This window comes from Glutamicibacter sp. BSL13 (assembly GCF_052928425.1).
This window is the reverse complement of the sequence record NZ_JAVGCZ010000005.1, coordinates 1-57,671: the sequence shown is the minus strand read 5'-3', so window position 1 is coordinate 57,671 and position 57,671 is coordinate 1. Positions and strand designations below refer to the sequence as shown.

The window sequence follows — 57,671 nt, the reverse complement described above, 5'->3', positions numbered from 1 at the left end:
TCTACACCAAGGGTGACCGCGTGCTGTTCGAAGGGCGCGTCATGCAGGCCAAGTGGTGGAATTCAACCCAATCGCCGCAGGCCGCGCTGGAAGGCGCCGCGGAATCGCCATGGGACGTGCTGGACAACGCGACGGTGCAGAAACTCATTCAGGAGCAAGGCACCAAGGAACAGGAGCCCAAGAAGCAGGAAAAGGGTCAGGAATCCGCGACGCCGTCGGTCAGCGCTTCTGCCTCGAAGTAGGGCAGCTTACCGGCGGCTGTGTTCCGCCTCCAGCGCTTGGCGCTTAGTACCCAAGATGGGCGAGCGCCTCGTCCATGGTGGTGACGTACTTGCCAATCGGCGAATCGCGTAAATCGGAGAGCATAAATCCCGAGAGCACCTGATCCACATGGTTTTGCCCCAGCAACGCCACACGGCTCGTGGGACGGGATTTGGCCACTTCGGTGGAAACATCGGGACACACGTCGGACAGTCCACCGATCACCGCGATCACCTTGATCTCATCGGCCGTGTGCAGCTTGCGGAGCTCTGCGGAGATTTCCGCCAGCATGGGAACCGTGAGGACCGAGCCCTCCTTGAAGGTCAGGACGTGATATCCCCGTTCCTCCCAGTTTAAATCCCAGTGTTCATGGCTGGATTCAGGTAGGACTGCAGTCTCAGTGATCATCGTTCCCCCGACATTCTGATCAGTAATCCCTGCGGTCACCTCGATGCGAGTGGGGTGAGCGGAGGGCAACAAAAGCTGTTCTCAACGCGAGTCTACCTAAAGATAACGCAAATGCTAGCTTGCGAAGCTAGGGATTTAGGATTAAATCGAAGGGTACGGTCCCGGACGGCCAAACAGGAATCCCTGAAGGCAGTGGGCTCCTAGGGTGCGCAGCACGGCGGCTTCGGCCTCGGTTTCCACGCCCTCCACGATGCACTCCAAGCCACACGCCACCGCCAGGTCCAACACGGCCTGCATGACGGCCCGCTGCTTGGGGTCGCTGTCCACTCCGATGGTGATGGAACGGTCGACTTTCACACCGGCCACCGGCAATTTGCTGAGATAACCGAAGGACGAATAGCCCGCACCGAAGTCATCAATGAAGACCCGAACCCCCAATTCTCGAAGGGCCCGCAGTGAATACAGCTCCGGGCGATCCCCGGAGATGTAGCGTTCCTCGGTCACCTCGATGACCAGGCACTCGGGCGGGATTTCGTGTTCACGCAACTTCTGGGTGACCTTGTCCGAGAAGGCAAGATCCGTCAGCTCCGAGGGGGTCACGTTGACTTGGACGCGGAAGTCCTCGGAGACCCGCTGTCCTCGCCGCCACTGTCCCAGGTCGGCCAGTGCACAATCCAGCAGCCGGGTGGTGAGCTGGCTGAGCAAGCCTGATTCGGCCGCCAGCGGCAGGAAGTCCGCCGGGGAGAGCTCGCCCAATTCGGGGTGTTCCCACCGGGCCAGGGCTTCGACCCCGACTTCGGCGCCGTCCTCCACCGAGATCACCGTTTGGTAGGCCGGGTGGATTTGCCCGCTGGCCAGGGCCGTGCGCAGCTCCGTGCTCAGCAAGGCCTTGCGGTGCCGTTCGTAGAGCATGAAGTCCTCGAACTGCTGGACCTTTTCCTTCGGATCCCGTTTGGCGACGTACATGGCGGTGTCAGCGCACTCCAGCCATTGTTCCGCGGTGAGTGATTCGTGGCCCACGCAGAACCCGATGCTGCCGCCCGGAGTGATGTTTGCCGGGCCGACTTCCACCGGTTCACGCAGTACCTGAAGCAGGCGCTGACCCATCGTCTTGGCTGCCGAGGCATCCACGCGAGCCAGGATGGCGAATTCATCTCCACCCAGCCGGGTCGCCAAATCTCCTGGACGCACGCTCTGACGCAGCCGGGTTGCCACTTCCTGCAGCACCCGGTCTCCGGCGTTGTGTCCGTGGATGTCGTTGATGGGCTTGAAGTCATCCAGGTCAATCAGGAACAACGTGCTGACCGGTTCGGCGCGATGTGCCGCATCCAGCTGTGAGGCGAGTTCGCGCATCAGGGCGGCCCGGTTGGCCAGGGACGTGAGCGGATCGGTGTAGGCCAGCACCTCCATTTTGTCCCTCGCGGACTCCAGCAGGTGGGTCCGCTGGCGCACCCGCTGCTCCAGCTCCTCATAGGTGCCTGAGAGGCGATTGGCCATGGCCTTGATCCCCACCATGATCGCGTCGATGTCATCACGCTGTTGGCTGGGCCGCAGGGAGACAGCGAAGTCTCCACCGGCAATTTTCAGGATCGAGTCAACGATGTCCTGGATCCGCGGATCCATTTCGGCGTGCGTCACGAACCGTCCTTTCCTGCCTGCTGCGCCTGGTGGCGTTTGTGCTGCGCTGCCTTCGGCTCCCCGGCCTGCTCCAGCAGCTGCGCCCACCAGGAGAAAAGGGGAACCAAATGCTCAGGTGCACCACTATAACGGGAGGTGAAATCCTCCAGAATGGCCATGGCGCGGGCAGGGTCGCCCTGGACCGCGGCGGCGCGAGAACGTGTCAGACACAGGCCGGCGTGGTCCAGGTCGCCGGCCTCGATGAGTCCAAAGGCCAGCTCGGCCCGCTGCAGGCAATCCTGGACTTGTTCGTTTAGGATCCCGGCCTGAAGTCGTAGTTCGGCGGTGGCCCGGTTGAAGCGCGCCCAGAGGACCATGTCCTGGGCCGGGACCAATAGTTCCGCGGCGCGCTGGTGGTAGTGCACTCCCAAATCCGGTTCGCAGACCATGAAGGCCAGGTTGCCCAGCGTCCAATACGCCTTGCCCTGCTCCTGTCCGTCGGCAACAAGATGCAGCGAGCCTGCCAGGTGCTGGTGCAGTTGCCATGCTTCATCTGGGTGCCCGGCTTCTACCAGTGCGGCCAACAGCACCTGGTAGAGCTGGACCCGTACCGGAGACTGATCGTCCAGTTCACGCACCAGGCATTGGGCCTGGCGGGCAAGGGACAGTGCGTTGGCGTCATCACCCACGCAGCGCCGTGCGGTTGACTGGGCCAGCAGCGCCTTGATGGTCAGGTCGGTGCGGTTCAGCTGCCCGGCGGTTTGTTTCATCTGATCCGCTACCCGGCACATCAGTTCGTAGTCATCCACGGCGTGGGCGGCCGAACACAGGGCCTCCTGCACCAGCCAATAACTTGACGCTTCGGTCTTCGGATCTAATTGGGCCAGTACCTGGGGGCCTTGGAGGGTGACCTTCTCATGTTCGCCATCGCGTGCGGCACGCAGTACCTCGGCGACCTTTAGTTGGGCGGCTGAGCCGTGACGAAAATGATCCACTGCATCAGTATCGCATCAGATGCGTTTAATTGTGCAGATTCCTTGTTCTCATTCTCAGGCTTCACTAGGCTTTACCTTGGCTCGTTGCGCTTCGGCAGGAGCCGCGGCACGAGCCGCGCATTTCGAGAAGGGTACTGCCCGTGAAGAACGTCAAGAAACTCATCGCACTGGCCGCCGCGGCCATGGCCCTGGTGGTCGGTGTCAGCGTCAGTTCCGCCTCCCAGGGGGATACCACCGCCGGTGGTCTGTGGCCGTACAGCCACGGGATCAGCACCCCGGCAGGCGGCCTCTGGCCCTACTAATAACGACGACGGTAGATACTGCGGAATACGCCATATTCCGATGGATCGCCGACCAACTGTCGACCGGCCGCTGAGTTCCAACCCCGGAACTTGGCGGCCGGTGCCGGTTTGGAGCCAAATACCATCGCACGCCTAACGAGTCAGCAGGTGTTGCATAAGACTTGCCGGGGGTTAGTCGGCGAGAGAAAGTAAAAAAGTGGGCTGGGACCCGAGGTTGTGTATGAGCGGATACGCAAAACTCCCTGCTCCTCGGGATCACCGGCGGGTCAGGGAGTTTTGCAGGAAAGTAGGGGAGCCGATGGCAGGTGTTGATTCACCGCCGCCGACTTTTCTTTGGCTGAGTGATGAGCCGGTGGGTTACACGAAGTTCTCGGTGCCCTCGATGGTGTTCATGAAATGGTGCATGAACTCGGCGAAGTCCGCCGCGTCCGATTCCTGATCCAACTCCACGCTCTGCACCACGGCATCATCCAGATGCAGGTCCACGTTCGGGTGTGCATCCACATTGAAGCGGAACACCCGGCCGGTGGAGGTGGCGATCTCATAGCCTCCGTCATTGACCAGCGCGAGCTGGTTGACGTTCGTGTTGTTGATCGTGATCGCGTCCTCGGCGGCCCTCAGGTCTGCCGGATCGATGGGGGCGAGCACCAATTCTGCCGGTTGGCGCCGATACCCGATGACCTTCAATCCGCCGCTGCCGGCCAGTCCCACCGCCGCGACCAGGTTGTAGCTGGCGAAGTTGGGGATCTGTGCATCAAACGCCTCATGCAGCAGGCGCTTGACGGTGTCGGTCGGATTCTCGTCTGGGCGTGTGTCCATGACTCACACTCTACTAAGAATGCTGAACAAAATGATCAATGAGCGCTTTTGGCGAAATGTGTCATTGTCGCGTCACGGGTTGTCCAATTGGTCATATTGACTTCTAGAATCTTTTTCATGAGCCAGGAAACGACCCCAGATATCAAACCACGCTCCCGCGCGGTGACCGATGGTATCCATGCCGCTCCCGCCCGGGGCATGCTCCGCGCCGTGGGCATGGGTGATGAGGACTTTGCCAAGCCCCAGATCGGTATCGCCAGCTCGTGGAACGAAATTACCCCGTGCAACCTTTCGCTGAACCGTTTGGCCCAGGGTGCCAAGGAAGGCGTCCACGCCGGTGGCGGCTTCCCGATGCAGTTCGGCACCATCTCCGTCTCGGACGGCATCTCCATGGGACACGAGGGAATGCACTTCTCGCTGGTCTCGCGTGAAGTGATTGCCGACTCGGTGGAAACCGTGATGATGGCCGAGCGCCTGGACGGCTCGGTCCTGCTGGCCGGTTGTGACAAGTCCCTGCCCGGCATGCTGATGGCCGCGGCCCGCCTGAACCTGGCTTCCGTATTCCTTTACGCTGGCTCCATCATGCCCGGCTGGGTGAAGCTGGAAGACGGTACGGAGAAGGACGTCACCCTGATTGACGCGTTCGAGGCCGTTGGCGCCTGCGCGGCAGGGAAGATGAGCGAAAAGGACCTGGACGCCATCGAACGGGCCATCTGCCCGGGCGAAGGCGCGTGCGGCGGCATGTACACCGCCAACACCATGGCCTCCATCGGTGAGGCCCTGGGCATGTCCCTGCCCGGTTCCGCCGCCCCGCCGTCGGCGGACCGCCGCCGCGATATGTTCGCCCACCGCTCCGGTGAGGCCGTCGTGGAGATGCTGCGCAAGGGCATCCGCGCCCGCGACATCCTGACCAAGGAGGCCTTCGAGAACGCGATCGCCGTGACCATGGCGTTCGGCGGCTCCACCAACGCGGTGCTGCACCTGCTGGCCATCGCCCGCGAGGCCGAAGTGGATCTGACCCTGGATGACTTCAACCGGATCGGTGACAAGGTTCCGCACCTGGCCGACCTGAAGCCCTTCGGCCGCTACGTGATGAACGACCTGGACCGTATCGGCGGTGTCCCGGTGGTCATGAAGGCGCTGCTGGATGCCGGGCTGCTGCACGGGGACTGCCTGACCGTCACCGGCAAGACCGTGGCCGAGAACCTGGCTCACATCGCCCCGCCGGATCCGGACGGCAAGATCCTGCGCGCCATGGACAACCCGATCCACAAGACCGGTGGGGTGACCATCCTGCATGGTTCGCTGGCTCCCGAGGGTGCGGTGGTGAAGTCCGCCGGCTTCGACGCCGACGTCTTCGAGGGCACCGCCCGCGTCTTCGAACGCGAACAGGGCGCCCTGGACGCCCTGGACAAGGGTGAGCTGAAGGCCGGGGATGTGGTGGTCATCCGCTACGAGGGCCCCAAGGGCGGACCAGGCATGCGCGAGATGCTGGCCATCACCGGCGCCATCAAGGGCGCCGGGCTGGGCAAGGACGTGCTGCTGTTGACCGATGGGCGCTTCTCCGGAGGCACCACCGGGCTGTGCATCGGCCACGTGGCCCCCGAGGCCGTGGACGGCGGACCGATTGCGTTCGTCAAGGACGGGGACAAGATCCGCGTGGACATCGAGGCCCGCAGCTTCGACCTGCTGGTGGATCCGCAGGAGCTTGAGGCCCGCAAGGTCGGCTGGGAGCCGCTGCCGGCCAAGTTCACCACCGGTGTGCTGGCCAAGTACGCCAAGCTGGTCAACTCGGCCTCCACCGGCGCATTCTGCGGCTGAAACACTTCGGTGTGAAGCGGTGGGTGGACACCCGCAGTGTCCACCCATCGAACATCCGTCTCATATCTTGAGATCGACGGAGAGTCGTGTTGATCTTTCAGATGAGTTGGACAAAACTGGGTATATGCAAACAACCACCAGTGTTCTACTAGTTATCAGGCGCGGAGCCTGAAACTTGATCTGTCCTAGACAGATCACCTGGTGACGCGCACAGCCCCCTTTCGTCAGTTGCTGACGGCCGCGGGGCGTTTTTTATGCGCAGATGAAGAGATAGATCAGGAAGGATCCCGATGAGCAACGGAAAACCTGCCAATCCGGCTACGGTTGCCAAGTCATTGAACCGCAGCAAGGATGCCACCGCTGTCTCTTCCGTCGTGGAGGCTTCGAACCCGGTCCAGGGTCCGAACAACATTGTCGCTCCCACGCAGATGACGGGCTCACAAGCCATCGTCCGCTCATTGGAAGAACTGGGCGTCAAGGACGTCTTCGGATTACCCGGTGGGGCCATCCTTCCCACCTATGATCCGCTCATGGACTCAACCAAGCTCAACCACATCTTGGTCCGCCATGAACAGGGTGCCGGCCATGCCGCACAGGGTTACGCCATGGTCACCGGGGAAGTGGGCGTATGCATCGCCACCTCCGGCCCGGGCGCAACCAACCTCGTCACCGCACTGGCCGATGCCAACATGGACTCGGTCCCGATGGTGGCAATCACCGGACAGGTGAACAGCGCCTTCATTGGCTCTGACGCGTTCCAGGAAGCCGACATTGTCGGCATCACGATGCCCATCACCAAGCACGCCTTCTTGGTGACCAAGGCCGAGGACATCCCGCAGGTGCTGGCCAGCGCCTTCTACCTGGCCCAGAGCGGACGCCCGGGCCCGGTGCTGGTGGACATCACCAAGGACGCGCAGACCGCGCAGACCGAGTTCTCCTGGCCGCCCAAGATCGACCTGCCCGGCTACCGGGTGGTCACCAAGGGCCACAACAAGCAGCTGCGCGAGGCCGCCAAGCTGATCGCCGCGGCCACCCGTCCGGTGCTCTACGTGGGCGGCGGGGTCATCAAGGCCGACGCCCACCAGGAACTGAAGGAATTCGCCGAGTACATCGGTGCTCCGGTGGTCACCACCCTGACCGCCCGCGGCGCCTTCCCGGACTCGCATGAACAGCATGTGGGCATGCCCGGCATGCACGGGGCCGTTTCGGCGGTCACCGCGCTGCAGCAGTCCGACCTGCTGATCACCCTGGGTGCGCGCTTCGATGACCGGGTCACCGGGGTGCTGCACACCTTCGCCCCGTACGCGAAGGTGATCCACGCCGACATCGATCCGGCCGAGATCTCCAAGAACCGCACCGCGGACGTGCCGATTGTCGGTTCGCTGGATGAGATCATCCCGCAGCTGCATGCCGCCTGCCGCACCCGGTTTGAGACCGACCCACAGCAGGACTTGAAGCCCTGGTGGGATCTGCTCAACCGCCTGCGCGACACCTACCCGATCGGCTGGACCGAAACCCATGACGGGCTCACCGCCCCGCAAAAGGTCATCGAACGCATCGGGGCCCTGACCGGCCCGGAGGGCGTGTTCGTGGCCGGGGTGGGCCAGCACCAGATGTGGGCCGCCCAGTTCGTGAAGTACGAGCGCCCGCGCTCCTGGCTGAACTCGGCCGGCCTGGGCACCATGGGCTACTCGGTGCCCGCCGCTATGGGCGCCAAGGTGGCCCAGCCCGAGCGCGTGGTCTGGGCGATTGACGGGGACGGCTGCTTCCAGATGACCAACCAGGAGCTGGCGACCTGCGTGATCAACCAGATCCCGATCAAGGTCGCGGTGATCAACAACTCCTCGCTGGGCATGGTCCGCCAATGGCAGACCCTGTTCTACGATGCGCGGTATTCGAACACCGACTTGAACACCGGCCACGGCACCGCCCGGATCCCGGACTTCGTGAAGCTGGCGGACGCCTACGGTTGTGTGGGCCTGCGCTGCGAACGCGATGAGGACATTGACGCGACCATCCAGAAGGCGTTGGAAATCAATGACCGCCCGGTGGTCATCGACTTTGTGGTTTCCGCCGACTCCATGGTCTGGCCGATGGTGCCGTCCGGGGTCAGCAATGACCAGATCCAGATTGCCCGGGGCATGACCCCGGAATGGGAAGAGGAGGACTAGGAAAGATGGCAAAGCATACGCTGTCGGTGCTGGTCGAGGACGTCCCCGGTGTGCTAACCAGGGTTGCCGGACTCTTCGCCCGCCGTGCCTTCAACATCCACTCGCTGGCCGTGGGACCCACGGAAATCGAGGGAATTAGCCGCATCACCGTGGTGGTCGACGCCGAGGGGGACTCCCTGGAGCAGGTCACCAAGCAGCTGAACAAGCTGATCAACGTCATCAAGATCGTTGAGCTGCTGCCTGAGGCCTCGGTGCAGCGGGACCACATCATGGTCAAGGTGCGCGCCGACGCCGCAACCCGGCTGCAGGTCACCCAGGCCGCGGAACTCTTCCGTGCCTCGGTCATCGATGTGGGACCCGAGTCCCTGGTCATCGAGGCCACCGGCAACGCCTCGAAGATCGAGGCCCTGCTGGCGGTGCTCGAACCCTTCGGGATCCGGGAAATCGTGCAGGCCGGGACCCTGGCCGTGGGCCGCGGCGCCAAGTCGATGAGCGACCGGGCCCTGAAGTCCCTGAGCGCCTAGCGGCGGCCCCGGGCCCCGCACACCACAGAACAACATCATTGAACACCGCTCGGTGGGGCAGCCCTAGGTAGGCCGAACACCGTGGAACCAAGCTTCTGAAACGAAGAACACCTAAGGAGAAATACAGTGGCTGATTTGTACTACGAGGACGACGCGGATCTGTCGATCATCCAGGGCCGCAAGGTAGCGATCATCGGTTACGGTTCGCAGGGCCACGCCCACGCACTGAACCTGCGTGACTCCGGCGTTGAGGTCATGGTCGGCCTGTCCGAGGGCTCCAAGTCCCGCGCCAAGGCCGAGGCCGAGGGCCTGAAGGTCGCCACCGTTGCCGAGGCCGCCGCCTGGGGCGACGTCATCATGATCCTGACCCCGGACCAGGTCCAGGCCAAGGTCTACAGCGAGTCCATCGAGAAGAACCTGAACGAGGGCGACGCCCTGTTCTTCGGCCACGGCTTCAACATCCGCTTCGGCTTCATCCAGCCGCCGGCCAACGTGGACGTGGCCCTGGTGGCCCCGAAGGCCCCGGGACACACCGTGCGCCGCGAATTCGAGGCCGGACGCGGCATCCCGGATCTGATCGCCGTGGAGCAGGACCACACCGGCAAGGCCAAGGACCTGGCCCTGTCCTACGCAGCAGGCATCGGCGGCACCCGCGCCGGTGTCATTGAGACCACCTTCACCGAGGAAACCGAAACCGACCTGTTCGGTGAGCAGGCCGTGCTGTGCGGCGGTACCTCCCAGCTGGTCCAGTACGGCTTCGAGGTGCTGACCGAGGCCGGCTACAAGCCGGAGATCGCCTACTTCGAGGTGCTGCACGAGCTGAAGCTGATCGTGGACCTGATGTGGGAAGGCGGCATCGCCAAGCAGCGCTGGAGCATCTCGGACACCGCCGAGTACGGCGACTACGTCTCCGGCCCGCGCGTGATCACCCCGGAGGTGAAGGAAAACATGAAGGCAGTGCTGGCCGACATCCAGGACGGCTCCTTCGCCAAGCGCTTCATGGATGACCAGGCCAACGGTGCCAAGGAATTCAAGGAACTGCGCAAGAAGGGCGAGGACCACCCGATCGAGTCCACCGGCCGCGAACTGCGCCAGCTCTTCAGCTGGGTCGCCGCCGATGACGACTACACCGAGGGTTCGGTAGCCCGCTAAGCGCGGCACCGCCGCCTAGGCAGCAGCGCCTGTGGCGCAGTGAGGGGAGCTCATCCCCAAGACTGCGCCGCAGGCGCTTTGTCGTGTTCGGGGTTTTCAGGACTGCGCGCGGGCAATGTCCCCCAGCTGCGCGGCCAGGCCGTTCAACCGGCGCGGCCCACCCCATACGGCGCTCAGCGGCCGGGCCACCCCCTGGCCCTGGAACGGGACGCTGAGCAGCTCCCCGCTGGCCAACTGGGCGTGTACCGCCAACTCGCTAGACGCCGCGGGTCCGGCCCCCGAGGCCGCGGCCACCCGCACGGCCGAATTGCTGGAGAGCACCTGGGCCGGTTCCGCCAGCGGCCAACCGGCCAACAGTTCGGTCAGGGCCTCGCGGGTCCCGGAACCGGATTCACGCAGCACCAGCGGTGTCGCGGCCAGCTCCGCCAGGCTCACCGGCGTGCTGCGCTCGGCCCACGGGTGGTGGGGGCCGACCACGATCCGCAAGGCGTCCTGCTGCACGAGCAGCGTGTTCAGCTGCTGGGGCAGGTGCGGTGTCTCCACGAAACCCAACTGCAGCGCACCTTGCTGGACCTGCTGCAGGATTTCCTCCGAGTTGCCCACCTTCACGTCCACGCGCACCCGCGGAACGAGCGCGCGCAAACGTGAGAGCCAGGCGGGCAGCAGGGTTTCGGCGATGGTCATGCTCGCTCCCACCCGCAGTTCCTCCACCTGGCGACCAACGCCGCTCTGCTCCCAGGCGCTGAAGCGTTGGGCGGCATCCAGCAGGATGCGTGCCTGTTCGGCCAGCTGGACCCCGACTTCGGTGGGCGCCGAACCGCGTCGGGTGCGGTGCAGCAGGGACGTCTTGAGCCTTGATTCCAACAGGGCCACGGCCCGGCTGGCATTAGGTTGGGCCATCCCCACCTTTCGGGCCTCGGCGCCGAGGCTGCCGGAATCCACCACGGCCACGAAGAGTTCCAGGACGTCCAAATCGGGCCACGAATTACTCATATCAGGAATATATGTCCTGATGTCAAAGTGCCGTCTACTGGGTTCGGCCCCGTGTTGAAACCATGGAAACATGGCAATCCAAACAGATCAGGTCAAACAGCCAGTGACCCAAACGGCCACAGGAATCATTCGCCCATACCTGCCGGGACTGCTGCTGTGCGCGGTCGCCGCAGTCATCTCCATGGGCATCAACAAGCTGCTGCCGGGCGTCAGTGCGTTGATCGTGGCGATCGTGTTGGGCATTACGCTCACCAACGTCATCCGGCTTCCCGAAAGCACCATGCCGGGCATCACCTTCGCCTCGAAGAAGCTGTTGCGCCTGGGCATCGTCTTCCTGGGTTTGCAGCTGGTGCTCTCGGACATCATCTCGCTGGGGGCACCGATGCTGCTGGTGATCGTATGCATCGTCGGCGGCGGGATCTTCTCCACCTTGCTGATTGGCCGGCTGATGAAGATGCGCGCCGCCCAGGTGCTGCTGATCGCCTGCGGCTTCTCCATCTGCGGCGCCGCGGCGGTGGCCGGAGTGGAAGGGGTCACCGACTCGGATGAGGAAGATGTGGTCACCGCGGTGGCCCTGGTGGTCATCTTCGGTACCCTGATGATCCCGGCGGTGCCCTTCCTGGGCCAGGTGCTGGGCATGAGCCCGGAACTGAACGGCATGTGGGCCGGAGCCTCGATCCACGAAATCGCCCAGGTGGTCGCCGCCGGCGGCATCATCGGCGGGGGAGCGCTGGCCGCAGCGGTTATCGCCAAGCTGGCCCGCATCCTGATGCTCGCCCCCGTGGTGGCGGTGCTCAGCATACGCCAGCGGCGCCGCGGCAACCTGAACCCGGAAGCCAAGCGCCCACCGATCGTGCCGCTGTTCATCATCGGCTTCCTGGGGATGATCCTCATCCGCTCCTTCTGCAACCTTCCGCAGGGAGTCATCGACGCCGGTTCCATGATCCAAACCGCGCTGCTCTCGGCGGCCATGTTCGGCCTGGGCTGCGGGGTGAAGATCCGCAACCTGATGAACGTGGGCGTTCGTCCCTTTATCCTGGCCGCCATCTCCACACTCATCGTGGCCGGCATCGCCTACACCGGAATCATCCTGGTTCACTAACCACGGAATCAAACAATCATTCCCACGAAAGCGGAGCACATTCGTTGCTGCGCTTGAAGTGCATCCGACCCGCGCCGAGTCGCACCTCCATCACCTCCACATCAGACCCTGCACCGGAAAGAACATGAACCGAGATCCCCGTACCCCACTGATTGCCATGGCCCTGCTCAGCACCCTCCTGCTCGGAGCCTGCTCCAGTGGAGCCGCCCCGGCCAACCACACGACGCCCAGCACTGAAGCCAGCGCAGAAAGCAGCGAAGCCGTGCGCACACCGGCGGCTCCCTCGGCTGAGGTCGCCCGGCTGCTCGCACCGCAGGATGCCCGCACCATCAGCGCGCCGAAAGCAGCATCCGGCACGCTGGTGCTCTTCACCGATTACCAGTGCCCGTTTTGTGCTGGGATGGATTCTGTGGTGCGCCGAGCCAAGGACGACTACGGAGATGAGCTGCGCATCATCATCCGCAACTTCCCGCTGCCCATCCATGAGAACGCACCAGCGGCGGCCCGCGCGGTGGAAGCGGCCGCGGAACAAGGCGCACTGGAGAAGATGTCGGAAACCGTCTTTGAGCATCAAGATCAATGGAGCCAGAGCACTTCGGTGGACGAACAGTTCCTGGCCTATGCAAGGGACTTGGGCCTGGACACCGAGAAGTTCCTGAGCGACTACGAATCCGAAGCGATAGCGGAACGGGTGGAGCGCGATTCGCAGGACGCCATGGAGTTAGGTCTACAGGGAACTCCCACCCTGATTTTGCAAGACACCGTGCTGGCCGTGGATGTATCCAACTACGAGACACTCTCCGCACCGCTTGATGACTTCCTGAACTGCTAGCATCGGTGACGGCTCTGCATGCACCACCGCAGACGAGACAGGGGCTGCCGTCCACCAGCACATCCGGTGAATGACAACCCCTGTCAGTTGCATGATGATGCCCCGGCTAGGGCGACCGCTTATACCTTGGAGGCGCGGTAACCGGCCTTCCGGGCATCAGCAGCGGTCTTGAAGCACTCTTCTGGCTTGGTGCTCTTGTAGAAACGCTGACCCGGAACGTGGTACTTCCATTCCTTGTTGCTGCCGGTGCGATTGCCCTTGACCGGGAACCCTGCCGGGCAGTTGATGGTCTTGCCGTTCATCTTCACCACGGTCTTCTTCACGGCGGCCTTCTTCACCACCAGCTGCTGCTTCTTGCTCACTGTGGAAGTCTTGCCCTTGTACTGGTACTTCACGGCGGTGGTGACCTCGTAGGTGCCCGCTGCCAGTGCGACCGACTTCTTGTTCTTGGCGATCGTCTTCTTGCCCTTTTTGACCGTCAAGACTGCCGACTTGATCTTGACGTTTTTCGCCTTCTTGTAACTTGGCTTCACGGTGGCTTTGGCATTGCCCTTCACCGTCTTGGTGCCGATCTTGTTGATCGTCACTGCCGGGGTCCTCTTGGCAGCGGCGACCGAGACCGTAGTGTGCGCCGTTGTTGGCTGCAGGGCGGTAGCTGCGGTGGTGCCCGAAAGCATCAGTGCCAGAGCTGCCCCGGCGGCTGTGACCCCACGGATGATTTTGTTCATTCTTGTACCCTGAAAAGTAGTGATGACAGCGAATTCCCCGATCCGCTTGAGGAGTAGTTTATCCTCAATCTGAGACAAATATTCGCCCCAATAAGCTCAAATTCTCCTCAGGCTAAGTTCGCATCCGACGGCGGCGGCCCTTAACCGCAATAGTTGCGGTTTTGGCGGCCGGTACGGGCGCAGGATCGGGGTTGTGTCTGAATCGATTGGCATGACGCAAAATGGGGGATTCGAAGAATCGAAAGCTCACGTAGGCGGCCAGCGTGACCAATAGCGTGGCGCCGATGAAGATGTCGATTCCCACTTCGTGCCCGAGCACCCGTCGCACCACATTGGCGGCCAACATGTGCATCAAATACATGCCATAACTAATGGCTCCGATAAAGGTGAGCAGACGCAGCTGTAATAGGGGATGCAGAATCGTTTCTTCCCTGATGCACAATGTAACGGCCAGCAGGACCATCAGGGTGTGAATCAGGAGACTGGGTGCGTCGGCCGCGATCACCGCAAGGAGAAGGATGGCCAGGGGCAACGCTGTCCATCGTCCGCCGAGCAGACGGTAGGTGATACGAAACGCAGCCGGTTGATGCACGATGATTGCCGCAGCCGAAGCCATCATGATCGCCGGGGATAGGTTAATCAAAATCGTCAGCAACAGATTCTGCTCACCGACGAAGGAAGCTGCGACCTGCAGGAGCGTCAGCGCAATGGCCGCGTAGATCCCTGCAGTGACGCGCAGGAACAGTGTGATGAGCAGGATCAGCAAGGGCGGCCACAGTAAGTAGAACTGTTCCTCGGTAGCCAACGACCAGGCAAAGTAGAAAGTGGCTCCTTCCTCACCTTTGGTCAGGTCCACGAACCAGTTAGAGGTATAGGTAAGAAACGCCGGCAGGTTGTCCCAGAAGGCCTGTCCCTTGGTTGTGCCGCTTAGGGTGAGGGCAACGAGCAGACAATACATTGCCAGTACCGAGTAATAGAGTGGAAAAATTCGCAGTGAGCGGCGAATGTAGAAATTCTTGAGCGAGATTTTCCCCGTGCGGCTTCTTTCCCGTATCAACAAGGAGGTAATGAGGAAACCACTGATGGCAAGAAACAGGTCGACACCGCGGAACCCCTGATTCAGTTGTGGAATGTAGTTCATTCCCGAAACGTGGTGCCAGATGACCGCTACGACGCTAAAGGCACGCAGACCATCTAGGGCTCCGAAACGCTTCTTACGGATGAAATCCTCGTAGAAATTCTCCTGCTGCATAACGTACCCCCAAGATCGATGCCGAGCAGATGTCCCTATGCTGGCATCAAGGTCAAGCCCTCAGCCCGACGTTGATGTTCGCTTTACTAGGCCTTAATAAGCAGACTTATTGGATCCGCGCTGACGGGATGCGCCGGGGAAGCGACACGTCACGCAGTGTCGTAACCCTCGTTTTCGCATTTGCTAACGAGTAACATGTCCTCCAAGACCTACCGGGCCCTTTTGGGGAGGGCCTGGATTTTATCCAGATCTTTGGGGGGATAGGGTAAATGGGTGTCATTGTCGCATCTTCGCAGTGGTTAAATCACTGGGATGGCATTCCGACACAGTGCTGGCACGCCACAGGTGAGCGAAGCGTGGAACGACAACGCGTTCTTATGTTGCTTGCCGGATTGGGCGAAGAGACGGACCGCGGGGGCTATGTCCTGCGCGGTGCTATTGGAACCGGTAAGCGCGAGCTGCTAAGGACTGCCTTCAATCAACGCAGCAGCGGCACCGGACCGTTGTGGGTGTCCGGGAGCCGCTATGGAAGTGAAATTCCCTACGGGGCAATCCACTTCCTTCTTACACGCCTGGAGCACGACCAGCTGCAGTCGCCTCTGGCCGTTTACGGACACCTTCGACAGCACTTTACTGGCTTGGGAACACGGCCGGTCATCGTCCTTGAGCATGTTGACCTCATCGACACTCTTACCAGCGCCGTGCTGGCGCAACTTGTCAGCACGGGTGTCATCAAGCTGGTGATCATCGATGACATCCTGACGGAACTGTCCCAGGACATTTCGGCCCTGATCCGTAACGGCGTGCTGGAGGTGTTGAACCTGGGCGCGCTGAGGCTGCGCGAGGCCCGGCTACAGGTCGCGGAATCTGGAGAGGGCGACGTCTCTTTCTTGACGGCTGCCCACCTCTGGATGCATACCTCCGGCTGCTCGGAGGCGCTGGATGCCGTGCTGCTTGACTGCCGACAGGCGAACAGTTTTGAGTTTAGTGCAGATGTCGTGGCACTTCGGAAGGGAGCGATTCCCCACCTGACCAACGTTGAGCAGCACATGGTGGCGCGACTGGGACGCTTGAACCGACGCGAACGACAGTTTCTGGATTTCGTCGCCCAGCGTGGGGCGATACCGTTCGGGCACGACCTCTGGGTGCACGACGTAGATGTGGACCATCTAGTGGCCTCCGGGCTGCTTACTGAGCAGGAGGGCAGTTTTGCGATCGCCAGCCCTGCCATTGCGCGAAGTCTTTCCGGTTCGGTGCCGGGATATTCGCCGCTTCAGCCAGCAGGTTCCTCTGGCGCGGAAGCACGCCCGGATCACTTGGTGCAAACCCATACATCCGAATTGCACCAAGCATGGCGCGCGTCGAAGTCCGAAGCGCAGCGATTCAGTGCCGAGGCAAAATGGTCACGCGCCATCGACAGCGTCAAGAGCTTCCGCCAGGGCCACCAGGACAGGACGATGACGGAGGGCCAGCGGGAGCAGGCAGACCTGAATGAGTCGATGCTGATGTTGCTGCGCCTGCTGTTGGCGGCCAGCCGCCTGGAGGAAGCAGCGGCGCTCATCGATGAACTACAGCCCGAGGCGCCACATGGAGTATGGATCGCACTGGATCCGTGCCAGAAACACGAGGCACTCGCGCTGGTCGCCGAATACCGTTCCAGGATCAATGACTTCGAGATCGCCAATGAGCTGATCGACAGCTTGTGGCGACACCTTGATGTCCAGCACGCAGGAAACGCCACCGGCTACAGGCTCGCCCCGTGCATGGCCGAAACCATCCGGGCAATGCTGAACTGCAGTCTGGCTTTGGGACGTTGGGAACAATGTCGCCACCTCATCGAGCTGATTCTTGACGGGGCACTACCGGACCTTGAGCTCATCGCCTATGCGGAAGCCATGCAGGCCATCATCTTTGCCCTGGCAGGAAACCTAACCCAGGCGCAAAAAGCGATAGTTCCGCTGCAACAGCAGCTGCGCCAAAGCGGGACCGAACTTGAACGACTGTATGTCGACGCGGTTTCCCAATACATCAGCGGGCGCAGCGGCCGCGAAACCCTGGGGGCCGGCGCTCAGTGGAAGACCATTAATATGGATCTCGGTGCAGCCAGCGCCTTCGACTGCCTCTGGCAGTGCCTGCAGGCGGTTCAGGCCGTACAACCGGGGCAGGCATCCCATGGAATTGAGGCCGTCCAAGCCTGGGCCCGGCGGGCGGAAGCCCAAGGGGAAATACTGCTGGCCTCCCACCTGTTGGGGCTACTGATTCGCAACGGTCAATTTGAGGTTGCCGACCGCCTGCTTGATCTTCAACACGGGCAACGGCACCAGCTGGCCGAGTCGTTCAGGCTGCTTGCGCAGGGGGCACAGAACCGTGACGCTCAGCTGCTGACCGCTGCCGTCGGTGCATTGGCGGCCTTGGGGTTCGTCTCCTACGCGACCGATGACGGTGCCGAAATTTTCCGGCACATGAATGCCTCCCAACGCCGGCAGGCTGCCCGAAAAGCCCACAAGTTCATGCTCTCGCTGCAGGCCGAGCGCATCAGCCCCAAGGCGTTTGCGAACCTGGGCAGCCTGACCGTGCTCACCGAGCGGGAAAAGTTTGTGGCCTCCGCGGCGGCCAGCGGGCTGTCGAATCTGGAAATCGCCGAACAGGCCAGCGTCTCCGTGCGCACCGTGGAGGGCCATCTGTACCAGGTGTACTCGAAACTGGGAATCCGCAAACGCACCGATCTCCACGCACTGACCGAGCTGAAACACGACCTCAATGCTGCCGGGTAGCGATGAATAATCGCCAAGAATGGAATCGCAGGGAATATGCCCTGGTGGTGCGTGCGCTGAAATCGCCCGGGAATGCCGGAGTGCTGCTCAGCGGCGAGTTCGGCACTGGCAAATCCCAACTCGTGCGCCGGCTGGTCACCTCCAAGGAGCTGCACTTGCCGATGATCCGGCTGATCTGCAGTGCCGCGTTGACCGACTCCTCCTACGGGGCGCTGGCGCCTCTGTTGTCCGGTGCCCAACAGCCAATCAATGACGTATCGGCCATTCGTGCTGCCCTCGCGGCAGTGGAAGAACTGCTGCAGTTGGAGCACGGCGCAGAGCACGTCCTGATCACGATCGAGGAAGCCCAGAGCATCGATTCGGCCAGTGCCTTCGTTTTGGGGCAAATGGTCCGCTCGGGGAAGGTCAAGCTCCTGGTGGTAAGCAACGAACAACACGAGGACCCGCTGTCGCTGGATGCACTGATGTCGGTGGCGCGGTTGACGCGCGTCGTTGTCGAACCACTGACACCGGATGAGATCGTAGACTTCTCTGGCACGGTGCTTGGTTATCCGGTCAGCCGTGGGTCGGCGAAAATCATCCACCAACTGACTTCGGGTTTCCAGAGCTTGGTCCAGGACTACCTGGAACTGGCGGTGCGCTTGGGCATCCTGCTTGAAGTCGAGCAACTCGGCGCATTGCGCGAATCCAGCCTGGCCATTGACCATGGAACCGCGGGACGCATTGCAGCCCTGGCTCACCGTCACCCGCCACAGGTGCAGCAGCTGTTTGAAATTCTGTGTATAACCGGCCCACTGTCCATCGAACAAGTTGATCGGCTCGGTCTGCGTGAGGCCCTGCAGCAGCATCCCACCGCCTTGATCGAGCTGCGCGACGGTTGGACGTATCTGAGTAGCGAATTCTTCGAGGAAGGCCTTCGCGCCAGTATGCCCGCCGGGCGCAGTGCCGGGGTGTACCGGGAAGTGCTCGCGCACCTGGGGGAGGATCTACCGGTAGGTCCCGACTTCGTGGGATTCCGGCTGATCTTCGGGGACACCGTGAGCCGTGAAGAGCTGCTCGCTGCCGCCCGAGGGGCGCAACGCAGTCATCGCTACCAGCAGGCGTTGGAGCTATTGGAAAAGGTGGAGGAACCCGACCGCGAAGCGGAGGCCATTCGTCTGTTGGCCCATCTGGGGGCAGGGCAATTCCAGGCCGCCCGGACGTTGCTTTCCACCTCGTCGGGCAAGCTCGGTGACGAGGAAGGCTCACTGGCACAAGATGTCGGCTGTGCCCTGAATTGGCTGCACCCCGCCGTGACGGAGCCCGGCGGGGACCTGACCCAGCGCTTCTGGGGAACCTCGGCTTCCGACGGCGGCCATTCGGACGGGTACAGGGGTGGGGATTGTGCGTTAGTTGAAGGCATTGAACGCGTCAGGTCCCTGTATTGGCTTGGTCAGCCTTCCACTGCGCTCCACCTTTCCGAACAGAGCACGGTAGGCGGTACCGCGGTGCCATCCTGCCGTTACCGCCTGGCCCTGCTCGTGGTGGCAGTACGCTCGGCGGTGGCCACCGGAAGCTATGAACAGGCCAGCAGGTTGGTTGACGGATTCGTGATGGGCAGTTCTTATGAGCTGCTGATGGAACACGGAACGGTGCAGGCGCTTCGAGCACTGATCGATGCACGCCGCGGACAAGTCAGCAATGCGCAGCTGTACCTCCGTCAAGCCCGGGCGGAATTGGCGCTAAATGACCCAGAAGGATTATTGGCCCTATGTTCCTCGCTTGACCTACTCATAGAGCAGTCCTCGAATGGGGAAGCACTAAGCGAGGACGGGGCGCAGAGAAACGACAAGGCAGAACAATTCGGGCAGTGTAATGCCGGCCGGCGGGAACCGGGCGCGCTCGCCGCAAACGCCTGGTGGGCAGCGGATCAATTGGAATGTGATCTGCTGGCCGAGCTGCAGCGGACGAAGCCCTCTGCAGGAGTCATTGACAGAATTCTGCGCTCCGCCCAGCAGAACGGTGTATTTCTCTATGGAATCTTGACTTACCAGGTCTGGAACTTGTCGCGCAATGAACAATTGGCCTCAAGAGCTGCCGAGATATTGGGCGGGTTGGAAGTACCGGAGGAATGTGCCGCATTGCAACGACGACAACGCGCCGTCCAAGTGGTCCAGGACTCCGACGTGAAAGCAATGCAAGGCTTCGCGCAGGAACTGCATGACGAGGGCGACCGTGTCCTGGCCTTGGAAATGATCACCAGGGTCGTGGATTACTGGTCTGCTCAAGACAACCCCCGCAATCGCGGGTTCGCCATCCGTCAGATTCATGAATGGCTGCACCAGATGGGACAAAAACCTTGGGGACGCATGGCTCGGAGTTTGGAGGAAAGTGGGCTGACCGCGCGCGAGAATGAAATTGTCGAGTTGGTCCGGCAGGGGCTGAGTAACCGCGAAATCGCCCGCCTTTTGACCGTCTCACAGCGCACCGTGGAAGGGCACTTGTACCGCATCTTCGCCAAGCTGGGCATTACCCAGCGCTCCGACCTAAACTTCGGTGGGCGTCACTAGCGCCCGGAATTACCTACACCCGCTTGAAAGCTCAGCGGTTGGCGCACTCGCGGGGTAGCTCAATGCACTGGGTGGCCTCTCAATGGACCGCGCGCACTGCTGCTCAGCGGGTAACTGGTCCGTGCCCGCAACCAGTTGCGTAGCGGCATCTGCAAGTGGCCAAGTCGCCGACGTATTTAGCCTCCAGAGGTTGGCTCATCTCTTGCCTATGTCGATTCGCTGTGCCCGAAAACCCTGGGCTGAGTGTGGACTACTTGGACTATCTGCGCAGAACGAGTGGTCAATGCCAAGAAATGGCAAACAAGCGCTTCAACTCGGGTGTGAGCTTACGCGTGAGTACTTCTTAGTTGGTTCATAGAATTTCCACTGTGCAGTGAGCCATGATCCCTCAGGGACGGTGCCGCTGCCTGAATTACAGATGAACACTTGGGGAAAATCTAGGCAAATGGGGAGCCGAAGATTCTCGTGAAGCCCGTGCCTGAGCAGCACGTTAAGCCTCGCACAGCACTTCTTCACGGTATCGGCATCGCCAACAAGGGGGACGGCGTGTCGCAAGCTTATGAATCCTTAGGGAATCGTGGCCTTGTCGGAAATTGGGGAAACGGTTTAACCGACCTTTCCGGTCACACACTTAAGGATCAGCAACTCCTGCCTGCCAGCGGCTTCTCGGCCAGCAGGTGGAGACAAAAATACACTCGCATTTTGCTGCTATCCGATATGGCCACCTTGGTGCTGCTCAGCGGCATCGTGGTGCACCTGTACTCGCAGGCCGCAGGACCAAACTACTGGTTCGCCGGTGCATCGGTGGGCGTCTGGGCGGTATACCTATGGCTTTCGCGCACCAGGGCCGCGCAGGTAATCGGCGTCGGCGTTCGGGAGTACAAAAGAGTCGTCGACTCCAGCGCACTAGCCGCGGGGACCATGGCGCTAGCCGTCTTGGTCTTTGACCTTGAGGGAGTGCGCGAACAACTCATTGTCACCTTCCCGGCCGGGATGGCGCTGCTCTTGGCCAGCCGCTGGCTGTGGCGGCGCTGGTTGCTGGCGAAATCGGAAGCCGGGTACGCGCTGTCCCAGGTCGTTGTGCTCGGCCAGGGTTCCGACGTGGACTACGTCGTCAGGCAGCTGCAGAAGAACGCAGGACCGGCCTACAAGATCTGCGGGTTGCTGATTGACGGGGCGGGGGAGGAGCATCGCTATGAGGATTCCGTGCCGACGTTCCAGGGCCTGGAAAACCTTGAAGAAGCGGTGCAGCTCGTCGGAGCGGACTCAGTCATCGTTGCCGGCTCGCTGCGCGGCGGGAGCGATGCGCTCAAGGACGTAAGCTGGCGCCTGGAAAAGACGCGCACCAATGTCATCGTCGTGTCTTCACTGACCAATGTCGCCGGTCCACGCATCAGCATGCGTCCGGTGGAGGGTTTGCCGCTCATGCATGTGGACGTACCCAGTTTTGCGGGCGGTCACCATGTGGTGAAGCGGGGGATTGACATTGTCCTTTCCGGCCTGGCCCTGGTGCTCTTGGCTCCGCTCTTCTTGCTCATCGGTCTTTTGGTGCGCAAGGACAGCTCGGGTCCCGCGTTCTTCAGCCAGGAGCGGGTGGGACGCAATGGCCGGACCTTCCGGATGTACAAGTTCCGCTCGATGGTGGTCAACGCCGAAGCTGAGCTGGAGAAGCTCAAGGAACACAATGAGGGCAGCGGTCCGCTGTTCAAGCTGAAGCAGGATCCCCGGGTGACCAAGGTGGGCAGCTGGCTGCGCAAGTACTCGCTGGATGAGTTGCCGCAGATTTACAACGTGTTGCGGGGGGACATGTCCCTGGTTGGGCCCCGACCGCCGCTGCCCGCCGAAGTAGCCAGTTACGAGGGACATACCGGACGGCGGTTGTTCATCAAGCCCGGCCTTACCGGTCTATGGCAGGTCAATGGGCGCTCCGACCTGGACTGGGAGGAGAGCGTCAGACTGGATCTCTACTACGTGGAGAACTGGTCGTTGACCGGTGACCTGATGATCATGTGGCGCACCTTCAAGGTCATGGTGCAGCCGGAGGGCGCCTACTAAACACGGTTGTCCGTGATTACGGCAAAGGCAGGGCAGCGGAGGCTGCCCTGCCTTTCCCGTGTTTTAAAGTAACCACAAATGACAGTAGTCGCAGGAACGGTGAGTTGTCATCGGGCCTCGCCTTGGCAATGACAACGCCGCGGAAGCCTTCGGAGCGCTGGACCCGGCGGGCCGGCGGCAAGCACCAGGGCGGCCACCGGTGATCTACGGGCAGCGGTAGAGCGTGCATGTGGTACGAGCGAGAGTGAACCACTTGTTGCAAAGGTCGGGATTAGGTATTGACTACGCGTGTGAGGGCGGTCACCGGTTTGTAGCTTGGATGTAGGCGGAGGGATGGATCTTCCTGCCTGAGCGATCGTGCATGACGTCATGGCCGGGCTCGGGTGGGAAGTTCAATAATCAGCAGCGTTCCCCAGACGCGATTCATTTCTGCGCCTCATGGACGGGACCGGCGACGAAGACTCCCGGCAATTCGGGAGCTCATCCCCCCAGCCGTCGTCGGTCCCTTTCCATCGTTGTGTTCTTCGGCGTATTCCGCCAATCCCGGGCGGGACAGGGGCACGCGACTAAGGCCCACCGCAGGTGCACCGCGTTCCTTCGGGGCGGCCGCGGCAAGCGGGCCGGGAGGAGCGCGGATGCACCGGCACGCCCAGGAGCAGGTCCGGGGGCTCCCGGACCTGTCGAAGGCCTGATGGTGTGCTAGATAAGATCCCTAGCGCTGGTTGAACCGGTAGAACAAGCGCAGGGGTGCGCTCAGCGTGGTGGCCAGGCGGCGGTCCAAGTCCTTCATCTGGGTGGTCCATGCATTATCGAACTTCAACTTGATCTGCCCCACCTTGAAACGCATCGGATTCCCGGCCACGGTATGGTGCGCATCGAGCGTGATGTGCCCGTCGGCAAACTCCGGTACGCGGGCCTGGGTTGGCTCCAAGCCGGCGAAGCGGATGACCTCCTCGAGTGTGCGCGTCGGGTCAGTCATGAATTCCTCGTAGTGGACGGTCAGCACCGGAATGCGCAACAGTGTCAGGGCGTGAAACAGCAGGCTGTACGTCGTCCAGTTGAAAATTGAGGCCGGCACGGAATAGCGAGGCATGTCTTCGGCGCGACTGCCGGTTTCCGGCCTGGTGACCACCTTTGACCACGAGTAGGCAACGCCGCGTGGATCACGGACAACCAGCACACAGCGCAGGTCAATGGGCAGCGAGCGCAGGAAGTACGCGTAGGCCGGGTGTTTGCTGGAATCCACCAGTACCTTGCCGTCGGCCACGGTGTCGGCGGCACGGTACAGCTTGGACAGGTTTGACAGCAGTCGCTGCCGTGCTTGGCGCCGTTGCCCGAACCCACGCTGCAGGATCAGTTCTGGCAGGAACCGGTTGCGGATCACCGTCCGCCGGTCGGCTATGGCTTGATCGGTGTCAATCCGCCCCCAGCGGCCATAGGCCTGGACCCCGATCTGCTGCCAGACCGGGCATTCATGGAAAGGTAGGCCACAACCGCACAGTTCGTTGTCACGCAGGCCGCGTTCCCACAGGTGCAGCAGCTCACCCAGCCCCATGAAGTCTTCACATTGGGCCAGACACCGCTCCAGCAGGGTGGAACCGCTGCGCCCAAAGCCACCGAGCATGACAACGCGTGGTCGGCGTGGTGGCCCGTCGGCCGATTCACGCCGCGCGGGCTGTGGGTCCGGATCCAGCCCCGCGCCTGTTGCTGGCGCTTCCCCCGATGCGTCCTGCGCTGTTTTAACTTCTTTGATATCCCCCAAGGAATCCACGTGCCCTCCGTTGAGCGTTCTGCGTCATAGTCCCCAGACGACGCAAAAGGTGAATAGTTTCAGCTTTGAGTCTGCCATTGCGACGCAACATTTTGTAGAGGAACCGCCTAAATTGCGTCGAAGCGAGGAAATGTTGGCATGCCCCCTGCCCATGTTCGGTGTCTTATGCCACAATTACTCAAATGGGGAAGAATTATCTTGGGGACCCCAAGCTGGGGGAAATTATGTCTTTTGACAATTCACAGGGGAATGAGTTTTTTAAGCGTGCAGTCACCCGCCGTTGGCGGTGGATTGCCTGGTTCAGCATTGTGGGGGTGCTGCTGGCCGGAGTCACCTTCATGCTCTCGCCGCGGGAGTACACCTCGACCGCTAACGTGTTCTTGAATCCATTGGTCGGCAGTCCTTTCTCGCCGACCACACCTACCTCTCGCACAGAGCAGCTGGCGGCCATGAATACCGAGGCCGGCGTGGTGCTCACCGACGAGGTGCTGGATCAGGCGCTGCAGAAGGCGGAGATTGCCGGGGCTTCGCGACAGTCCCTGCGTGAACAAACCGTGGCCTCGGTTCCATCGAACTCGCAGGTCATGAACATCAGGTTCACCAGTGCCGACCCGCAGGAGGCCCAACGCGGGGCCCAGGCCGTCACCGACGCGTTCATGAACTTCCGTTCGGAGCGGGCGCAGAGCGTCATCGATGCGCAGAGCAAACTGCTGCAAAGCCGTGAGGAGTCCCTCGCAGGGCTGCTGAAGAGCGCGAACCAGGCCTATGACGCGGCCAAGAAGGCCGGCAGCGACAGTGCCGGGGTCATCGAGCTCGAACAGCAGGTGCGGCTCTACGCCCAGGAACTGGCCAACGTGAAGGTGGACCGCACCACCACCGAAACCTCATCCATTGACCCGGGCACCGTGGTGGGCCCGGCGAACCTGCCACAGGCGCCGGAGGGGATCAACCCGCTGCTGCTGGCAGCGGCGGTCCTGCTGGGGTTCGTGGCCCTGGGCTTCGTGGCCACGCTGATCGTGGAACACGGGGATAAGCGCGTGTGGGACGAGGGCGACTTGGAGCGCCGCCAGGCACCCTCGGTGCTGGCCGTGCTGGGAGATGCACGCGAGAAGAAGGACAATGCCGCTGAGGGTGTGATTGAAAAGTATCTGCGGGTCACCCCGGTGATCAGCGGGCACGTCAACACTCCTGGGACACTGGCGCTGATTGGCAACCAGTCCAGTCAGGAAGTGCACACCATCGCCGCGGGGCTGGCGGCCGCGTTCGCCATGACCGGACGTCGGGTGTGCGTGATTAGCACGGCCCGGTTGCCGGGGGACTCCGAGACGCAGCTGGGCTTCAGCGACGTGTTGGAAGACGGGGTGGCGCTGCGTGAGGCAATCCATGTGAAGAAGTTCGGTGAGGGGCGTCTGGCGGTCATGTCCGCTGGCACCCAGTCGGAGAAGCTGCCCGGCCTGGTGCAGGCTGATTCGCTGAAGAATCTGATCAACCTGCTGGGAGCGGGCCATGACCTGCTGATCTTCGTGGTTCACCAGGGGGCGTCGGCAGTGGCCAGTGCCATTAGCGGGGTCTGTGACCACAGCGTGCTCACGGTCTCCGGGGGCAAGGACACGGTCACCTCCGTGTTCTCCACCGCCAACTACCTGCAAATGCGCGGTGCCACGATTTCCGGGACGCTGCTCTACTCCTCGGCCTGGGTGCAGGCCAGCGAGAAGGAGCTGGCCCAGGAGCTGCAGGGCGCGTTCGAACAGCTGCACCACGGCCTGGATCCGCGACGTGTCAGCTCATGATCCGAAGGCGTCGAAGCACACCGCGGTGGAGGGGGAGGACCGCGCCCTAAAGCGGATCGCCCGCAGTGGAGCGGCAAACGTGGGTGCGGCAGCGGTCGGCTCGGCATCGAATTTTCTGCTGATTGTGCTGATCACCCGCTTCTGGGCATCCGAGGATGCCGGCCTGCTCTTCGCGGCCACCTCTTTCTTCATCATTGCCGTGGCCCTGGCCCACCTCGGGGCGGACCAGGGCCTGGTGCGCTTCATTGCCTGGAACGTGGGACGCGGCGCCGGGCACAGCAACCGGGCCACCGTGCTGGCCGGCGTGCTGCCATCGTTGAGCATGACCCTGGTGGTGGCCGTCCTCGGCTACGCGGCTGCGCCCTGGCTGGCCGGGCTGCTCGGCGCGCAGTCCGGTGCCGAAGGCGCCCTGATCATCCGGGTGCTGGTGGTGACCCTGCCGTTCGCTGTGCTCTATGAGCAGCTCCTGGCGGTCTGCCGCGGGTATGCGGTCATGAAACCGACCATCGTGTTGGAGCGGGCCCTGCGCCCAACCTTGCAGATGCTCCTGATTCTCGCGGCCGGTCTGGCCCAGAGCGGGGTGGTCGTCCTGACCCTGGCTTGGACACTGCCCTACGCGCTGTGCTTCCTGCTGGCTGGCGTGGCCGCCGTGCGCACGTTGCGCCGGCATCGGGATGACTGGCACGGTGCCGGGCCGATCGGGGAGGACCTGCGCTCGGAGTTCTGGCGCTTCACCGCGCCGCGCGGCCTGGCCCGGATGGCGCAGGTGATGATCCAGCGGGCGGATATCGTGATTGTCACGGTGATGCTCGGACCGGCTCCGGCTGCCATTTATACCGCCGCCACACGTTTCCTGGTGCTGGGCCAGGTAGCCACCAGTGCCCTGCAGCAGGTGAGCGAACCGCAACTGGCGCGATTGCTGGCCCGCAAACGCAAGGACACGGTATCCCTGGTAATCAGGCAAATGACCCTGTGGTCAGTGGCGCTGGTGTGGCCGGTCTACCTGGTCTTCGCGGTGCATGCCTCCGCCCTGATGGCCCTGGTGTTTGGACCCGGCTATGAGGCCGGTGGGATTGTGCTGCAGCTGTTGGCCACCGCCATGCTGGTGGCTACCGCGGTCGGTCCGCTGGATGTGCTGCTGCTGATGGCAGGCAGGAGCTCGCTGTCGCTGCTGAACATTTCGGTGGCCCTGGTCGTGGATCTGGCCTTGTGCGTGCTGCTGATCCCGCAGCTGGGGATCCTTGGGGCGGGAATCGCCTGGGCAGCGGCGATCATCGCCAAGAACCTGCTGTGCCTGTGGCAGGTGCGAAAGCACCTGGGGATCAGCGTTTTCAGCCGGGAACTGGTAATGTGGCTAATCTCACTATTGGGTCTCTTTGGACTACTGGGACTCCTTGGTAGCCTCCCGCCCGCGCAACCCTGGGTGGGGTTGGGCATTTCAGCTTTGACTGGCATTTTCTACCTCGGGTATCTGTGGTCCAAGCGAACCCTCTTGATGCCTAAAAAGGTGGTGGCGTAGGGGGCGAAATCAGCGGGAATCCGGGCTTTTAGCGGCATTTGGACTTTTTATTCAAGAACCTTCAGATTACAGTTTGGTAACGATCAAGCGGATCCCCGCTGTTGAATCTGCAGGCTGGGTGCAGAGTCACATCCCAACTCTTGGAGACTGAACATATGGCTGACGCCAAACTATTTTCATTCCCCCGCCGCAAGGGGGCCAACGTGGCAGCCTGCGCCGTAATGACCGGTGCACTGCTGGCCACGAGCCTTGCTGGCGCCGGTTCGCTAGCTGCACCCGCACAAGCCGCTCCGACCGACGGAGCGATTACCGCCGACACCTACAGCGTTTCCACCCGCGCTAATCACAGCAACGGCGATAGCTCGAAGATCGCCGTGGGCGAGAACACCGGCGCCAACCGCGAAGCCTTCCTGCGCTTCCATACCGAAACCAAGGTAACCAAGGACTCGCAGGTCGAACTGAAGCTGCACATCAACGGCGGCACTCCTGGCCAGCTGCGGATTCTGCAGGGCCCTTCGGACTGGTCAGAAGACTCACTGACCGCCTCCAACGCACCGCAGGCCGGTGCCCTGCTCAAGACCGTTTCGGTCAGCGGCACGGACCAGACCCTAAGCATTGCGCTGACCGGTTTGGTCTCGGCCGACAACGGCCTGAACATCGTCCTGCAGCGCACCGATGGCGGCATCACCCGCATCGATTCGCGTGAGAAGAGTGACGGGCAGGCCCCGGCGGTTGCCATCAGCGGGGAAAACACCCCGGGCACCGGAGGCCCGGAGGAAGTCGAAAAGCCGGGGGACAACCAGGGCAATGGCCACGACTCGGTGGAGAACTGCCCCGTCTCCGAGATCCTGGTGCCCAGCTGCGGCATCTGGTTCGGGGCAGCGGCCAACCCGCTGAAGGGCGAATCGTGGGATCAGGCGCTGCTGAACTTTGAGAAGACCTCCGAGCGCAAGATGGACATCGCCCACTACTACAAGCGTGGCCAGTCGGCGATGTTCCCCAACACGGCCGAACTGAAGCGGCAGGACGAGTCCGGGGCGAACCGGATCCTGTTCTACAACTGGAAGCCCACCGGCATGACCTGGAAGCAGGTTGCCGAGGGCAAGGCCGACAGCTACCTGAAGTCGCTGGCCCAGCACATGAAGAAGAACGCATCGAAGAAGTTCTTCCTCTCGCTGAATGCGGAGATGGAAGACGAGGTCAACGAGAACGCTGGCTCGGGGCAGACCGCCAAGGACTACGCGAACTTCTACCGCCATGTGGTGCAGGTGCTGCGCGCGAACGGGGCCGACAACATGGTCACCGTCATGAACTACACCGGCATCCAGAAGTGGGGCGAGAAGTCCTGGTTCGATCAGCTCTACCCGGGCAACGACGTGGTGGACTGGATTGCCCAGGACCCCTACGCCTTCGGCAAGCCGCCGGTGTGGCTGACCGACATGGAGGGTATGGTCAACCGCACCACCAACTCCAAGACCTGGCCCGGCTTCTACAACTGGGCAGCCTCCAAGTACCCGAGCAAGCCGCAGATGCTGGCCGAGTGGGGCGTGGACGAAGATGGTTCCTACCCGAAGTACAAGAGCGACTTCTGGAAGACCGCCAACGAGCAGCTCCAGGACCTGCCCAAGCTCAAGGCCCTGGTCTACTGGGACAGCATGGGGTATACCCCCAGTGGTTCCAAGCTCAGCGTGGGCATTACCCGCGTTGACTCCAAGCAGGACTCGTTGACCGCCTACCGCAACTTCCTGGACGAGGAGTTCATGAACGCGGCGCGCGAGTCCTACCTGGACTAAATTGCCACACCGCCATCAGGCTGCGGCCGCAAGGACCGCACGGTGGCGGACATTGAAGGAGTGCCTGGCATGGGGATGAACCTGTGCCGGGCACTCCTTTTTCCTTGCGCCTGCCTTCCTGCGCAACCTCACCGGTTTTCTGTCCGTAACACTGTTCAGTAGCCAGCACACGGGCTAAGCTCGAGGCACCGAGTATTTGGGGATCTCGGTTCATCAGTCTTTGGGGAGGCTCACTTGAAGAAGACCGTCTATACGCTGGCGGCATTGGCCCTGGCAATCACGGCATCCGGTTGTACATCCGCCGCGGATGAGGAAGCTGCGCCATCCGCAGCTGAGGCCACGCAGAACGAGGGCACGTCAATAGACCCACTGGGTGGCACGCCTTCGGCGGCACCGACCGAAAAAGACGTGGACTTCCTTGAGGACCTCGGCGTGAACGACCGCGGCAATGTGACGGTGGAAGAGAACGAACAGGCGGTCTTCAAGGATCCCAAGGGGGATGCCGAGTTCGCCGAATTCACGGCCACCAACGTCACCACGAATTTCAAATGCACCGCCAAGGACGCCCAGCCGAGCATCAACGGCCAATACGTGGCGCTGGACTTTGACGTCAATGCCAACGAGGACCTGGCCGAGTCCGGGTTCCCGTACTTCTACCTGAGTGTGCACGAGTTCCGTGCCTGGGATGCCAAGGGTGAACCAATTCCGGATCCGGTGGGCAACGCCGAATCGTGCATTACCGACAAGGAGCGGGTGCCCTCACCCATTGACCCGGGCGACAGTGAGAAGGGCCTGGTCGTCCTGGACGTGCCCAAGGGGGCCGGTACCGCAAGCTTCACGCTCGGTGGGTTCCAAGGCTCATACGGCTGGGAATGGAGCTGGTGATCGTCCGGGGCAGCACTTGAGGAGTAAAGCCACAGCAAGTTGAACGGGCAATGCCGGTGTGTCCGTCAGTAAACACGTCAACCGGGATGACCTTTTGGGGGAGGACATCATGAAGGTACTTTTTGTTACGTCGCCGGGGGGACACCTGGCCCAGCTGCTGCCGCTGCGGGAGTGGTGGGAACAGCACCAACGCAGCTGGGTGACGTTCCGGCGTCCGGAAGTGGAGCAGGCGCTGGAGGGGGAAAACGTCACGTGGTGCTATTGGCCCACCACCCGCAACATTCCCAACGCCATCCGCAACTTCTTCCTGGCCATTCGCACGCTGCGCCGGGAGCGGCCCGATGTGGTCATGTCGGTCGGGGCCGGGGCCAGCGTTCCCTTTTTCCTGATTGCCTACGTCATGGGCATCAAGACCGTGTACCTGGAATGCTTTGACCGCATCACCATGCCGACGCTGAGCGGACGCATCTGCTACCCGCTGACCGACCTGTTCTGCGTGCAGTGGGATGAACAGAAGAAATACTATCCGGAGGCCGTGAACATTGGGGCCGTGCTGTGAGCGGGGCAGAGCAGCATTACGATTTGGTGGTCTCCGTCGGCACCGACCACCACCTCTTTGATCGGCTGATTGACTGGGTGGATGACTGGATCGACCGGCAGGCAAAGGCACCAAGCCTGTTTGTGCAGCACGGTGCGAGCCGGCGACCGCGGCATGGAACGGGCGTGGAGCGCCTGCCCCGCGGGGAACTGTTGAAAATCTACGAACGCGCCCAAGTGGTGGTGGTGCAGGGCGGGCCCGGCTCGATCCTGGACGTGCGCGAAATCGGGGTGATTCCCCTGGCCGTGCCACGGGTTCCTGAACTGAAGGAAGTCGTGGACGGGCACCAGATCGAATTCACCCGGGTCATGGCCGAACACGGTGACGCCATTTACGTGGACCAGCGCCAGGAGCTGCACCGTCAACTGGACAAGGCGTTTGCCAACCCGCTGGCCTTGCGCACCGAGCCACGGCGGGCTGATCCGGGGGCTGCGGGGCAACGTCTTGCCGCGCAGCTGGGGCAGCCTTTGTTCGGTTCGCGGCGTTCGGTGGGAAGGATGCTGCGCCGTGTCGGTCAGCTGGTGCGGCGCTAAGACATCGGTGAACGCAATCCCACTCCGCGTTGGCGCCGGCCATCGGGTGGAGCGGTATAGACGGCTGGGAGCAGCACCGTTCTGAAAGGTGTGCGCGGATGCAGAAGAACATATACGAGTAACAAGCCGCCAAACGGACCGGCCGGCAGCCAGGCGGCCAACACAGCTTTCCGCGGCCGGTCCTTTGGCATGGGGGAGTACATGATCACCACGACGAACTCACGCGTCGGGCAACGCAAGAATCAGAACATCGAGACCCTGCGGGGCATCGCGATCATCGCCTTGGTCGCCTTCCACGTCATCGGGGTCAGCGGCTCCGCCGGATTAAATGTTCCGCCCGACAGCGTGTGGCGCTGGTTTGCCGATTCCCTGGGCTTCATCCGCATGCCGTTGTTTACTTTCCTTTCCGGGGTCGTCTACGCCGCCTACGCACCCATGCGCAGCGGGATGGGCAGGTTCGTGCGTTCCAAGGCCCGTCGCCTGTTGCTTCCCATGGTTTGCGTCGGGGCGATCTTCCTGACCGTGCAGTCATTGGCCCCGGGCACGAACCGCGACTTGCTCGGTGAAGAGCCCTGGTTCATGTGGCTGATCCTGCCCGTGGCGCACTTTTGGTTCCTGCCGGCCCTTTTCTGGATCTTTGTGCTGTTCGCGTTGCTCGATGTCCGCCACCTGATGGACTCGGCCCGTAACCTGTGGACCCTGCTGGGCCTCACGGTAGCGGCCTCGGTGCTGATCGGGCCGCTCTTTGACCGGAACTGGCTGGGATTTGAGGGCAGCCTCTACCTGCTGCCGTTCTTCACCTTTGGCGTCATCTGCGCCCGCCTGGGCTGGCAACGGCAGGCGCTGAAGTGGCGGTTGCTGTCCGTGGCCTCCCTGGCGGTGGCCTTCACCTGGATCCAACTGGGCCTGCTGGGCGTGGTTCCGGCCATCGCTGAACGTCACGAGTTGGGCGGGATTCTGGCCAGTTTCGCAGCCCTTCTGGCGGTCTTTGGCTTTCCCTTCCAGGTGCGGGCGCTGGCCTGGCTTGGCCAGTTCGCCTACCCGATCTTCCTCTTCCACGTCTTCGGTTCGGCCGGGGCCCGGATCGTGCTGCTGCGCCTGGGCGTTGAGATAACCTGGATTCACTTCCTGACCGGCGTCCTGCTGGCCCTGGCCTTGGGAATCGTGGCGGACAAGATGTTCTGCCGGTTCAACGCCACCAACGTGGTGCTGTTGGGGAACAAGCTCCGTCCACGCCATCGGTAGCCCGCCTTCCGGCCAAGTAGCCGCCGGGGAGCGCCTACCGCCACGCCAGCAGTATTTTATGGCCGTAGACACTGTTGGCCCCCGGCAATAGCCGGGGGCCAAGGCGTTGGGAGGGCCGGGACTGGTCAGATGCCGCGGCCCTTCTCGTTCAGGCGGTCCACCACCCAGCCGGGGCTCAACGCCCCGCTGGCCACCGCCAGGGCCAGGTAGCCGCGCGGCTGGCGAGGGTTGAGCCGAATTGACTGCGCGGCAACCTGCACCCCCTCACGGCGGCGCTCCTTGAGCGAGGCCAGGGCGAAGGCCCGCTGCCCATGCAGCCAGGAGGCCGTGCGCTTCGAAGCGGTCAGTTCCGGGTGCTTGCCGATCAGGAAACTGATTCCGGCTTCCATGGCCTCCCACCGGCGGGAGAACTTCGAACCGCCCTTGTGCCACAGCACGTCAACGGCCGCCTGCGGCAGGACGCTGATTCTTCCCGCGGCCGCGGCCCGGATCAGCAGGTCGTAGTCTTCCCCATAGCCGTAGGGAATGGTTTCATCGACCAACCCCACCTCCTCGATGAGGAACACCCGGTCAAAGAGGTAACTGGAGGGGTGGGCGCCGGTGAGCCGGTCCTGGGTGATGGCACTGGTGTCAACGGTGGCAAGCTGCGGAATCCTGACCATCCGCTTCTGGCCGTAACTGATCTCAATGCCGGTGACGCACCCCGAGGCGTTCTCCTGGCGCATCAGGGCGACCTGCCGGGTCAGCTTGCTGGGCTTCCAGGCATCATCATCATCGCAGAACGCCACCAACTCGGTGTCGGCGTGCAGGATGCCGGAGTTGCGGGCCCCGGCCAACCCGGGTGTCCGGGTGTTGGTGATGACCTTCACCTGGCGGTTGCCCTCGCGGCGGGCAAGCTCTGGATGCGGTGCGTGGTTGTCGTAGACGACCGTGATGGTGATGGACCCCTGGTAGTCCTGGTTCCAGGCGGCCTCGATGGCCTGCTGCAGCAGGTGCATGCGGTCCTGTGTGGCGATCACCACCGTTACCGATGGTGCCGGCGATGGACTGTGGATCTCAGACATTGATACCCCCAAGTAGCTGTGGTCGAGATGCTCTGGCGGCAAACCGGGCGTCGGACAGGGCCGAACGACGGTTGGGCGCCACAATAAAGGACAGGACGATGGCCAGGGCCAGTGAAGAGGTGAAGTAGACGGTCACCGGTGGGCGTGCGGCCGTATCCGGTACGGCGGCCTGCCGGGAAATAAAGCCCGGGTCCGGTGGGATGGTGTCGATGGCCGAGAGCGCAAACTCCAGTTCACTGATTTGCTCCGAGGATTCGGCCAGCGCCTCACGGCGTTCGCTGATCGGGATGTCCTCGATCTGCTGCTCCTGGGCTTCGGTGCGCAGCACCTTGATGTGCGCCTGCAGTTCCTCGCGCCGGCTTTCCTCCAGGCTCTCCAAGCGGGTGAGGCGCTCCTGAAGGAAGTTGGCCGAAAGCAGCTTCACGGCCCGGTAGGCCAGCTGTGGATCCGTGTTGGACACGTAGAGGCGCAGGATGCGGGAGTTGATGATTGGTGAAATGGCCAGCTCCCGCAGCAGGCCGGAGGAGCGCCCCGGATACTCCAGCTCGCGGGCGGTCTTTCCCACCACCGCGTCCGAATACAGGATCTGCACCGCGGAGTCGATGGACACGTCCCGGTCGGCGGCAACCTGCGACGAACTGGTCACCGCAACGACCACCACGTCCACCTGGGCCGAATACTTTGCCGGCTGCATCAGGTAGAACGCGCTGCCCAGGCAGAAGACGATGATGAAGCACAGCAGGGTGCGTCCCGGGTTACGCAACGGCATCGAAAAGACCTCGGCCAGCGTTTCCACGTCGCTGCGTCGCTCGGCGTGGCGGCTCTTGAGGCTGGCAACCTTGGCGATCATTGCAGCCAGCTTGGCGTGTAGCCCAGGAATCGGATGAGCTCATCGTTCTCGCCGGCGAACTCCCGGTCCAGCAGCTGGCGCAGCTGCGGGGCCATCTCGGCGCTGGGCCGGGAATTGGAATGGATGATCTCCTCCGGGCGCCAGGGGTCCAGCCCGATGCTGTTCAGCAGCTGATCCCAGCCCTCCAGGCCGGGTCGGAAGAACGCATCGGCGTCCAGGATCGTCAGCTTCCCCGGGGCCAGTGCGTTTTTGGCCCGGCGCAGCTGAGCCGTGTAGCGGCCCCGGGCCACATATCCGTAATGCTGGTGGGCGAAGGACTGGTAGTTCGGGTCGGCGATGATCTTTTCTTCCTCTCCGGCCAGGCGCTCGGGTTCGCGATCCAGGGCCTCTTCAAAGGACAGGGTTTCAAATCCCCGCCCCTTCTCCTGCTTGTAGGCCGAAAAGGCGCGCTGGGCAGGGTCGCGCAGCAACACGATGACCTGGGCCTGTGGTGCCACCTCGGCGATGCGCTGCATGGCCAGGGGATGGAAGAGGTAGTACGGGCTGGCCTCCCCGCTGATCCGGTCCGACCCCCAGGGGCGGCGCAACGGGAAATGACCGGCATAGAAGTTCGGGCCCCGGCTGAAGCGCTCGGCGGTGTCAAAGAAATGGATGCCCTTGTTCAGCATCGGCGGGCGCACCTGCGGATGGCGCGCGAGCATCCGGAAAAGACTGGTGGTGGCGCAGCGCTGCGCGCCGGCGATAATGAAGCCCGGCTGCATGCGCAGGCTCGCGGTCATTTGCCCGAAACCCACCAGCGTGGTCCGCGCGAACTGGCGTGCCGAATGCTGGATGGTGTCTTCCACGACGAATTCTTGTTTAGTCATCACTTACCCCCATTGAGTGTCTTTGATCAGTTCCTGCATCACGTCGGTGTACCAGCGCCCCAGCGCAAAGGTCGCCTCGACCTGGTGCCGGTGCCCGTCCCCAAGGAACCTGGCCGCCAGGGTGGCCAGGTAGAGCAGCCGGAGCATCGCCTGAATGGCGTGGCGGGGTGCCCGGGTCCCACATTGCACCTGCAGTCCCGCGACGTTCGCATTCAGTTCCGGATCGCGCAGCGCCCTAAGCGCCGCACCCATGTTCCCCATCTCGCGCAACCTCTCGTGGGCCGCGAAGTGGAATAGGTCATTGCCCACCGGCTGACCGGTGTCGTAGCGCTCCCAGTCCCAGACCATTGGCGCGGATTTGGTGCGCGCCATGTTCCACGGGCCAAAATCCCCGTGCCACGCCCCGAACGCCAGGCTCTCTTCGGGCAGCAAGCGCGGCAGCTGGCGAACCATGTCGGCCAGTCGTCCGGCTGCGGGAACCGCTGCCAGAGCCTCCAAGTCACGCAGCAGGCCCCGGAACCAGGTGGAATCGGCCAGCAGGCGTTGCTCCACCGGCGCGCTGGCCAACAGCCCGATGACCGCGCCGACCGGCAACGGCAGGGGACGCTGGAGCGCATTGGGGCGCAGTGCGCTCATCACCAGCACGGGTTTGCTGTCAAAGAAGTCATAGGAAATCACCTGCGGTACCTGCAGCGCCGAGGCTGAGCTTGACTGCAGGGCCAGCAGCGCCCGGTGTTCATTGGCCACCAACTCGTGGGCCAGCTCGGACAGCCCGATCTTCGCAAACCCCAGTTCACGCCCGCGCCGGTCAAAGATCCCCAGTACCGGTTTGCGGTTGGCGCGCGCCGATCCGGTCATCAGCCCGAAGCAGACCGGCAGGTTGAAAATGTTCTCCAGATGGGTGGTGATGGAGTCGGAGGCGTCACCGACGGTGATCCCGGCGGGCATCAACCGTGCGCCTGCCGGTGAACGCAGCGCCGCGGCCAGGGCGTAGCGGCGGGCCTTGTGCTTGAGACCGTCGCTAGCGCAGGGGCGGATCGCACTGCGCATCGCGGCGGCGGGAACGTTGGCCGGGACCGCCAGGCGCGGGTTGGTGCGCGAGGGCACCAGCCGCCAGCCATCCTGCCCGGGGGCAAGATCCTGCACTTCGACGGTTCCGTGCGGGAAGAGCTCACCGAGCGTTTCACACAGTGAGCCGAGTCGTTCACCGGTAGCGCTGTTCATCAATGACCAGTCCTTCCGCTAATGGGTCTAGTTCCTGTTTTTCCCTGAACCAGCGCCAGGAAAGACCGGTGGCGATCATCAGGATGAACAGGGAAGTGGTGATGGTGTCATAGGTCGGCAGCACGCAGGCGAAGAACAGCGCCGGGTAGACCATGACCCACTGGCGTGAGTCCCTGCTCTTGAGTATCGGGAAATAGCGGCGCACGAAGAACGCCAGGAACAGGAGCGTGCCGATGATGCCGGTGCAGAAGATCAGGTACCACAGCGTGCCCTGGGTCCCCAGCTGCGGGGGCGAGCACTGGTGGCAGTCCGCGGTGGCGCCGGCGGCAATGGAGAAGAAGTTCCCCTGCCGGGTGCGGGTGGAGCCGAAACCGATGAACGGGGAATGCTCCACCGTGGTCTTGAGCGTGTAGCTGGCCAGGTTGGTGCGGCCCGTGTTGCTGTGCGGGTTGTCCAGGCGTGCCTGGATGACCTCCCACAGTGGGGTGCTGATCAGCAGCACCGCCGCCACCAGGAACGCGGTGCAGAAGCCAGCCAATGCCATGAAGTGCCCGTTCAGCGTCAACCGGACCAGGAGCAGCAGCCCGAGCACCACCAGCCCAACCCACATGGCGCGATTCAGCGAGAGGATGGCCGGCGGGATCGCTGCCAGCAACCCGACCCATAGCAGCACCCGCACCCACTTGCGGGCAACATACTTGATGACCAGCAGGTAGAACGGCAGCAACAGGCCGTAGTTGGCGCCCCAGGAGTTGGCGTACTGGTAGGGCGCCTTGGGGCGCGCACTGGAATACCCCAGGATGTCCTGCACCTGGGTCAGCCCGGGATGGATCTGTGAATTCACAAATGTGTTGGAGGTGATGGCGTGCGGTAGCACGGCCTCCAACACCGACGGGAAGTCAAGGAAGCTCAGGTACACCCCGGCATAGCCGCCCAGTACCGTGACCCCGAAAAGCATGGCCAGCAGGGTGATAATGGTGCGGTCTGCAAGCGTCTTTTGCGAGCTGTTGCCGATAAAGAGCATCACCGCGGTGCTGGCCAATATCCACCCGAAGCGGTAGGCCCAGCTCAAAACGCGGGACGCACCGCTTTCGGGCATCAGGCCGGGCACCGGGACCCAGAGCACGAACACGCCCAGGGCCACGATGATCAAGAACAGTCCCCATAGCCAGAATCCCGGCGGCACCTGAATCCGCGGCTGCTTCAGCAGCTGGTAGCCCAGCAGGGCGCCGACAATCAGGAAGCCCAGATTCCCCAGTCCCAGTAGCCACCACAGCGGAAAGAATCCGAGAAAGGCGACCAGCGGCCACGCAGGATTGCGCTCGAACCAAGTGTTCGAGCGCAGGCGCCATTCATGGCGCGGTGCAGTATTAAATCCCCCAAGTACAGGTGGCTTCATCGGTTTACATCCCCAGTTAGAAACCGAACCCGGCCGCCACGTGGTGACGCCGAGTTTGAAACTGACGCCAGCCTACCGACAAAGCGTTGACGAAGGGAAGGGGATGACGCGCCAGGAGCGCCGTGCCGCGGCGGATTGCAGTAGCCCATCACGAATCGAGTATCAGGCGAGTAGTGAATCCAAGTAGTTCGGAGTAGTTAACGAGTATGGGGTCACGGTTACCACTATTCCTGTGTCCCGGATTGCTACCCATAATTAGGTCAGTTGTCGTCCTTTCGGCGGCGCTATGTCACTGGCATTGCCAACTTGGGGTTGGTTTGGGGGAACATCATGAGAGTCAAGAGATTCTTTGCGGCCGTGGCTGGCCTGGCAATGATCTTGGGGTTAACAGGGATTAATGCGATACCGGCCTCCGCGTCGGATCAGGAATACAACTCCGTGGTTTCTGCCACGCCACGGAACAACACACCCCACGTACTGGATGGAATTGTCTTTTCCATCGCCGAAGTGGGGAACATGATCGTGCTGGGCGGATCCTTCACCCAGGTCCAAGCCGCCAATGGCGGCCCGGTCCTGACAAGGAACCGCCTGGTTGCGTTTAACAAGGACACCGGGGCGATCAGCACCAGCTTCGCCCCGAACCTGAACAGCACCGTGCGTTCGGTCATCGCCGCACCGGATGGCAATTCGGTGTACGTCGGTGGACAGTTCGGTACGCTCAACGGCCAGTCGGCTCCCAAGGTGCTGCGGCTGAATGTGGGCAACGGGCAACGGATCACCCAATTCAACCCGGGCCAGATCAACGCCGTGGTGCATGACATGAACCTGGTGGGGGACCGGCTCTTCTTCGGCGGCGAATTCACCGCCGTGCGCGGGCAGGAACGCCTGGGCCTGGCCGAGGTGAACGCCACCAGCGGGGCGCTGTCCGAGCGCACCAAGGTCGCCTTCACCGATACCCACCGTGGAGGGATCACCTTCGTGCACAAGTTCGATGTGGATGCCGCCGGCAAGAAGATGGTGGCTACCGGCAACTTCCGCTACATCGATGGGCAGGACCGAGTACAGGTGGGCGTGCTGGATATTTCCGGTGCCCAGACCAACGTGGCCGACTGGCAGACCGAGCGCTGGAAGCCGAACTGCTACCCGTCCTTCGCCTACTACCTCAACGATTTGGACTTCGCCCCCGACGGCAGCTACTTCGTGCTCTCATCCATGGGCGGCTACGGCAGTGGTCCGCCCACCCTGTGTGACACCATCTCCCGCTGGCAGAGTGATGACAGCGGTGCCGGCATCAACCCGGTGTGGGTGGACTACACAGGTGGTGACAGTGTCTACGCGCTGGAAGCCACACAGAACACCATTTACTTCGGTGGGCACATGCGTTGGGTCAACAACCCGTTCCGCGCCGACGCCGCCGGGCAGGGCGCCGTGGGACGCGAAGGCATTGGTGCGCTGAACGCCTCCAACGGCATGCCCATCGAATGGAACCCGGGACGCGACCGGGGCCGCGGCGTCTTTGACCTGTTGGCGACCAAGGACGGGCTCTGGGTGGGTTCGGATACAGACCGTATCGCCCGCTACGTGTACAAGGGGCGCATCGCACTGTTCCCGCTGGCCGGAGGCACTGAAATCCCGTCAGCCGAACCACCTGCACTGCCGGTGGACGTCGTGCAGGCCGGGGCGCTGTCCTCCAACCAGGATCCGCGCTACCTTTACCGCATCAACTCCGGGGGCGACACCATCCCGGCAGTGGATGGCGGGATGGACTGGCTGGGCGATAACAACGCCCCGGGCAGCAACTACCGCAGCAGCGGGAACAACAGCGCCGGCTATGACGCCGTCGGTTCGCTGAGCGACAAGGTGCCCGAATCAACGCCGCGCGGGATCTACTCCAGCGAGCGCTGGGACCCAGCCGGCGGGGAGAAGCTGCAGTACAACTTCCCGGTGGACTCCGGGAAGAACGTTGAGGTGCGGGTGTACCTGGCCGACCGGTGCAACTGCACCACCGCCCCGGGCTCGCGTGTCTACAACCTGGATGTCGAGGGCAGCCGCGCCTACAGCAACATCGACCTGAACGCTGACCCGGGCCACAATATCGGCACCATGCTCAGCAAGCGGGTGGTCAGCGATGGCAGCATCAACATCACCTTCGACCATGTCACTGAGAACCCGGCCGTAAACGGCGTGGAGATCGTGGACCTGGATGCCCAGGCCCCGGACCCAGGGGCCAGCGCACAAGTAAACGAAACCTACTTTGACGGCACCAGCGCCGCGTCCAAGGGCGCCACCAAGCTCACCGGGAACGTGAACTGGGATGCGGTGCGTGGCGGTTTTGTGGCCGATGGCCGGATGTACTTCGCGATGGCCGACGGCACTTTCGTCAGTCGAACGCTGAACGGCAATACGCTGGGCAACGCGGCCACCCATGATCTGTATGGGCTGACCAACTTCTCCAGCGAGGCGCAGCAGATGACGGGGCTGTTCTTCCAGAACGACCGGATCTACTTCACCCTGAGCGGGCAGAACGCCCTGTTCATGCGCTACCTGGATTTGGACAGCGGGATTATCGGGGCCGAACGCTTCACGGTGGCCACCGCGTCTGCGCAGGTGCCCTGGAGTGCGGTGCGCGGTATGTTCCAGGCCGGTGACAAACTCTACCTGGCCACCCCAGATGGCGACCTGATGGCCGCCAACTGGCGGCAGGGTGTCACCGACGGCACGGCCGAGGGACCCACCCAGGTGGTTTCCGGGCCGGACAAGGACGGGGCGAACTGGGCCAGTCGGGCGCTGATCTCGATGACCAGCGATGGGGCGCCGCCGCTGCCGAACAAACCGCCGACCGCGGACTTCGGCTCGGAATGCACCGATTTGGGATGTGCCTTTGACGCCTCGGGATCCACGGATTCCGATGGGGAGATCAAGGACTACGCCTGGAACTTCGGGGACGGCAAGACCGGTACCGGCAAACAGGTCGAGCACCAGTACGCCGAGGCCGGGGACTATGAGGTCACCCTCACGGTCACCGACGATGACGGGGCGACGGCGACCAAGACCGTCACGGTCACGGTCACCGCGCCTGAGAACCAGGCACCGACCGCCCAGATCACCCAAACCTGTGATCAGCTGGCGTGCGAGTTCTCCGGTGCGGACTCCAGCGACCCGGACGGTGAAATCGCCTCCTACGCCTGGAGCACCTCCGATGGCGGCAGCGGTGAAGGAGCCACCTTCAGCCACGAATTCGCCGAAGCCGGAACGTACACGGTCAGCCTGACCGTCACCGACGACCGGGGCGCCACCAACACGAAGCAGGTCGAGCTGGAGGTGAGCACCACCCCGAACTCGGAGCCGGAGGCCAAGATTCTGACCACCTGCAACCAGCTGGAGTGCACCTTCAACGGCGGCGGGTCCACGGATCAGGAGGGCGAGATTGCCTCGTACAAGTGGAGCACGTCCGATGGCGGCAGCGGGGATGCGGTGGAGTTCGTGCACAAATTCCCTGCCGGCGGCAAGTACACGGTGAGCCTGACGGTAACTGATGATGCCGGGGCCACCAACACCGTGCAGGAGGAGGTGCAGGTCAGCGCGGCAGCCAACCAGGTGCCGAAGGCTTCCTTCACCCAGGACTGCGTGTTCCTTTCCTGCACGTTTGACGGCACCCTCTCCGCCGACCCGGACGGGGAGATCACTGGCTACGTGTGGAGCGTGAACGGCACCGAGGTCGCCGAGGGCATGGTCGCAACCCACGCCTTCGAACAGCCTGGCACCTACCAGGTCACCTTGACGGTTACCGACGACGCCAACGAGACCGGCTCGGTGACCCAGCCGGTGAGCGTGGTGCAGGACCCGGGCCCACAGCCCGGAAACAACGTCTCGTTCGTCGCCTCGACGGCCAACGACGGCGCCACCACCAGCACCAGCCATACGGTGAGCGTGCCCTCCGCGGTGAAGGAAGGCGACCTGATGGTGGCGGTCCTGTCCACCAACTCGGGCAGCACCACGCTCAGCGCACCGGCCGGCTGGGAAACGCGGGCCGATGCCTCCACCACCAGCATGAGCGGGGCGATCTACTCCAAGATCGCTTCGGCCTCCGATGCCGGCAGCAGGGTGAGCGTGGGCAGCAGCGGGTATGTCAGGGGATCACTGGTGCTCTCGGCCTACCGGGACGCCACCGTTGACGGGGCCTCGTTCGCGATGCGCCCGGAGACCACCACCGGCGCGGTGCACACCACCCCGGTGCTCAACGCCCAATCGAACAGCTGGCTGCTGTCCTACTGGGCGGACAAGACCGCATCGACCACCACCTGGCAGCTGCCCGGCGGCACCGTGGCCCGGGAAACCGGATCCGGCAGCGGGGCGGGACACCTGTCCTGGATGCTGGCCGACTCCAACGGGGCAGTCTCCTCCGGGGACGCCGGCGGGCTGAAGGCCACCGCCAACTCCACGACCGCCAACGCGGTCATGGCCTCGGTGGTCCTGGCCGGGGCACCCGGGCAGGGCGGCAACGCCAAGCCGGTGGCCGACTTCGAGTGGGACTGTGACTTCCTGGCCTGCATCTTCGACGGCACCGGGTCCTCGGACCCCGAAGGTGCGCTGCTGGACTACACCTGGTCCGTCAACGGCGAAGAAAAGGCCAATGGGGAAAGCTTCAGCCACGCCTTTAGCGAAGCCGGGACCTATCAGGTCAGCCTGAAGGTCACCGACCCGCAGGGAGCCAGCGGCACCAAGACGGCCTCGGTGAGTGTTGAAGCGGACACCGCACCGGAACCCGAATCCGAGGTGGAGTTCGTGGCCTCGGCCGCCAACTCCGGGACCGCGAATGCGATCAACCACTCGGTGAAGCTGCCCTCGGGCATCCAGGCCGGAGACGTGCTGGTCGGCGTGTTTGTCACCAACCAGTACACCTCGGCCCCCAGCATCCCGGCCTCCTGGGAGCAACGGGCCCAGGTCGCCACCGCCTCGATGCAGGGAGCGATGTTCTCCAAGGTGGCCACGGCCTCCGACGCCGGGGCCACGGTGAGTGTCTCGGTCGGCGGATATGCGCGCGGCTCACTGTCGGTGGCGGTCTACCGCAACGCCACGGTGAACTCGGCCTCCTTCGTGATGGAACCCGAGGTGGGTGCGAAGGCCGAACACCAGACACCTGAGGCCACCGCGGCCAACGGGGACTGGGTGTTGTCCTACTGGGCGGACAAGACCGCCTCCACCACCAAGTGGTCCATCCCCTCGGCGCTGTCGACCCGACAGACCGGGGCGGGCACCGGGGCCGGGCACCTGTCCTGGATGCTGGCTGACTCCGACGGACCGGTCAGCGCCGGCGCCGTGGGCGGACTGACCGGCACCGCGGACAGCAGCACCTCCAACGCCGTCATGGGAACGGTGGTGCTCGGCGCCGAGGACTAGCCGCCCGGTGCGCCACAACGACGGTGGCCTGCAATCCAGCACTGGATTGCAGGCCACCGTCGTCTTGTGCACAGATCCACACGGCACGCCGCGGCAGGAATTGTTGCCCGGCCGGTTGCGCCGCAACGCGCGACATGCCGGGATCGGTGCGGTGGCGGCATGGACTGATGGGCCGGGCTCTGCAAAAATGAGTTCTGTAAACGCTGCATCACATCATGAACCTGGGCGCCAGATGAAATGGTCTGCGCCAGGGTGAGGTCACTGAGCGGCGCTGACCCATATGGGGTGGGTTTCATGGCAATACAGGGGGAGTATTGTGGGCATTGATGCCATATTGACGCTGGTCGTTGTGCTGTGCGTCCTGGGGCTGCTGGCCGCCACACGGCTGGCCGCGGACCTGATTCTGATGGGAGCGGCACTGTGCCTGATGCTCCTGGGCATCCTGACGCCCCAGGAGGCGCTCGCGGGGTTCTCCAACACCGGGGTCATCACGGTCGCCGTGCTCTATGTGGTGGCCGCCGGACTGAGCGAGACCGGGGCCGTGCAGTGGATCACCCAGAACCTTCTGGGCCGTCCCTCCAGCGTGCGCGGCGCCTACGCGCGCATGCTGCTGCCGGTCGGGGGACTGAGCGCCTTTTTGAACAACACCACCGTGGTGGCGATGCTGCTGCCCGGCATCCAGGAATGGGCGGCCCGGCTGCGCATTCCGGCCTCGAAACTTCTGATCCCGCTCAGCTACATGGCGATCATCGGCGGGACCATGACGTTGATTGGCACCAGCACCAACCTGGTGGTCAACGGGCTGCTGCAGTCCGAGCTGGGAATCTCGCTGCGAATGTTCGACATCGCGGCCGTCGGACTGCCGCTGACCGTGTGCGGGGCCCTGTTCCTGACCCTGTTTGGCAACCGCCTGCTGCCCAACCGGCAGGACGCGGTCGAGCAGATGCAGTCGGCCCGCGAGTACGCGGTGGAGTTCCGGGTCCAGCCCAATGGCCCGATTGCCGGCAAGTCCGTCGCCGCCGCCGGGCTGCGCAGCTTGACCCATGGGTTCTTGACCAGGGTGGAACGTGATGAGCACCTTGTGGTAGAGGTCACCCCGGAACTTATCCTGGACCCGGAGGACATCCTGATCTTTGTCGGGGCACCGGAGTGTGCCAGCGAACTGCGCCACATCCGCGGACTGGAACCCAGCGCCGGAGATGTCTCCAAGCTGGGGATCCGCCACTCCCAGCGCCGGCTGGTGGAGGCGGTCGTGGGACCGGATTTCACTGGGATCGGCCAAAGCGTCAAGGAAAGCCGCTTCCGCTCCCACTATCAGGCGGTGATCCTGTCCATCTCCCGGTCCGGAGAAATGCTGCGCGGAAAAATCGGGGACGTGAAACTGCGGGTCGGGGACACCTTGCTGCTGGAGACCGGAACCGACTTTGTGCGCCACTACCGTTTCCGGCGGGATTTCATGCTGGTCAGCAACATCAGCGACATCGCCCCGGCCAACTTCCGCAAGGCCCCGTGGGCGATTGCCATCCTGATCGGAATGGTCGCCCTGAACGCCCTGGGTGTCCTGGAAGTCATCCAGGCGGCCCTGCTGGCCGCGCTGGCCATGCTGGTGACCGGGTGCCTGTCCATGGGCAACGTGCGCCGGCATATCGACCTGCAGGTCATCATCGTCATTGCCGCCTCGTTCGCGCTCGGGGCGGCGATGGTGAAAACCGGGGCGGCCGCCACCATCGCCAACACGCTGCTGCTGGCCGGCACCGGGCCCTGGGGAGCGTTGGCGCTGGTGTTCCTGCTGACGCTGTGCTTTACCGAGCTGCTGACCAACAACGCCGCGGCAATCCTGGTCTTTCCCATTGCCATGGCTGTGGCCGAACGGGTGGAGGCAAACTTCATGCCCTTCGCCATCACGGTCATGATCGCCGCCTCGGCCAGCTTCATCATCCCCATCGGCTACCAGACAAATCTGATGGTGATGGGTCCTGGTGGGTACCGGGTCATCGACTTTGTCAGGATCGGGATCCCAATGAGTTTGGTGACGGCCGCCGTCACGCTGAGCGTGGTTCCCCTCGTCTGGCCGCTCTAGCCCGCACCGCCCGCCACAACGAAGGCGGGCGGCCGTGCGCCGTGTGCGCCCTTCAGCGGCCCCGCCGAAACCTAGTGGACGTGTACGGCTTCCGGCGTGTGGGCCGCCAGCAGCTCAAAGACCCGGTCGGTGGCGGTATTCAAATCCACGACCGATAGATCCAGGGTGAGCTCGGCATCCTCGGGAACCTCGTAGGGGGAATCAATTCCCGTGAAGTCCTTGACCTCTCCCGCCCGAGCCTTGGCATACAGTCCCTTCCGGTCCCGCTGCTCACATACCTCCAGCGGGGTGCTCACGTGCACCAACAGGAACCGTCCATGCGGCGCGACCAGCTCACGCACCGCCTGACGGGTTTGGGCAAACGGCGCGATGGGGGCGCACAAGGCCAGACCACCGACCTCGGCAATGCGGGCGGCAATCCACCCGATGCGTTCCACATTGGTTTCGCGGTCTTCACGTGAGAAACCCAGTCCCTTGGAGATGAAGCGGCGAATGTCATCCCCATCCAGCAGCACGGCCGGGCGTCCCAGTTGCTCATGGATGCGCTGCTGTACCGCGCGGGCCAACGTGGATTTGCCCGACCCCGATAAACCACTAAACATCACCACCGTGCCCGGGGCAGCCTCGGGCTGCTGGTGCCGCGCGGAGCGGAAATCGGCGAGCACATTCCCGGAAAGACGCTGGATCAGTGCCGCTGCGTCCACCGAAGGCGGAACTACCAGATGCCCCGCAGTGCTGCCGGAGAAAAGGCCGGACGCCGCCCGCAATTGCTTGATGGTCCCGGCATGCCCGGGACCCGAAGACCGGTCGCTGGGGCTGAGCAGCACAAAACAGGTGCCGTTGGGCAACGGCTGCAGCTGCTGCAGCCGTTGCAGGTCCACAGCCGACGGTGCCTGGTCAAAAAGCACCACGGCTCGTGGACCGAGCGGCGAAGTCAGGCGCAGTTCGCGAAACGGCCCGTGTTCGGCATCGGCCAGTTTCTGTACCTTTCCCACCGTTACGGAAGCCTGCCCCGGATCCGACTGCCGGGTGTAGGAGACCCGTACCAGCGGTGTGCCATCGGGATCGGCCAGCTGAATGTGTCCCCTCTGGCCGGGATCGGCCAAGGCAGCGTCCGGGAGTTGCGACCATTGCGGTAGGTTTTCCAGATCCAACCCCTGGTGGTCGAGCAGACCGCCCACGATGAGTTCCACGATGTCGAGCTGGGCAATATCCAGCTGCACGATCGGATCCTGATACGGGATCGACCCCATGTTTTCCCTACTTTCCCCCAAGAAGTATTCCCTGGAATCCACCCTAGAGAGCGAAAGCCATTTCGGCTAGAGCCAGGTAAAGGACACGAGTAGCGTGTAACCCCTTTCATCTGAACCCCAAACATGGATAGGATGGCGAACAACCGAGTGTCTTGGGGAAGACCTTGGATTTGTTTTGGGAGCAAAAGGGGGATGCTTCATTGGGGGATTTGCAATGCGCTATCGACCTGGCCGAAGGTGCCGGGAAGAAGCTTCTTCAACTTCGTGACCGGGCCGGCGAACTAGGCCTGGAGGGCAGGGATCTCAAGGCCGCTGGGGACAGAACAGCCCAGGAATTTCTCGCGCAATCCTTGCACCAGCTCTGTCCGCAGGACGCCGTCCTCTCCGAGGAGGCCGTGGATGACAAGCGGCGCCTCGGTAGCCGACGGGTCTGGATCATTGATCCGCTGGATGGCACGCGTGAGTATTCAGAATTCCGGGATGACTGGGCCGTGCACGTCGCCCTGTGGGAAGACGGAGAGTTGTCGGCAGGTGCCGTTGCGTTGCCGGGGCTTAGCCTTGTCTTGGACAGCGCCGAACAGGGCATGCCGATGACCGTTGGCCCGGCCCGTCCATGGCGCATCGCCGTCTCGCGCAGTCGCCCTCCGCAGATCGTGCACCAGCTGGCACAGAACGCGGATGTTGAACTGGTGCCCATGGGCTCGGCCGGCTACAAGGTCTGCGCGGTGGTCAGGGGAGAGGTGGACGCCTACGTTCACGCCGGCGGCCAATACGAATGGGACTCGGCAGCTCCGGTGGCGGTCGCCCAGGGCAAGGGCCTGCACACCAGCCGGGTCGACGGAAGCCCGCTGGAGTACAACCGCGCCGATCCTTACCTACCGGACCTGGTGGTCTGCCATCCGGCGCTGAAGCGTGCACTGTTTGAAGCCGTACACGCGTTCGCCTAGACACCTACAACAAACGTTCATTCACTGAATTTGGGGGTTCACTCGATGAAACTAAAAACTGCCACGAGTATGCGGTATCAGCTGGATCAGCTGACCGCGCTGGAGGCTGAATCAATATTTATCATCCGCGAAGTCGTCGCGGAACTGGAGCGCCCGGGACTGCTGTTCTCCGGAGGCAAGGACTCGGCGGTGCTGCTGCACCTGGCGGCCAAGGCCTTCGCCCCGGCAGCCATCCCGTTCCCGGTGGTGCATATCGACACCGGGCACAATTTCCAGGAGGTGCTGGATTTCCGGGACGCCGAGGTGGCGCGGCGCGGGGTCCGCCTCATCGTCGGGTCCGTGCAGGAAGCCATCGACGCCGGCGAAGTGGTCGAGGAACGCAACGGCTCACGCAACCGGATCCAAACCCCGGTGCTGCTGGACACCATTGAAAAGCACCAGCTGAATGCGCTGATGGGCGGAGCCCGCCGGGATGAGGAGAAGGCCCGCGCCAAGGAACGGGTCTTTTCCTTCCGTGACGAATTCGGGCAATGGGATCCGAAGAACCAGCGTCCCGAGCTGTGGAGCCTGTACAACACCCGGCTCAATCTGGGGGAGAGCATCCGGGTGTTCCCGTTGTCCAACTGGACCGAACTGGATATCTGGAACTACATCGAACGTGAAAACGTTCAGTTGCCCTCCATCTACTTCGCGCACCAGCGCCAGGTGTTCGACCGCAACGGGATGCTCTTCGCCGTGCACCCGTTCTGTCAGCCGCGGGAAGACGAGCCGGTGCGCAATCAGATGGTTCGCTATCGGACCGTGGGGGACGCCAGCCTCACCGCGGCCGTGGCATCCACCGCGATGACCGCGGCGGAAATTGTGGAGGAGGTGGCCACCACCACGATCACCGAGCGTGGGGCCACCCGCGGAGATGACCAAGTGAGCGAGGCGGCGATGGAAGACCGCAAGAAGGAAGGGTACTTCTAGACATGGACCTGCTACGCATAGCCACCGCCGGCTCCGTTGACGACGGCAAGAGCACGCTCATTGGCCGTCTGCTCTTTGACTCCAAGGCGATCTTCGCCGACCAGCTGGATTCGGTCGAAAAAACCAGCCAGGAACGCGGCTCCGAATACACGGACCTGGCGCTGCTCACCGACGGGCTGCGCGCCGAGCGGGAACAGGGCATCACCATCGATGTGGCCTACCGGTATTTCGCCACCCCGAACCGCAAGTTCATCGTGGCCGACACCCCGGGGCACATCCAATACACGCGAAACATGGTCACCGGCGCCTCCACCTCCGATCTGTCCATTGTGCTGGTTGACGCCCGCAAGGGGATGGTGGAGCAGTCCCGGCGTCATGCCTTCCTCGTTTCCCTGCTGCAGGTCCCGCACCTGGTGGTGGCGGTGAACAAGATGGATCTGGTCGACTGGTCCCAGGAGGTCTTTGAAGACATCCGCCGGGAATTCGTGGACTACGCGGCTCGCCTGAACATTGCCGACATCCAGGTGATACCGGTCTCGGCGCTCACCGGCGACAATGTGGTCACCCGTAGCCAGAACATGCCCTGGTACGAGGGGGCTTCGCTCATGCACCATCTGGAGAACGTGCAAACCGCCAGCGACTCGAACATGGTGGATGTGCGCTTCCCCGTTCAGTATGTGATTCGTCCGCACAACAACGACTACCACGACTTCCGGGGGTACGCCGGCCAGGTAGCCAGTGGAGTGATGAAGGCGGGGGACGAGGTCGTGGTACTTCCCAGCGGGTTGCCATCGACGATCAAGGAAATCAGCACCGCCGATGGGCCGGTGGAACTGGCCTACCCACCAATGTCGGTCACGGTGCGGCTCGAAGATGAAGTCGATATCTCCCGCGGTGACATGATCGTGCGCCCCAACAACCAGCCAAAGGTGGCCCAGAATTTCGAGGCCATGATCTGCTGGATGAGTGATAAGCCCATGAAAGTGGGGCAGAAGCTGGCGATCAAACAGACCACCAAGACCGCCAGGGCCCTGGTCAAGGAACTGCGTTACGGCCTGAACATCAACACGTTGCATCGAGACGAAGAAGCTACCGGACTCGCGCTGAACGAGATTGGCAGGATTTCCATGCGGACCACCCAGCCGTTGTTGGCCGATGAATACCATAAGAACCGCACGACCGGGGGCTTCATCCTGATTGATGAAATCACCAACAATACTGTTGCTGCGGGAATGATTATCGAAGCGGCCTAAACAGGCGCATGGCGTGAGGCGCTGAGCGATGTAAGAAGACACCGCTCAGCACCTCATGCTGTGGGGAGAAGCACGAGCAGAACGCCTGGCAGAGTGACCTGCTACACCTATGAGACAACAATGTAGAGACTAAGTGAAACTTTTCACAAAGTAGGCGAACCGGTGCGTAACATCTGAAAAATCAAGGGAATCGGAGCATCCGAGGCACTACTGTGGATTGCGGAGCCGGTCGCTGTTGACCGTATCCGCGTAAGCATCCAGCCCAATGAAATCGCAAAGGTGCCACCCTCGTGTCTGACAACAAGCCCGTAGTACTTCTGGCCGAACAGCTCTCTCCTGCAACTGTTGCCGCTCTAGGCCCAGACTTTGAAATTCGTCAGACAGACGGGGCGGATCGTGCCCAGCTGCTGGACGCGATCAAGGACGTCGACGCGATTATGGTTCGCTCGGCAACTCAGGTTGATGCCGAAGCCCTGGCCGCAGCCAAGAACCTGAAGGTGGTGGCTCGCGCCGGCGTGGGCTTGGATAACGTCGATATCAAGGCCGCGACCCAGGCTGGCGTGATGGTGGTTAACGCGCCCACTTCCAATATCATTTCCGCGGCCGAACTCACCGTGGGCCACATCGTGTCGCTGGCGCGTCGGATTCCTGCGGCCAACGCGTCCCTGAAGGGCGGTGCGTGGAAGCGCAGTTCCTTCACGGGAGTGGAGCTTTTCGAAAAGAAGGCCGGCATTATCGGCCTGGGGCGTATTGGTGCCCTGGTGGCGCAGCGCCTGCAGGGCTTCGGCATGGACATCGTTGCTTATGACCCCTACATCACGCCTACGCGAGCCCAGCAACTGGGCGTAACACTGTTGAGCTTGGACGAGCTGCTGGAACAGGCGGACTTCATTACCATCCACATGCCTCGTACTCCGGAAACGATTGGCATGCTCGACAAGGAAGCCTTCGCCAAGATGAAGAAGAGTGCCTATGTAGTGAATGTCGCCCGCGGTGGACTTGTGGATGAGGATGCACTGTACGAGGCTCTGAAGAACGAGCAGATTGCCGGTGCCGGCATTGACGTCTTCGTCAAGGAACCGAGCACCGACCTGCCGTTCTTTGAGTTTGATAATGTCACCGTCACTCCGCACCTTGGTGCTTCCACCGATGAAGCGCAGGAAAAGGCCGGCGTATCCGTGGCAAAGTCGGTGCGACTGGCCCTTGCGGGGGAGCTGGTTCCGGATGCTGTCAACGTCGCTGGGGGAGTGATCGATGAGAATGTTCGCCCGGGTATCCCGTTAATTGAGAAGCTTGGGCGCATCTTCAATGCTCTCGCCGTTGGATCACTTACCAGCATCGATGTTGAGGTAGCCGGCGAAATCGCGGCCCTCGACGTGAAGGCTCTGGAGCTCTCTGCACTAAAGGGCGTATTCATGGATGTCGTTTCTGAGCAGGTCTCCTACGTCAATGCACCCGTGCTTGCTGAACAGCGCGGCGTAGCAACCCGGCTCATCACGACGGCGGAATCACCAGAGTACAGGAACCAGCTGACGATTAGGGGTGCGACGAACGAAGGTGCGCAGCTGTCCGTAGCGGGAACCTTGACCGGGCCTAAGCAGATCGAGAAGCTCGTTGGAATCAACGGTTATGAAATTGAGATTCCTATTTCGGATCACATGATTGTGCTTAGGTACAACGACCGGCCGGGTGTCGTGGGAAGCCTCGGGAACGAGTTGGGGGAGCAAAACGTTAATATTGCGGGAATGCAGGTGGCTCGCGACGAGACACTTGGAGAAGCGGTAGCTGTGATCAATATCGATTCTGCTTTGCCCGAGAGGGTTTTGGATCTAGTCGCCAGTGCGATAGGTGCTTCTATCGCTCGCGAGATCAATTTGGCTGAGTAGGTTTCTAAGCAGTGACCTTCGCGCTGGATCGATCCTCTACCAAGGCTATCGTAACACTTTGAGTAGGTGTAGTCTCCAGTGAGGTTGGGTACGCGGCTGGCTGGTGATCGACCTTTGAGTGAGGTGTGGCCTCTGTGGTGATTGTAGTCGTGTAGCCATCCATGGAACGCTTTAACCCGCTCGGTTTCCGAGGCGTAGGGCCTGGCGTAGGCCCATTCTTCGAGCATCGTGCGGTTGAACCGTTCGACTTTGCCGTTGGTCTGCGGGCGGTACGGCCGGGTTCGCTGGTGTTTGATGGCCTGGCCCAACGCTTCGGCAAACATCTTTGAGCGGTAACAGGAGCCGTTATCGGTCATCACGCGCTTGACCGTGACCCCCACCGAGTCAAAGTATGCGTTGGCCCGCCTCCAGAACCCGGCCGCGGTTTCCTGCTTCTCATCAGTGAGGATCTCAGTGTAGGCCAGCCGAGAATGGTCATCGACCGCGTTGTGCAGGTACGCGTAACCAGGACGCCGGTTGGAGGGGGTGCCAGCCTTGTTCTTCTTCCCTGCCGGCCGGCCAAGGACTTTATGGCCACCGCCGTCAGGGATCCGCCCAAGTTTCTTGATGTCCACGTGGATCAGGTCCCCGGGGTTGGCGTGTTCGTAACGGCGTACTGTGCGTCCCGTGGCCCGGTCCTGCCAGGTGAGCTTCGATAGCCCGTAGCGCGAGAGCACACGATGAACTGTCGAGGGATGCAGGCCCAGTTTGTAACCGATACGGTCCGGCCCCCACCGGTAATTCACTCGTAGTGCGATGATCCGACGTTCACGGCGTAGCGGGGTGCGTGCCGGACTGGTGTGCGGGCGGCTGGAGCGATCCTGCATGCCAGCTTCGCCCTCGAGCCGGTAGCGTTCGGCCCATCGTCTGGCCGTGCTGACCGCGACTTGGAACCGCTCAGCGGCCCTACGGTGGCTCCTACCATCGGTAACGATGCGCTTAGCTAGTTCCAAACGTCCTTTGGGCGCAAGGAAGGCGTTAGAGTGGGACATGAAGACCTCCGGGTGAGAAGTGAACTCTTAGACAAGCTCCACCTCACCCGGAGGTCTTCTTTATGTCACCTAGCCAAGCCGTGTGTACCTAACGTCCGGGTGCATCTAGGGATTCCTCTTCGGCGTTCGCGGCCCACAATACAGCGTGTATCGCATCGCTGTCTCTGATCTGGTTTCGGGCGTGTCGTAGGGCAGGAAGAAGTCGACGTCTTTACGAGAATGGTAGTTTCCTCACATACCATTCATGTAAGTCCTCGATGTTCCCCCTTACTATCTTCACCACCTCCGAATGGGTCTTCTGAAGGTCCAGTTATCATTGGGGTTTATGTCACCAGCGCGACGGACTCGATCCTTGTAGCTTCGAATTGCACCCGGCTATTTTCCCTAACCATGGCTGCTTGCGCTTACGATGAAACTTACCCTCCAGTCAGGCCACGACTGCCAAGCGCAGCTTTTTACAACTGGATCACCATTGCTAGCCCAGCGCGTTCTTCTGCAGCGGACTGAAGAATGATTTCATGGCTGCATTATCAGCAGTTGCCCCGACCGGTCCCATGGAAACGAGCAGACCGTAGCGCTTCATGGTCTAGGTGAGTTTCTTGGATCGTAATCGGATGAGTTCAACGGGTCGTTGCGACACCAACGGTTTTGAGGGATTGTATCTGTTCGGCGAAGACCTTCTCTCGAGTCTTCCATCCCAGAACTTTCCGAGGCCGGTTGCTCAACGAGTGAGCGACAGCCACGCGATCCTGCGCCGACTACCGGGACAGGTCCGTGCCTTTCGGGCAGTACTGACGCAGCAGCCCGTTCGTATTCTCGTTCGTGGTGCGTTGCCAGGGCAAGTACGGGTCGGGGAGAATATCTTCGTACCGGTATCGTCGGATAAATGGGCGTGCGGAGACGGCTCGTTGCCCCGATCCTAGGTTAGAGTTTTGCGCAGCTGATCCGATAGACGTGTCATCGAGGCCGCCAAGGCGGCGTTCATCGTGTCGGCCCCTTAGCCACCCAGGGATAGGCCGTTCTTCATCGATTAGGGTCGCGCCCCACCAGTTGAGCCTGAACAGATGTAGCAGCAGCGTGGATCGGCTACTGTGCTCGTTGAGCGTCCTGATCGCCGAGCGGTTCGAGCCGATGGACAGAACCGCTTGCCAGTGACCGAGAATCGCACGGTCAGTGGCTTCCGCAGGGCGTTTACTGAGGACGACGTCGGCGATGGCATGTCCCTGAGTCTTTTCTGTGACGCGCCCGAGGTCGGCGCAGCGCGCGGCCGGTGCGCATGCAGGTCACCACCTCACACACGAGCGCGGCATCAGCAGACGGTGAGAGATCTGCGCCGGGCTCCGCTAGATCGCTGATCGCCGATCCTTCCGGTGCGGCTGGGTCCGACCTAACCCGCAATCTCCGGCCACCCCACGCAGCGGTACCCGCGGCGCGATTTACCAACCCGTCGGAGCGATCCTAGACCTACTCCAATTCCGAACGTAGGTCACCAGCTGGGCAACTTTCGGCCCTCTGACCGCCTGTTGCTCTTTCCACTGCGCGGTCGTTGTCCGATACTCCTGTTTGCCGCAACGAGTGACCGAGTTCCGACACACCGCGCCGGATACTGTCCCGGTGCCTTTGGAACGCAGGATCGGAATCACCTCAAGCTCCTCGAATGAATGGTATTGGCCGGTGGGCCCGGTGAAAGAGATCGGAGATATACCGTCTGCGTGACGAAACCATCGCGTCCTCACCGGCACCGACATGCCTACCGCTAACGACGCTTCCGCTGCCTTGGCACCCGTCGCGATCGTACGCCGAAACTGACTTTGCACAGCCCGAGACGGGCAGGACCACGGTTGCCATCAATGAACACCTCCAAGACCAAGGTGTTGCGGCAACCAACTGACTCGGCCATGTCTTCCGCGGCCTGAGTGAACATTGGTGCGACGCGGATGGGTTCGGCAATGGCATACCTACAGTGGCGGCAATTACGTTACCGTGATCATTGATTTGGCCCGACGATTTCGTAAAATCCGTGCTGTAACAGGTAGAATATGAATATGCCCAAACCGATCTTTTCCGCTGTAATCGCGGCCTACCAAATCGAGAACTACGCAAATGACCTGTTCCGAAGCATCGAAGAACAGACATTAGACGACCACGTACTTGAGGTCATTGTGATAGACGATGGCTCAAAAGATCGAACTCTCGAGAAAGCAAGAAGATGGGCTCACAAATCTCGTTTCACAGTAACCGTTGAAACTCAGGAGAATGCGGGAGTAGCTGCCGCAAGGAACCGTGGTATTGATCTAGCCAATGGAGAATGGATTGCCTTCGTCGACTCTGATGACGTACTGGATAGGTCATATTTTCTCGCTTTAGCTGAGTTCCTCAAACGCGACGTGAATAATGCAGCCTCAATGCTCACTAGCCGTTCCCTAATATTCAATGAGAGAAAGGGAATTGCTCAGGACAATCATCCGCTGGCATGGAAATATAGACGTGGCGACCGTTTAGTAAGCTTACTGCGAGAGCCTCATGTTATCCATTTAGGGGGTCACTCAACGATTGTAAAAAGCAATATTGTTCACGATAACAATATCCGGTTTTCACCATTGGTAAAGCCCGCTTTCGAGGACGCTCATTTTATTGGTATTTATCTTGCGCAATTTAAAGAGCCGGTATTAGGACTGGTTGCTTCAGCTCGCTATTATTACCGAAAGAGAGCAAACGGATCGTCACTCATTGATACCACTTGGACCAAAACCGAGAAGTTCACGAATGAACCCAAATATGGACACCTTGGACTACTTGAATATCTCAGTGAACACACGGGCAGTGTGCCAGTTTGGGCGCAAAATATGGTTCTATACAGTCTCTATTGGTATTTTAGAGCTGATCGATCACTGAGTTCCCCTTTGAAAAACGTCCCACAAGAATTATTGGACGAATTTTGGAATTCGTTATATAAAATTTTCGAATATATTGATGCGGATGTCATTAGAGCATTCAACCTCGTCGATTATGGCTGGGCTTTGAAGGAGGGAATTCTAAAACATTTTAAGAACGAATCTATTGTTTCTTCTAAAAATATTGTCGGATATATGTGGAATGCTGATGATATTCATCGAAGCACACGTAAAATTGGGTATAGCTACGTCGGCACACTACCTTCAGAAAGAATTTTTTTAGAAGGACAATATTCGGAGCATGCGATCACAAAAAGCATGCGCCACGAAGCTTTTGGCCGCACGTTGATGTATGAACGTATCATTATTCTGCCTAGAGTTTCTAAAGTCGAGATTTATCTTGACACGCAAAAACTAAGGATTGTAAAACCACAAGCCGACCGAAAAAAAATCACATATTTTCAAGGTAGTCCACCACGATTGCAACTCAGTGCAGGAATATATAAGCAATCAGCCTCAGAGCTGGTTCGCAAAGCAAAACATGAGCGTGGTGTCGCACAATTGCGCGTAGGGGCGAAAGCGTTATGGCTAAAAATAAGAGAAGAGTCGTGGATCACAGGTAAAAGCGTCTTTAGAGTAGCGTATCGAGTGGGTGTTCGCCTACTAACGGCCTACCGAGGTCGTCTTGATCGCAAAAAACTCAAGAAAGCAGACCTGGTCGCCCTCAATATTGCGAATAGTTTCGATTCCCGGCGGAAGTACGAGGACGCGTGGATTATCGCTGACCATCCAGCCAGGGCTGACGATAACGGTGAACATTTCTACCGCTACTTAATGAAGGAGCATCCGGCAACCAACGCTTTTTTCTTGATTAAGCGGTCGAGCCCAGATTGGGATCGTCTCGTCGAGGCAGGATTTAGGCTCATAGAATATCGCAGCCAGGAAGCGGTTAACGCGGCCCTAAACGCAAAGTACATAATTTCGTCGCACATCGATGCTGGGATTTATGACCCTGTTAGCCGTCAGCGATTCGGGCCGTCGCCCGCAAGACGCATCTTTCTACAGCATGGAATGGTTATGAATGACCTCTCCCGATGGCTGAACACTAAGGGTCTTGCACTGATGATCTCAAGTAGCCCGTATGAGTATGAACATTTTGCAGGGAATGAAAGTGCGTATAAATTCACGCCCAAAGAAGTTGTTCTGACTGGTCTGCCTCGACATGATGCTCTCGTCCGTGCGAAGTCAAGTTTTACGGGGTCGCGTCGATATCTGTCATTCATACCTACATGGCGGCAAGCGCTCGTTTCGGAAATCAAGCTAGCCGGTAGTCGCGATGCTAGACGAAAAGTGTTGGAGAGCAGTGATTTCTTCATTAGTTGGAAAAAGTTAGTCAGTAACGAAAAATTAATGGAACTTTGCTTGCGGAAAAATCTTGAAATAAGGTTCGTTTTGCATGACCATTTTGCGCCTTATAGTGACTTGTTCGATTTTGGGCCTCGAGTTAAAGTTATGTCTTTCAAGAACGTTGGAGTTCAAAACTTTCTAATAAACAATCGCGTTGTTATTACTGATTATTCATCCATTGCCACGGAAGCCGCTATATCGGGATCTCCTGTCGCGTACTATCAATTTGATAAAGAATCAATTTATGGTAATGGCCATACGTTTAGCCGGGGATGGTTTGATTATGACTGTAACGGATTTGGACCGGTACTCACGGAATCCACACAAGTGGTCGATTGGCTAGAAGATCTCATCAGTTTGAACTGGACTCCGTCTTCCAAGTACATTAGCCGATTGGAGGAGACGCTACCATATCTTGATGGTCGTGCGTGCGAACGGGTTTTTGAAGCCATTGGCCGACTGGATGAAAATGTGTTTGAAGAAACCGAAGTACAGTTCTAGTATCAGTGACTCTAAAAAATTGATACTCAAGCTTCTTGCCGAATAGGGCGAAATGGTACCTCTATTCCAGCTACCTGGTACCGACGTCTTCCGCCTACCAGGTACCACCATTCCGGCTTGTTGGTACCGCCTTCACGCATCGGCATCGTTCTGGGACC

Annotated in this window: 39 protein-coding genes and 3 pseudogenes (1 of these 42 running past the window's edge); 25 read left to right on the top strand and 17 right to left on the bottom strand. The window is 61.6% G+C overall.

The window, feature by feature from the left end; genetic code table 11:
• Nucleotides 1-242, top strand: the 3' portion of a protein-coding gene (locus RCJ92_RS01700; protein WP_446753578.1) for a chitinase. 1,387 nt of this gene lie to the left of the window's left edge; the window shows 242 of its 1,629 coding nt (coding positions 1,388-1,629); its start codon lies beyond the left edge, outside the window; it ends in the stop codon at nucleotides 240-242.
• A 43-nt stretch (nucleotides 243-285) separates the two neighbouring features.
• On the opposite strand, the gene RCJ92_RS01695 is transcribed toward RCJ92_RS01700, so the two are convergent.
• The 3 genes from RCJ92_RS01695 to RCJ92_RS01685 all read right to left on the bottom strand — a co-directional run bounded on the left by RCJ92_RS01695 (nucleotide 286) and on the right by RCJ92_RS01685 (nucleotide 3,281).
• A complete protein-coding gene (locus tag RCJ92_RS01695; RefSeq protein ID WP_138178393.1) occupies nucleotides 286-669 on the bottom strand; it encodes a hypothetical protein in 384 nt (127 codons plus the stop codon).
• Between the two features lie 141 nt (nucleotides 670-810).
• Complete coding sequence (locus RCJ92_RS01690; RefSeq protein ID WP_138178213.1) at nucleotides 811-2,307, bottom strand: putative bifunctional diguanylate cyclase/phosphodiesterase; 1,497 nt, start codon at nucleotides 2,305-2,307, stop codon at nucleotides 811-813.
• The gene (locus RCJ92_RS01685; RefSeq protein ID WP_446753577.1) at nucleotides 2,304-3,281 is read right to left on the bottom strand and encodes a hypothetical protein; all 978 of its coding nucleotides are present in this window, start codon (nucleotides 3,279-3,281) and stop codon (nucleotides 2,304-2,306) included. The genes RCJ92_RS01690 and RCJ92_RS01685 overlap by 4 nt, the downstream gene beginning before the upstream one ends.
• A 140-nt stretch (nucleotides 3,282-3,421) precedes the next feature.
• On the opposite strand from RCJ92_RS01685, the gene RCJ92_RS01680 reads away from it, so the two are divergent.
• On the top strand, nucleotides 3,422-3,583 hold the full coding sequence (locus RCJ92_RS01680) for a hypothetical protein (RefSeq protein ID WP_171021268.1): 162 nt from the start codon (nucleotides 3,422-3,424) through the stop codon (nucleotides 3,581-3,583).
• Nucleotides 3,584-3,940: 357 nt separating this feature from the next.
• Here the strand turns inward: RCJ92_RS01680 and RCJ92_RS01675 are convergent, their stop codons facing one another.
• The gene (locus RCJ92_RS01675) at nucleotides 3,941-4,402 is read right to left on the bottom strand and encodes a hypothetical protein (RefSeq protein WP_054821021.1); all 462 of its coding nucleotides are present in this window, start codon (nucleotides 4,400-4,402) and stop codon (nucleotides 3,941-3,943) included.
• A 117-nt stretch (nucleotides 4,403-4,519) separates the two neighbouring features.
• Here RCJ92_RS01675 and ilvD point away from each other — a divergent pair, with 117 nt between their 5' ends.
• From ilvD to ilvC, 4 genes are all read left to right on the top strand, one after another.
• Nucleotides 4,520-6,223 carry a dihydroxy-acid dehydratase gene (gene ilvD / locus RCJ92_RS01670; RefSeq protein ID WP_343833442.1) on the top strand — a complete coding sequence of 568 codons (1,704 nt, stop codon included), beginning with the start codon at nucleotides 4,520-4,522 and terminating at the stop codon, nucleotides 6,221-6,223.
• A 290-nt stretch (nucleotides 6,224-6,513) separates the two neighbouring features.
• Entirely contained in the window at nucleotides 6,514-8,394 is a 1,881-nt protein-coding gene (locus RCJ92_RS01665; RefSeq protein ID WP_138178219.1) for an acetolactate synthase large subunit, read from the top strand.
• 5 nt (nucleotides 8,395-8,399) lie between these two features.
• Complete coding sequence (ilvN, locus tag RCJ92_RS01660; RefSeq protein ID WP_138926047.1) at nucleotides 8,400-8,918, top strand: acetolactate synthase small subunit; 519 nt, start codon at nucleotides 8,400-8,402, stop codon at nucleotides 8,916-8,918.
• Between the two features lie 126 nt (nucleotides 8,919-9,044).
• Nucleotides 9,045-10,070, top strand: a complete 1,026-nt coding sequence (gene ilvC / locus RCJ92_RS01655; protein WP_138926048.1) for a ketol-acid reductoisomerase — start codon at nucleotides 9,045-9,047, stop codon at nucleotides 10,068-10,070.
• A gap of 96 nt (nucleotides 10,071-10,166) precedes the next feature.
• Here ilvC and RCJ92_RS01650 read toward each other — a convergent pair whose 3' ends face one another.
• The gene (locus RCJ92_RS01650; RefSeq protein ID WP_446753576.1) at nucleotides 10,167-11,063 is read right to left on the bottom strand and encodes a LysR family transcriptional regulator; all 897 of its coding nucleotides are present in this window, start codon (nucleotides 11,061-11,063) and stop codon (nucleotides 10,167-10,169) included.
• Nucleotides 11,064-11,133: 70 nt separating this feature from the next.
• Here RCJ92_RS01650 and RCJ92_RS01645 point away from each other — a divergent pair, with 70 nt between their 5' ends.
• Both RCJ92_RS01645 and RCJ92_RS01640 read left to right on the top strand, forming a co-directional pair.
• Nucleotides 11,134-12,165 carry a YeiH family protein gene (locus RCJ92_RS01645; protein ID WP_446753575.1) on the top strand — a complete coding sequence of 344 codons (1,032 nt, stop codon included), beginning with the start codon at nucleotides 11,134-11,136 and terminating at the stop codon, nucleotides 12,163-12,165.
• A 124-nt stretch (nucleotides 12,166-12,289) separates the two neighbouring features.
• Nucleotides 12,290-12,997 (top strand): DsbA family protein, encoded by a 708-nt coding sequence (locus RCJ92_RS01640; protein WP_446753574.1) that lies wholly within the window; start codon nucleotides 12,290-12,292, stop codon nucleotides 12,995-12,997.
• Between the two features lie 119 nt (nucleotides 12,998-13,116).
• On the opposite strand, the gene RCJ92_RS01635 is transcribed toward RCJ92_RS01640, so the two are convergent.
• On the bottom strand, nucleotides 13,117-13,803 hold the full coding sequence (locus RCJ92_RS01635) for a sunset domain-containing protein (protein WP_446753573.1): 687 nt from the start codon (nucleotides 13,801-13,803) through the stop codon (nucleotides 13,117-13,119).
• Between the two features lie 34 nt (nucleotides 13,804-13,837).
• Nucleotides 13,838-14,977, bottom strand: coding sequence for an acyltransferase family protein (locus tag RCJ92_RS01630; RefSeq protein WP_446753572.1), 1,140 nt, complete (start codon nucleotides 14,975-14,977; stop codon nucleotides 13,838-13,840).
• A gap of 356 nt (nucleotides 14,978-15,333) precedes the next feature.
• Here RCJ92_RS01630 and RCJ92_RS01625 point away from each other — a divergent pair, with 356 nt between their 5' ends.
• The 3 genes from RCJ92_RS01625 (at nucleotide 15,334) to RCJ92_RS01615 (ending at nucleotide 22,355) form a co-directional block, all read left to right on the top strand.
• Nucleotides 15,334-17,751 (top strand): helix-turn-helix transcriptional regulator, encoded by a 2,418-nt coding sequence (locus tag RCJ92_RS01625; protein WP_446753571.1) that lies wholly within the window; start codon nucleotides 15,334-15,336, stop codon nucleotides 17,749-17,751.
• Between the two features lie 2 nt (nucleotides 17,752-17,753).
• Entirely contained in the window at nucleotides 17,754-20,300 is a 2,547-nt protein-coding gene (locus RCJ92_RS01620) for a LuxR C-terminal-related transcriptional regulator (protein WP_446753570.1), read from the top strand.
• A 702-nt stretch (nucleotides 20,301-21,002) separates the two neighbouring features.
• Nucleotides 21,003-22,355, top strand: coding sequence for a sugar transferase (locus RCJ92_RS01615; protein ID WP_249354605.1), 1,353 nt, complete (start codon nucleotides 21,003-21,005; stop codon nucleotides 22,353-22,355).
• A 712-nt stretch (nucleotides 22,356-23,067) separates the two neighbouring features.
• Here RCJ92_RS01615 and RCJ92_RS01610 read toward each other — a convergent pair.
• Nucleotides 23,068-23,979: a sulfotransferase gene (locus tag RCJ92_RS01610; RefSeq protein ID WP_446753569.1), complete on the bottom strand. Its 912-nt coding sequence runs from the start codon at nucleotides 23,977-23,979 to the stop codon at nucleotides 23,068-23,070.
• A gap of 596 nt (nucleotides 23,980-24,575) precedes the next feature.
• Between RCJ92_RS01610 and RCJ92_RS01605 the strand changes: the two genes are divergently transcribed.
• From RCJ92_RS01605 to RCJ92_RS01575, 7 genes are all read left to right on the top strand, one after another.
• Complete coding sequence (locus tag RCJ92_RS01605; RefSeq protein WP_446753568.1) at nucleotides 24,576-25,916, top strand: hypothetical protein; 1,341 nt, start codon at nucleotides 24,576-24,578, stop codon at nucleotides 25,914-25,916.
• Nucleotides 25,903-27,435, top strand: a complete 1,533-nt coding sequence (locus RCJ92_RS01600) for an oligosaccharide flippase family protein (protein ID WP_446753567.1) — start codon at nucleotides 25,903-25,905, stop codon at nucleotides 27,433-27,435. Before RCJ92_RS01605 ends, RCJ92_RS01600 begins: the two co-directional genes overlap by 14 nt.
• Nucleotides 27,436-27,656: 221 nt before the next feature.
• Nucleotides 27,657-29,228 (top strand): CBM96 family carbohydrate-binding protein, encoded by a 1,572-nt coding sequence (locus RCJ92_RS01595; protein ID WP_446753566.1) that lies wholly within the window; start codon nucleotides 27,657-27,659, stop codon nucleotides 29,226-29,228.
• Between the two features lie 234 nt (nucleotides 29,229-29,462).
• On the top strand, nucleotides 29,463-30,113 hold the full coding sequence (locus tag RCJ92_RS01590; RefSeq protein WP_446753565.1) for a hypothetical protein: 651 nt from the start codon (nucleotides 29,463-29,465) through the stop codon (nucleotides 30,111-30,113).
• A 109-nt stretch (nucleotides 30,114-30,222) separates the two neighbouring features.
• The gene (gene pssD / locus RCJ92_RS01585) at nucleotides 30,223-30,672 is read left to right on the top strand and encodes a PssD/Cps14F family polysaccharide biosynthesis glycosyltransferase (RefSeq protein WP_138178249.1); all 450 of its coding nucleotides are present in this window, start codon (nucleotides 30,223-30,225) and stop codon (nucleotides 30,670-30,672) included.
• Complete coding sequence (locus tag RCJ92_RS01580) at nucleotides 30,669-31,244, top strand: glycosyltransferase (protein WP_446753564.1); 576 nt, start codon at nucleotides 30,669-30,671, stop codon at nucleotides 31,242-31,244. Before pssD ends, RCJ92_RS01580 begins: the two co-directional genes overlap by 4 nt.
• Before the next feature lie 201 nt (nucleotides 31,245-31,445).
• Nucleotides 31,446-32,489, top strand: coding sequence for an acyltransferase family protein (locus tag RCJ92_RS01575; protein ID WP_446753563.1), 1,044 nt, complete (start codon nucleotides 31,446-31,448; stop codon nucleotides 32,487-32,489).
• 125 nt (nucleotides 32,490-32,614) lie between these two features.
• Here the strand turns inward: RCJ92_RS01575 and RCJ92_RS01570 are convergent, their stop codons facing one another.
• From RCJ92_RS01570 to RCJ92_RS01550, 5 genes are read right to left on the bottom strand one after another with little or no spacing between them, the layout of a single operon-like run.
• The gene (locus RCJ92_RS01570) at nucleotides 32,615-33,553 is read right to left on the bottom strand and encodes a glycosyltransferase family 2 protein (protein ID WP_138926060.1); all 939 of its coding nucleotides are present in this window, start codon (nucleotides 33,551-33,553) and stop codon (nucleotides 32,615-32,617) included.
• Nucleotides 33,546-34,403, bottom strand: coding sequence for a hypothetical protein (locus RCJ92_RS01565; RefSeq protein WP_446753562.1), 858 nt, complete (start codon nucleotides 34,401-34,403; stop codon nucleotides 33,546-33,548). The genes RCJ92_RS01570 and RCJ92_RS01565 overlap by 8 nt, the downstream gene beginning before the upstream one ends.
• Nucleotides 34,400-35,269, bottom strand: coding sequence for a sulfotransferase family protein (locus RCJ92_RS01560; RefSeq protein WP_138926062.1), 870 nt, complete (start codon nucleotides 35,267-35,269; stop codon nucleotides 34,400-34,402). Before RCJ92_RS01560 ends, RCJ92_RS01565 begins: the two co-directional genes overlap by 4 nt.
• 3 nt (nucleotides 35,270-35,272) lie before the next feature.
• Complete coding sequence (locus tag RCJ92_RS01555; RefSeq protein WP_446753561.1) at nucleotides 35,273-36,493, bottom strand: phosphotransferase; 1,221 nt, start codon at nucleotides 36,491-36,493, stop codon at nucleotides 35,273-35,275.
• Complete coding sequence (locus tag RCJ92_RS01550) at nucleotides 36,474-37,892, bottom strand: hypothetical protein (protein WP_138178266.1); 1,419 nt, start codon at nucleotides 37,890-37,892, stop codon at nucleotides 36,474-36,476. Before RCJ92_RS01550 ends, RCJ92_RS01555 begins: the two co-directional genes overlap by 20 nt.
• A gap of 438 nt (nucleotides 37,893-38,330) precedes the next feature.
• Here RCJ92_RS01550 and RCJ92_RS01545 point away from each other — a divergent pair, with 438 nt between their 5' ends.
• Complete coding sequence (locus tag RCJ92_RS01545) at nucleotides 38,331-43,292, top strand: PKD domain-containing protein (RefSeq protein ID WP_446753560.1); 4,962 nt, start codon at nucleotides 38,331-38,333, stop codon at nucleotides 43,290-43,292.
• A gap of 316 nt (nucleotides 43,293-43,608) precedes the next feature.
• A complete protein-coding gene (locus RCJ92_RS01540; RefSeq protein ID WP_138178270.1) occupies nucleotides 43,609-45,372 on the top strand; it encodes an SLC13 family permease in 1,764 nt (587 codons plus the stop codon).
• Nucleotides 45,373-45,443: 71 nt separating this feature from the next.
• Here the strand turns inward: RCJ92_RS01540 and cysC are convergent, their stop codons facing one another.
• Complete coding sequence (cysC, locus tag RCJ92_RS01535) at nucleotides 45,444-46,625, bottom strand: adenylyl-sulfate kinase (RefSeq protein ID WP_446753559.1); 1,182 nt, start codon at nucleotides 46,623-46,625, stop codon at nucleotides 45,444-45,446.
• Between the two features lie 152 nt (nucleotides 46,626-46,777).
• Between cysC and RCJ92_RS01530 the strand changes: the two genes are divergently transcribed.
• The 4 genes from RCJ92_RS01530 to serA all read left to right on the top strand — a co-directional run bounded on the left by RCJ92_RS01530 (nucleotide 46,778) and on the right by serA (nucleotide 51,680).
• Complete coding sequence (locus tag RCJ92_RS01530; RefSeq protein WP_446753558.1) at nucleotides 46,778-47,572, top strand: 3'(2'),5'-bisphosphate nucleotidase CysQ; 795 nt, start codon at nucleotides 46,778-46,780, stop codon at nucleotides 47,570-47,572.
• A 45-nt stretch (nucleotides 47,573-47,617) separates the two neighbouring features.
• Nucleotides 47,618-48,541 (top strand): sulfate adenylyltransferase subunit CysD, encoded by a 924-nt coding sequence (gene cysD, locus RCJ92_RS01525; RefSeq protein WP_446753557.1) that lies wholly within the window; start codon nucleotides 47,618-47,620, stop codon nucleotides 48,539-48,541.
• 2 nt (nucleotides 48,542-48,543) lie between these two features.
• A complete protein-coding gene (cysN, locus tag RCJ92_RS01520; protein WP_446753556.1) occupies nucleotides 48,544-49,794 on the top strand; it encodes a sulfate adenylyltransferase subunit CysN in 1,251 nt (416 codons plus the stop codon).
• Nucleotides 49,795-50,084: 290 nt separating this feature from the next.
• Nucleotides 50,085-51,680: a phosphoglycerate dehydrogenase gene (gene serA, locus RCJ92_RS01515; RefSeq protein ID WP_446753555.1), complete on the top strand. Its 1,596-nt coding sequence runs from the start codon at nucleotides 50,085-50,087 to the stop codon at nucleotides 51,678-51,680.
• A gap of 68 nt (nucleotides 51,681-51,748) precedes the next feature.
• Here the strand turns inward: serA and RCJ92_RS01510 are convergent.
• The 3 pseudogenes from RCJ92_RS01510 to RCJ92_RS01500 form a co-directional block, all read right to left on the bottom strand.
• Nucleotides 51,749-52,711, bottom strand: a pseudogene (locus RCJ92_RS01510) (IS481 family transposase); the annotation flags it as partial.
• 323 nt (nucleotides 52,712-53,034) lie between these two features.
• Nucleotides 53,035-53,297 (bottom strand): annotated as a pseudogene (locus RCJ92_RS01505) (IS3-like element ISAar45 family transposase); the annotation flags it as partial.
• Between the two features lie 34 nt (nucleotides 53,298-53,331).
• Nucleotides 53,332-54,016: pseudogene (locus RCJ92_RS01500) on the bottom strand (IS30 family transposase); the annotation flags it as partial.
• 740 nt (nucleotides 54,017-54,756) lie between these two features.
• Here RCJ92_RS01500 and RCJ92_RS01495 point away from each other — a divergent pair.
• The gene (locus RCJ92_RS01495) at nucleotides 54,757-57,513 is read left to right on the top strand and encodes a bifunctional glycosyltransferase/CDP-glycerol:glycerophosphate glycerophosphotransferase (RefSeq protein WP_446753554.1); all 2,757 of its coding nucleotides are present in this window, start codon (nucleotides 54,757-54,759) and stop codon (nucleotides 57,511-57,513) included.
• The last annotated feature ends 158 nt before the right edge of the window (nucleotides 57,514-57,671 follow it).

Coding starts and splice junctions, on each gene's coding strand:
- RCJ92_RS01695 (WP_138178393.1), bottom strand. CDS start 669: ATGATCACTGAGACTGCAGTCCTACCTGAATCCAGCCATGAACACTGG.
- RCJ92_RS01675 (WP_054821021.1), bottom strand. CDS start 4,402: ATGGACACACGCCCAGACGAGAATCCGACCGACACCGTCAAGCGCCTG.
- ilvD (WP_343833442.1), top strand. CDS start 4,520: ATGAGCCAGGAAACGACCCCAGATATCAAACCACGCTCCCGCGCGGTG.
- RCJ92_RS01665 (WP_138178219.1), top strand. CDS start 6,514: ATGAGCAACGGAAAACCTGCCAATCCGGCTACGGTTGCCAAGTCATTG.
- ilvN (WP_138926047.1), top strand. CDS start 8,400: ATGGCAAAGCATACGCTGTCGGTGCTGGTCGAGGACGTCCCCGGTGTG.
- RCJ92_RS01650 (WP_446753576.1), bottom strand. CDS start 11,063: ATGAGTAATTCGTGGCCCGATTTGGACGTCCTGGAACTCTTCGTGGCC.
- RCJ92_RS01645 (WP_446753575.1), top strand. CDS start 11,134: ATGGCAATCCAAACAGATCAGGTCAAACAGCCAGTGACCCAAACGGCC.
- RCJ92_RS01640 (WP_446753574.1), top strand. CDS start 12,290: ATGAACCGAGATCCCCGTACCCCACTGATTGCCATGGCCCTGCTCAGC.
- RCJ92_RS01630 (WP_446753572.1), bottom strand. CDS start 14,977: ATGCAGCAGGAGAATTTCTACGAGGATTTCATCCGTAAGAAGCGTTTC.
- RCJ92_RS01620 (WP_446753570.1), top strand. CDS start 17,754: ATGAATAATCGCCAAGAATGGAATCGCAGGGAATATGCCCTGGTGGTG.
- RCJ92_RS01610 (WP_446753569.1), bottom strand. CDS start 23,979: ATGCTCGGTGGCTTTGGGCGCAGCGGTTCCACCCTGCTGGAGCGGTGT.
- RCJ92_RS01605 (WP_446753568.1), top strand. CDS start 24,576: ATGAATACCGAGGCCGGCGTGGTGCTCACCGACGAGGTGCTGGATCAG.
- RCJ92_RS01595 (WP_446753566.1), top strand. CDS start 27,657: ATGACCGGTGCACTGCTGGCCACGAGCCTTGCTGGCGCCGGTTCGCTA.
- pssD (WP_138178249.1), top strand. CDS start 30,223: ATGAAGGTACTTTTTGTTACGTCGCCGGGGGGACACCTGGCCCAGCTG.
- RCJ92_RS01575 (WP_446753563.1), top strand. CDS start 31,446: ATGATCACCACGACGAACTCACGCGTCGGGCAACGCAAGAATCAGAAC.
- RCJ92_RS01570 (WP_138926060.1), bottom strand. CDS start 33,553: ATGTCTGAGATCCACAGTCCATCGCCGGCACCATCGGTAACGGTGGTG.
- RCJ92_RS01565 (WP_446753562.1), bottom strand. CDS start 34,403: ATGATCGCCAAGGTTGCCAGCCTCAAGAGCCGCCACGCCGAGCGACGC.
- RCJ92_RS01560 (WP_138926062.1), bottom strand. CDS start 35,269: ATGACTAAACAAGAATTCGTCGTGGAAGACACCATCCAGCATTCGGCA.
- RCJ92_RS01555 (WP_446753561.1), bottom strand. CDS start 36,493: ATGAACAGCGCTACCGGTGAACGACTCGGCTCACTGTGTGAAACGCTC.
- RCJ92_RS01550 (WP_138178266.1), bottom strand. CDS start 37,892: ATGAAGCCACCTGTACTTGGGGGATTTAATACTGCACCGCGCCATGAA.
- cysC (WP_446753559.1), bottom strand. CDS start 46,625: ATGGGGTCGATCCCGTATCAGGATCCGATCGTGCAGCTGGATATTGCC.
- cysD (WP_446753557.1), top strand. CDS start 47,618: ATGAAACTAAAAACTGCCACGAGTATGCGGTATCAGCTGGATCAGCTG.
- cysN (WP_446753556.1), top strand. CDS start 48,544: ATGGACCTGCTACGCATAGCCACCGCCGGCTCCGTTGACGACGGCAAG.
- RCJ92_RS01495 (WP_446753554.1), top strand. CDS start 54,757: ATGCCCAAACCGATCTTTTCCGCTGTAATCGCGGCCTACCAAATCGAG.